Source organism: Corynebacterium otitidis ATCC 51513 (assembly GCF_000296405.1).
GTDB lineage: Bacteria > Actinomycetota > Actinomycetes > Mycobacteriales > Mycobacteriaceae > Corynebacterium > Corynebacterium otitidis.
Map to the genome: position 1 here is coordinate 378701 of NZ_JH815192.1, position 54922 is coordinate 433622.

Sequence of the window (54922 nt, forward strand, 5' to 3'; positions counted from 1 at the left end):
CCCGGATCAGCGCCCCGGGGCGGCGAAGGGCCGCAGCGAGCAGGCCCGGATCCGCGCGAGGCAGGCGAGCCGCGACTCCGCGGCCCGCGCCGACGGGGAGGCGGTCTCCTCGGCGAGCGAGGAGCGCCCGAGGCGCGGCCACGGCGCCAGGGTCACGACGAAGCGCAGCCAGCGCCGCACCCGCGAGGAGCCGCAGGCCCCGCAGATCACCGTCGAGGAGCTCATGCGCCGCAACGCCCGCGGCGAGGGCTAGCTTTCCCACGACGAACAGAGGCCGCCGCTGCCCCGCCCCAGTCTGTCGGGGCGGGGCGCGGCGGCCTCGGTGTGTCTTTAGGGCGCGGGGCTCGCGCCCGGCGCTGCCCGGGTGCCCTAGGTGCGGGCCGGGCGCAGCTCGCGGGGCAGGGAGAAGGTGATCTTCTCGCTGGCGGTGGTGACCTCCTCGACGTCGCCGAAGCCCCGCTCGGCGAGCGTGGTGACGACGTCGCGCACGAGGATGTCGGGCACCGACGCGCCCGAGGTGACGCCCACGGACTCGACGCCGTCGAGCCAGTCCTCGTCGATCTGGTGGGCGTAGTCGATAAGGTGTGCATCGTTAGCGCCGGCCTGGAGGGCGACCTCGACGAGGCGGCGGGAGTTCGACGAGTTCCGCGAGCCGACGACGAGCATGAGGTCGCAGCGCTCGGCGATGGCCTTGACCGCGACCTGCCGGTTCTGCGTCGCGTAGCAGATGTCGTCGCTCGGCGGGTCGTCCAGGTGCGGGAAGCGCCGGTGGAGCGCCTCGCGGATCTTCATCGTCTCGTCGACCGAGAGGGTCGTCTGGGACAGCCAGATGAGCTTCTCGTCGGCGAGCCAGCCGGGCAGCTCGTCGACGCCCTCGACGCCGTCGACGAGGTGGGTGAGCTCGGGCGCCTCGCCGGCGGTGCCCTCGACCTCCTCGTGGCCCTCGTGCCCGATGAGCAGGATGTGGTATCCGGCCTTCGCGAAGCGCTTGACCTCGTTGTGGACCTTGGTGACCAGCGGACACGTCGCGTCCAGCGTCTTGAGCGACAGGCCGCGCGCCGAGTCGCGCACCGCGGGGCTCACCCCGTGCGCGGAGAACACCGTGTGCGCGCCCTCGGGGATCTCGTCGGTGTCCTCGACGAAGATGGCGCCGCGCTCGCTCAAGGTCTCGACGACGTACTTGTTGTGGACGATCTGCTTGCGCACGTAGACCGGCGCACCGTACTTCTCTAAGGCGCGCTCGACGGTCTCGACGGCGCGGTCCACGCCCGCGCAGTAGCCGCGCGGCGCGGCGAGCAGCACCTTCTTGCCGCGCTCGCCGGTCGCCACGCCCGCCACCGTCGGGGCGGTGGGGATCGACGCCTCACCGGATAGCTGACCTTCGGAGCTCATGGCCCACACAGTATCGGACCCACCCCCCTGGCGCCTAGAGTGGAGAGGCACTCTGGCAGGCTCGGCCCTGCCCGCGGCGCCCGGCCGGGGCCTGCGGGGCGGTGGCCCGGGCGCGCAGGCGGGAAGGAGTTGAGGGCGCGTGGCACAGGCCTCCTCGAGCGCGGAGCGGCCGCTGCCCGTCGGTCGCGTCAACGGGCTCATCAAGGGCTGGATCGAGCGCCTCGGGTACGTGTGGGTCGAGGGTCAGCTCACCCAGGTGAACTACAAGGAGACCTGGGCGCTGTCCTACCTCACGCTGCGCGACGTGTCAGAGGAGTCCTCCCTGTCGCTCACGTGCCCGAGCTCGATCATCCGCTCCGCGCCGTTCCCGGTGCGCGACGGCGACCGGGTCGTCGTGTGCGCGAAGCCGAACTACTACCCCAAGCGCGGCACGTTCTCGCTGCGCGTCTCCGAGATCCGCCCCGTCGGCGTCGGCGAGCTGCTCGCCCGCATCGAGCGGCTGCGCCAGAGCCTTGCCGACGAGGGGCTCTTCGACGAGTCCCGCAAGACCCGCCCGCCGTTCCTGCCGCGCCGCGTGGGGCTCATCACCGGCAAAGACTCCGCCGCGGAGCGCGACGTCATGAGCGTCGCGCGCGACCGCTGGCCCGCCGTCGCCTTCGAGGTGCGCAACACCCCCGTGCAGGGCGCCGGCACCATGCCCCGCGTCGTCGAGGCGCTCAAGGAGCTCGATGAGGACCCGGCGGTCGACGTCATCATCATCGCCCGCGGCGGCGGCTCGGTGGAGGACCTGCTGCCCTTCTCCGAGGAGGAGCTCGTGCGCGCCGTCGCGGCCGCGCGCACCCCGGTGGTCTCCGCGATCGGCCACGAGCCCGACCACCCGGTGCTCGACAACGTCGCCGACCTGCGCGCCGCCACCCCCACGGACGCCGCGAAACGCGTGGTGCCCGACGTCGCCGGGGAGCGCGAGCTGCTCGCCGACCTGCGGGCCCGCGCCGCGGAGTCGCTTCGGCGCTGGGTGCGCACCCAGCGCGAGTCGCTGCGCGCCATCGCCACGCGCCCCTCGGTCGCGGACCCGACAACCGGGCTTCGCCGCCAGCGCGAGGAGACGCGGCTGCTCGGCGAGCGCTCCCGGCGCGCCGTCGGCCAGCTCCTCGAGCGGCACCGCGCGCAGCTCGCGTCGCTGCGCTCCTCGGTCGCGGCGCTGGGCCCCGCGGCCACCCTGGAGCGCGGCTACAGCATCGTCCAGGTCAAGCCGCGCGACGGCGGCGAGCCCGAGGTCGTCACCAGCGTCGAGCAGGCCCCGCCGGGCAGCCAGCTGCGCATCCGCGTCGCCGACGGCGCGGTGCTCGCCGCCGGCATCGGGGTGAGCCGCGCCGGCGCGGGCGACACGAAGAACACGGGCCAGACAGACAGCGGCGGCCCGGCCGGCGGCGCCGGCTCCCCCGCCGGACCCGAGCCCACGACCCCACCCAGCGAGCAGTAAGAGAGGCCACCATGACCAGCCCGAACAACCCCGACACCGTCGGCAGCGGCGAGCCCAACGAAAACGCCTTCCCCCCGGTCGAGGAGCTCGGCTACGAGCGGGCCCGCAAGGAGCTCGCCGAGACGGTAAGCATCCTCGAGCGCGGCCAGATGAGCCTGGACGAGTCGCTCACCTACTGGGAGCGCGCCGAGGCGCTCGTCACCTACTGCGAGGGGCAGCTCAGCCGCGCCGAGGAGCGCGTCGAGAAGGCCCTCGGCGACCGGGACGGCGGCGAGGACGAGGCCGCCGCCGGCGCCGAGGAGGACGCGCCCTTCTAGCTAGCGCGGTGCCGCTGTCCTTATCCCCCGGCGGCGCCGCTTCCCGGCCGCTAGCCCTGGGCGGGCTCCCCGCCGGGCAGCGGGTCGGCGTCGAGCGCGGCGCTAAAGAGCTCGGCGCGCTCCTCGTCGGTGGCCGCGCCGCTGACCATGAGCCGCGCGTCGCCCGCGTCGACGACCCACACGTCGCGCGCGTCGCCGTTCGGGTCGGCGAACACCTCGGCCGTCGCGCCGCCGGGCAGCGACTCCTCGCCCGCGGGCTCCCGAAACGCCCCGTCGAGCCCCGCCGCGCCCTCCGCGGGCGCGCCCGTCTGCACGAGCCGCAAGTACCCGTCGTCGGCGGTGATGTAGCCGACCGCCGCGCCAGGCTCCCCGTCGACCTGGAGGCGGCGGGCCGAGTTCGCGGTCCACCCCTCGGGGCGCTCGGGCAGGCGCACCGCGAACGGCATGCTGCGCGCCTCGAGCTCGAGGAACGAGGCCTCGTCGACCTCCTGGACGGGCCCGCCCTCCGGGCGGCCCGGCTCGAAGGAGCACAGCCCGGTGGGCAGCACGAAGCCCACCATGACGGCGACGACGACGATGAGGGTGAAGACCATGTCCCGGCCGCCCTCGAAGACCTTCGGCTTGGCTACCACGCCCCTTAGTATGGCACGCCGCCCCGCTGCGCCCGCCGGGCCTTAGGACCCCCGGGCTTGGGCGGGGAGTTTAGACTCTGGCGGTGGACCCCGGCCCCGCGGCCACCCCGCGAGAAGGCCGGCCGCGACGACCAACCCCGCACCGAACCTTAACGTTCGGCCCCGCCGACCATGGAGGCATAAGGCAGCAATCATGACCACTCCCAGCCCGCACTACCTGCCCGACCGCAACCTCGCCATGGAGCTCGTCCGCGTCACCGAGGCCGCGGCGCTCGCCGCGGGCCGCTGGGTCGGCCGGGGCCAGAAGAACGAGGGCGACGGCGCCGCCGTCGACGCGATGCGCCGCGTCATCAACTCGGTCACCATGGCCGGCGTCGTCGTCATCGGCGAGGGCGAGAAGGACGAAGCGCCCATGCTCTTCAACGGCGAGCAGGTCGGCACCGGCGAGGGCGCGGCCGTCGACATCGCCGTCGACCCCGTCGACGGCACCACGCTCATGGCCGAGGGCCGCCCCAACGCCATCTCCGTCATCGCCGCAGCGGAGCGCGGCTCCATGTACGACCCGTCCGCGGTGTTCTACATGGACAAGATCGCCGTCGGCCCCGAGGCGAAGGGCCACATCGACATCACCGCGCCCGTCAAGGCCAACATCGAGGCCGTCGCCCGCGCGAAGAACATCGCCGTCGCCGACACCACCGTCGTCGTCCTCGACCGGCCCCGCCACCGCGGCCTCATCGAGGAGATCCGCGAGGCCGGCGCGCGCGTCCAGCTCATCTCCGACGGCGACGTCGCCGGCGCGGTCGCCGCCGCGCAAGACGACGCGCAGAGCTCCGTCGACATCATGATGGGCACCGGCGGCACGCCCGAGGGCATCATCACCGCCTGCGCGATGAAGTGCCTCGGCGGGGAGATCCAGGGCCGGCTCGCGCCGCGCGACGACGCCGAGGCCGAGAAGGCCCGCGCCGCCGGCCACGACCTCGGCCGCGTGCTCGGCACGAACGACCTCGTCTCCTCGGACAACTGCTACTTCGCCGCCACCGGCGTCACCAGCGGAGACATGGTCGCCGGCGTGCGCTACCGCTCCACCGGCGCGGTGACGAGCTCCCTGGTCATGCGCTCCAGCTCCGGCACGGTGCGCTACCTGGACTCCTACCACCGCCAGGCGAAGGTCGACGACTACACCCCCGAGGCCTAGCCCCGGCCCCGAACGCCGGGCCCATCCCCGCCCGCCCGCTCGCCGATCCGGAGCGGGCGGGCGGATTCGTCCCCCGAGACGGCCCCACCGCCCGCGCGGCTGGGCCATACTGGGTAGGCGTGCGGGCGCGGAGCAGAGGCGCCGCGCCGGGCTAGACACGGCCACCGCCCGTCCACCGCCACCGCCGCCGCTCACAAGCGGCGGCGCCTTTAAACAACAGAAGACCACCAACCCCGAGAACGAAGGATCCTATGGCAGACCAGGACTACCGCGTCGAACACGACACCATGGGCGAGGTGCGCGTCCCGAAGGACGCGCTGTGGCGCGCGCAGACCCAGCGCGCGGTGAACAACTTCCCCGTCTCCGGCAGGCCGCTGGAGGCCGCGCAGATCCGCGCACTCGGGCTTCTTAAGGCCGCGTGCGCGACGGTGAACAAGGCCTCCGGGGCGCTGCCCGCGGACAAGGCCGACGCGATCGTCGCCGCCGCCACGGAGATCGCCGAGAACCGCCACGACGAGCAGTTCCCCATCGACGTGTTCCAGACCGGGTCGGGCACCTCGTCGAACATGAACACCAACGAGGTCATCGCCTCGCTCGCGAAGCGCGCGGGCGTCGAGGTGCACCCCAACGACGACGTCAACCACGGCCAGTCCTCGAACGACACGTTCCCCACCGCCACGCACGTCGCCGCGACCGAGTCCGCGGTGCGCGAGCTGATCCCCGCCCTGAAGGCGCTCAAGGAGTCGCTCTCCAAGAAGGCCGGGGAGTTCGCCGAGGTCGTCAAGCCCGGCCGCACCCACCTCATGGACGCCGTGCCGGTCACCCTCGGCCAGGAGTTTTCCGGCTACGCGCACCAGATCGCCGCCGGCATCGAGCGCGTCGAGGCGACCCTGCCCAGGCTCGGGGAGCTCGCCATCGGCGGCACCGCCGCGGGCACGGGTATCAACACCCCGGCGGACTTCGGCGCGAAGGTCACCGAGGAGCTCAAGCGGCTCACCGGGCTCGACGAGCTCAAGGAGGCGCGCAACCACTTCGAGGCGCAGGCCGCGCGCGACGGGCTCGTCGAGTACTCCGCGGCGATGCGCGGCGTGGCGGTCTCCCTCTACAAGATCGCCAACGACATCCGGCTCATGGGCTCCGGCCCGCTCACCGGCCTCGGGGAGCTGCGCCTCCCCGAGCTGCAGCCCGGCTCGTCGATCATGCCCGGCAAGGTCAACCCCGTGCTCTGCGAGACCGCCACCCAGGTCGCCGCGCAGGTCATCGGCAACGACTCCGCCGTCGCGTTCAGCGGCACGCAGGGCCAGTTCGAGCTCAACGTGTTCATCCCCGTCATGGCGCGTAACGTGTTGGAGTCGGCCCGGCTGCTGGCCAACACCGCCCGCCTCGTCGCGGAGAACATGGTCGACGGGCTTGAGGCCAACGCCGAGGAGATGGCCCGCCAGGCGGCCTCCTCGCCGTCGATCGTCACGCCGCTGAACTCGGCGATCGGCTACGACGCCGCCTCCAAGGTCGCGAAGCACGCCCTCAAGGAGGGCATCACCATCCGCCAGGCGGTCGTCGACCTGGGCCTCGTCGACGGGGAGAACCTCACCGAGGAGGAGCTCGACCGCCGCCTCGACGTGCTGGCGATGACCAACCCGGAGCGCGGCTAGCCCCCGCGCCGCCGAGCGCCCCGCCGGGCGGCAGAAGGCCAAAGCCCGGCGCCGCACCCCGGCCCCGCCGCCCCAGCCACGGGCGGCCGGGGCCGGGGTTTTGGCTCACCATTATCGGAAAGTATCGAACAGGAAAGCGCCCCGCGGCCCCCGCGGGGCGGACCGGAAAGGACAGTGACCGTGCATGGCGTCTCAGGAGCACTCCCCCGCTAGCGGCTCGACGCGCCAGGGGGAGGGCGGCGGCTACGCGAGCGACGCGGAGCGCAAGCGCATGCTGCCGTGGGTGATCGCCACCCTCATCCTCTCGATGCTCATGAGCTCGCTCAACCAGATGATCTTCGTCGCCGCGCTGCCCACCATCGTCGGCGAGCTCGGCGGCGCGAACCACATCTCGTGGGTGATCAGCGGCTTCCTCCTCGGCCAGACGATCGCCCTGCCGATCATCGGGAAGCTCGGCGACCAGATCGGCCGCAAGGGCCTCTTCCTCGGCGCGACCGTCGTGTTCGTCATCGGCTCGCTGCTCGGCGGCTCGGCGACGTCCATCGGGGTGCTCATCGCCGCGCGCATCGTCCAGGGGCTCGCCGCGGGCTCGCTCATGACGCTCTCCCAGGCGATTACCGCGGAGGTGACGACCTCGAGGGAGCGCGGCCGCTACATGGGCTTCATGTTCGCCGCCTTCGGCGTCGCCTCCGTGCTCGGCCCGGTGCTCGGCGGCTGGTTCACCGACGGGCCCGGCTGGCGCTGGGGCCTGTACTTCAACGTGCCGCTCGGCGCGATCTCGCTGATCTCCACGGCGCTGCTGCTCAAGCTGCCGCGCCGGCCGAAGCGCCTCGACTGGGATATCCCCGGCACCATCGCGATGATCGTCGCGACCTCGAGCCTCATCGTCACGGTGACGTTCGGCGGCAACCAGTACGAGTGGACCGACCCGGTCATCCTCACGCTCGCGGGCGTGTTCATCGTCTCCACGCTGGCGTTCCTCTTCGCGGAGCTCCACTCCAGCGAGCCGCTCATCGCGCTCGGCCTGTTCCGCAAGCGCAACTTCCTCATCACGACGCTGTGCGGCTTCGGGGTGGGCATCTTCCTCTTCGGGACGCTCGCCTACCTGCCGACCTACATGCAGATGGTCCACATGCTCTCCCCCACCAACGCGGGCCTGATGATGGTGTGGATGATCGCCGGCATGATGGCCACCTCGATCACGACGGGCCAGATCATCTCGCGCACGGGCAGCTACAAGTGGTTCCCCGTCGTGGGCCTCACGCTCGTGGGCGTCATGCTCGTCCTCATCTCCGGGGTCACCCCGGAGACGCCGCTGACCAGGCTCGGGTTCTACATGCTCGGCCTCGGCGTCGGCATCGGCATGACCATGCAGATCCTCCTGCTCATCGTGCAGAACGCGTTCCCGCTCTCCGAGGTGGGCGTGGTGACCTCGGTGAACAACTTCTTCCGCCAGACCGGCGGCGCCGTGGGCACCGCCCTGGTGGGCAGCGTGCTCTCCGCGAACCTCGCGGAGCTGCTCGCCGAGCGGGTGCCGGCCGCGCTCGGCGACGACGTCGACCCCGGCGCGCTGCCGGACGCGTCGAGCCTCACCCCGGACATCATCGACGACCTGCCGCCGGCGCTCACCGAGGCGGTGACGAGCTCCTACAACGACGCGCTCATGCCGGAGTTCCTGTGGCTCGCGCCGCTGGCGTTCGCGTGCGCCGCGGCGCTGCTCTTCATCCGCAACGACCGGCTCAAGGAGACCATCGACTAGCCCCCCGGCTAGCCTCCGTCGCGCGCGGGCGCCGCCCGCCCGCCGCGCGGATAGAAGAGAACCGCCCCGGCGGGCCAGCTCGGCCCGCCGGGGCGGCGTTCTTTCGGCCCCGCTCCCCCGCCGCCCTACGCGGCGCGGGAGGAGGCGGGGCGCCCTCTAGTTCGGCTCGGCGATGGCGACGCCGGCCTCCTCGGAGGCGACGGCGAAGGTGAAGGACTCCTGCAGGTAGAGCTCCACGGCGTTCGCGTCGGAGCTCGTGTAGCCGATGGAGAGGTCCTGGCCGAGGTGGAGCTCGTAGTCCCCGCCGCGGGCGGAGACGAGCAGCGCCCCGTCGAGCGCGGGCGCCCAGATGAGGCGGCCGTCCTCGCGCAGCACCCGCTCGATGTGCTGCCGGATCGGGTAGCCGTGGTCGGTCTCCTGGAGCACCTTGGTGTAGAGCTCCTCGGAGAGCAGCAGGTTGTAGGGGCCCTCGACGCCCTCGCGGCGCAGCTTGTTGAGCGCCTCGGCGACGGCGCCGGGCAGCTCGGCGGTATCGCTCGGCAGCTCGACGGGCTCGTTGTCGGAGCTGCGCACGATCCCGGGGATCGCGCCGTCCTTCGTGCCGTGGAAGACGATCCGGTCCTCGGCGATGGCGATGCGGCGGGCGGCGGCGCGCACCGCGTCGACGTCGGCATCGACCGCGCCGCGCAGCACGGCGTCGAGCTCCGCGCGCTCGAGGGTGAAGGGCACCTTGAGCTCGACGACGGGGTAGACCTCGCGGGTGCGGGTCTCCACCCCGTCGGTCGCGGACGGCCCGTCGGTGAGCCGGCCGGTCGACAGCGCGGAGAAGTCCAGCCCCTTGGGCTCGGTGACGTCGACGACGCGGCGCCCCGCGATGGTGCGGGTGAACTGGGTGCGCGCGTCGTCCTCGATCTCGTCCCACGCCGCATCGGAGATCGGCGCGAGCTCGCGGTGCAGGTTGTTGGCGGTCATGGCGGTCCTCCCAAAACGCTTCGTTCGGCCCGCGGCGTGCTGCGCCGCGGGTGATGGTTTCTAAGGCGTCGGTGTTCGGTTGTCTCTCGGCGGTCGGCGCTTAAGAGCGCGGGGCGTCGTCCTCGCGGCCGAGGTCCGGGGTGGCGCGCAGCCCGCCGATGCCCAGGCCGCGCTCGGGCCCGCCGGCCGGGGGCGCGGTTAGCTCCGGCTCCCCTGCCCCGTCGCCGTCGTCCTCGGCGGGCTCGCCGGGAGCCGGCAGGTCGGCGAGCCCCTCGAGCTGCGCGACCGAGGGGATGAAGAACAGGGTGCCGGTCTCGGGGATCGAGAAGTCGAGGATCCGGTCGTAGTTGCCCTCCGGGCTGCCCAAGAACATGTTCTTAAGCATCTGCTCGGTCACCCACGTCCGGCCGCTGTAGCCGATGAAGAACGTGCCGACCTCCCCGTCCTTTAAGGATCCGAAGGGCATGTTGAGCCGGAAGATGTCCTGGTCCTCGCCGTCGTCGTCCTCGACGTCGTTGAGCGCGACGTGCGAGTTGTCCGGCTGGGCGTCGTCCTCGAGCTCGACGTCGTCGAGCTTCGTGCGCCCGATGACGCGCTCCTGCTCCTCGGTGCTCAGCGCCTCCCAGTCCTCGATCAGGTGCCGGTAGCGCTGCACGTGCACGTACGAGCCGCCCGCGTAGTCGGGGTCCTCCTCGGCGGAGATGCGCACCGCCCGCTCGGCGTCGGAGCCCTCGGGGTTCTCCGTGCCGTCGACGAAGCCTAAGAGGTCGCGGTTGTCGAAGTAGCGGAAGCCCTGCACCTCGTCCTCGACCTCGACGTCGCCGCCGAGCTTCGCAAGGACGATGCGGGCGAGCTCCCAGCACATGCCCATCTCCCGGCCGCGGACGTGGAGGAACACGTCGCCCGGCGTCGAGGGCGCGGCGTGCTTCGCGCCGCGCAGCTCCGGGAAGGGGTGCAGGTCCTTCGGCTTGCGCGCCGAGGTCATCCGGCCCCACATCTCGGAGCCCAGCCCGACGACCGCGATGAGCTCGGCGTCGTTGTGGCGGAACGAGACCGCCCGGGTGAGCTCGGGGAGCTCGGCGAGCTGGTCGCGCACCGCCACCGCCCTGCCGGGCCCGACGGTGAGAGTGAGGAAGATCGCGGCGTTCGCCGGCGCGGAGACGATCTGCTGGGTCGCCATCGCTAGCGGCACACCCCCTTTCGGTTCGCGCGCGTGGCTGCCCTCCCCGACCCCTTACTTCCCGGGGAGGGCGCTTCGGCCCGCCCCGGGACAACGCCCAGGGGCAGGTCCTTATGCCACCCACGCTAGCGGCCGCCGCGGACGCGTGCCGCGGGTTTGCCTCGCCCGGGGCGTGCCCGGCGCGTTTAGGTGTCCGGCAGGTCCTCGACGTGGATGTCGGGCTTGTCGAGGAGCTTCTCCCACACGTCCGTGTCGCGCCACTCGCCCTCGCGCTCCCCGTAGGGCATCTTCGCGATGTGGTGGTACGTCGCGACCTTGGTGAAGCCGCGCGACTCGTGGAGCCGCTGGGAGCCCTCGTTTTCGGGGAAGATCCACGAGTGGATGCCCCACTTGCCGAGCGCCGCGCAGCGCTCGATGAAGCGGTCGAGGAGCTTGCCGGCGATGCCGCGGCCGATCTCCTCGGGGTCGGTGTAGATCGAGTCCTCGACCACCCCGTGGAAGACCTGCCTCGTCGAGATCGGCGCCCCGGAGACCCAGCCGACGACCTTGTCGGGGTTCGAGGCCTCCACGGCGACGAAGAGGGTCTCGGGCAGCTTGTGGGAATAAAACTCCTCCCACTCCGGCGCCTTGCGCTCGAAGGTGGCGTGCCCGGACTTGATGCCGTTCTCGTAGATTTCGCGGACCTGCTCGTAGTCCTGCTCGGTCATCTCGCGCACGAGGATGTCGTTGTTGCCTTCGGCCATGGCTCCACGTCCTGTCTTCATCGCTGGGATTGTCTCGAGTTGGCCGCCGCGAGGACGCCTCGCCGCGCGGGGCCGGCCGATCCGCGCCGCGGCGCGGTGGGCTCGCGGCGCTTCGCGCCAACCTACGCCATCTCGCCGCGCCGGTCACCCCGGCGCCCCGTCAGCGCCGGCCGCGGCGCCTGCCCTTGGGCTTCGCGCGCGCGGCGCGGCGGGCCTGCTTGGCAAGCGTCTTCTCCCGCGCGCTGCGCTTCTTCGGCCGCTCCAACCTGGTGGAGTTGGCCGTGCGGCCCTTGGCGATGCCAACGAAATCCTGGATCGCGGGCGAGTCCTTCTCCTTGGGCCACACGAGAGCGATGGAGGTCTGTGGCACCGAGTCGTCGCGGTACTTCAGGGCCGCGACGCGCCGCCCGGCGAGCTGGCGCACGAGCGGGAAGGGCGCGACGACGACGCCGACGCCGGCGGCGACGACGGGCAGGAGCTCGCGGACCTTCGCGGGGTCGACGTCGCCGCTAGGCGTGGGCCGGTAGTGGCACGTTTCGCCTGCGATGTCGGCGGCGTCGATGGGCCCGCCGGCGAGCGCGTAGACGCTCTCGGCGGGCACGCCCACGCCGCGGGCCTCCTCGTAGAGCACCACCCGGTGGAGCTCGCCGGCGCGCTCCTCGACCCTTCGGTCCGGGAGCCTGACGAGCGCGGCGTCGGCCGCGCCGTTAAGGAGCCGGGCGACGGGGTCGTCGGCGGCCGCGGCGTCGAGGGCGGGGTGGCCGGTGCGCTCGGTGTAGCGGCGCAGCCACTTGCCGGGCTCGGTGCCGGTGGCGAAGCTTAAGGTCACCATGGGCTGGAATGATACGGTACGAGCCGTGAGCGACCAGCCTGCCAACGACAGCCCGCGCCCCGCGTCCTCGACGGCGATGAAGCCGGCGACCGCGGCGAAGAAGCTCGGGATCTTCCTGCCCGCCGCGCCGCAGGAGTTCCGCGATAACGCGGTAACCCACGCGGAGCTTCGCGAGCTGCAGCACAACCCGCCGGAGTGGCTCAACGAGCTGCGGCGCACCGGCCCGCACCCGCGGCCGGTCGTGGCGCAGAAGCTGGGCGTGACGATCTCGGCGCTCAAGCGCAACGGCGCGGACAAGGCGCTGACCACCGAGGAGATCAACGAGCTCCTCGCTAACAAGCCCGCCTGGCTCGAGGAGGCCCGCCGGCAGCTCGCCGAGGAGCGCGCCGCCCGCGGCGACGCCTAACGCCTCATCTCAAGCCCTCCCCCGCCGCGCCGATCCCCAGACCCGGCGCGGGAGGCCCAGACAGCGACGCGCCCGCCGCTGCGCCCCGGCCTGCTCGGCCTGCGGGGCGCGGCGCGCGGGCGCTCGCGTCTGTCGAGGTGATTTTTCTAGTCGAGGAACTTCCAGTCCTCGAGCCCGTCGTAGAGCGGGTACTGCTCGGCGAGCTTGTCGACGCGGCGGCGCAGCGCCTCGACGTCGGCGTTCTTGCCCTCGACGAGCGCGGTGCCGATGATGTCGGCGACCTCGGTGAAGGCCTCCGCGCCGAAGCCGCGGGTCGCGAGCGCCGACGCGCCGATCCGCAGGCCGGAGGAGACTGCCGGCGGGCGCGGGTCAAAGGGCACGGCGTTGCGGTTGACGGTGATCCCCGCGGCGTGGAGGAGGTCCTCGCCCTGCTGCCCGTCGAGCGGGGAGTTGCGCAGGTCGACGAGCACGAGGTGGACGTCCGTGCCGCCGGTGACGAGGTCGACGCCCGCCTCCTTGGCGTCCTTCTCGAGGAGGCGCTCGGCGATGATCTGCGCGCCCTCGATGGTGCGCTTCTGGCGGTCCTTGAACTCCTCGCCCGCGGCGATCTTGAAGGCGGTGGCCTTCGCGGCGACGACGTGCATGAGGGGGCCGCCCTGCTGGCCGGGGAAGACGCGCGAGTTGAGCTTCTTCGCCCAGTCCTGCTTCGCGAGGATGAGCCCGGAGCGCGGCCCGGAGAGCGTCTTGTGCACCGTCGAGGAGACGATATCGGAGTGCGGCACCGGGGAGGGGTGCAGGCCGGCGGCGACTAGGCCCGCGAAGTGGGCCATGTCGGTCCACAGCACGGCGCCGACCTCGTCGGCGATCTCCCGGAAGGCGGCGAAGTCCTCGATGCGGGGGTAGGCCGACCAGCCGGCGATGATGACCTTCGGGCGGTGCTTCTTCGCGAGCTCGCGCACCTGGTCCATGTCGACGCGCATGGTCTCCGGGTTCACGCCGTAGGCGACGACGTTGTAGAGCAGCCCGGAGAAGTTGATCTTCATCCCGTGGGTGAGGTGCCCGCCGTGGTCGAGGGACAGCCCGAGGATCGTGTCGCCGGGCTCCGCCGCCGCGGCGAGCACCGCCGCGTTCGCCGTCGCGCCCGAGTGGGGCTGGACGTTGGCGAACTCCGCGCCGAAGAGCTCCTTCGCGCGGTCCCGGGCGAGGTCCTCGACGACGTCGACGTGCTCGCAGCCGCCGTAGTAGCGCCGCCCCGGGTAGCCCTCGGCGTACTTGTTGGTGAGCACCGAACCCTGCGCCTGGAGCACCGCGCGCGGCACGAAGTTCTCCGAGGCGATCATCTCAAGGGTGCTGCGCTGCCGGTCGAGCTCCCCGCCGATGGCGGAGAACACCTCGGGGTCGAGCTCGGACAGCGCCTGGTATCGCACATCACTCATTATTTTGTCTCCTTGTCAAAGGCCTAACGGCGCCCGGCCGCCCCCGCCCCGCCTGTCGGCCGGGCGCCGCCATGATGGCGTGGGACAAAGCCGGCTTCGCCGGATCCGGAAAACACCTTACCTTCTAGATGTAGCACGAATTACACGCCCACCTGGGCATCGAGTGGGCGGTATACATTCATCGCGCCGGGCCGCGGGCCGCGCGGGACCCGGCGGGGGGTTGACGGGGGAGGCGGGGTGGCATAAGGCACAATGGTGAGTCATGACTCGCAGCAGCGGATCGCCCAAGTCGGTGAGCCCCTACCTGGAATTCTCCCGGGCGCAGTGGCAGGAGCTGCGTCAGGCCATGCCGATGGTGCTCTCCGAGGCCGAGGTCGCGGAGCTCCGCGGCATCGGGGAGAACATCGACCTCGCGGAGGTCGCCGAGGTCTATCTGCCGCTCTCGCGCCTCTTACACCTCCAGGTGCGCGCCCGGCAGCGGCTCATGGACGCCACGACGACGTTCCTCGGCCAGCCGCCAGTGCCGGTGCCGTTCATCATCGGGCTCGCCGGCTCGGTGGCGGTCGGCAAGTCCACCACCGCGAGGCTTTTGCAGGTGCTCCTCCAGCGCTGGGACACCCACCCGAGGGTCGACCTTGTGACCACCGACGGGTTCCTCCACCCCGCCGCGGAGCTCAACCGGCGCGGGCTGATGAAGCGCAAGGGTTTCCCCGAGTCCTACGACCAGCGCGCGCTGTTGCGCTTCGTCACCAACGTCAAGGCCGGGCAGCGCGACGTGCACGCCCCGCTCTACTCGCACCGCCTCTACGACCGGGTGCCCGATGAGGACATCGTCGTCGACCAGCCCGATATCCTCATCCTCGAGGGCCTCAACGTCCTCCAGACGGGGCCGAGCCTCATGGTCTCCGACCTGTTCGACTTCTCCATTTACGTCGACGCCCCCTCGGAGATCATCGAGAAGTGGTACGTCGAGCGCTTCCTCACCATGCGCGACACGGAGTTCCGCCGGCCCGACTCCCACTTCAAGGGCTACGCAGGGCTCTCCGACGACGCCGCCGTCGCCGAGGCCCGCGACTTCTGGCAGTCGATCAACCTGCCCAACCTCGTGGAGAACATCCTGCCCACCCGGGTGCGCGCCTCGCTCGTGCTCACCAAGGGCGAGAACCACCGCGTCCAGCGGGTGCGGATGCGCAAGCTCTAGCGCCCTCCCCCGCCCTCAAGACGCAGCGGCGGCCCGCCCCGGGGGACCGCGGCGGGCGCTGAGGATCGCCCGGCCGCGGCCGCCTAAGGCGGGCCGCGCCCTATGCCCCGCTGCCGGCCGAAGCCCGCGGCGGGAAGTCTTTTACCTAGTCGTCGATGCGGTTGCCGTCCTCGTCGTAGCGCAGGAAGCCCTCGCCAGACTCGACACCGGTCTTGCCCTTCTGGACGAACTCCTCGTCGATGCGCCTCGCGATGCGGACCATCTCCTCGTCGTCGCGCGCCATGCCCACGGCGGCGACGGTGCGCAGGCCGACGACATCCATGCCCTGGAAGGGCCCCATCGGCGACCCGGTGGAGACCCGCCAGTCGCGGTCGACCTCCGCGGGGTCGGCGATGTCCTGGTCCCAGAGCTTCTGCCCGGCCTCGACGAAGGGCACGAGCAGGCTGTTGAGGATGTAGCCCGGGTGTTCCCGCTTGATCTCTACGGGGACCATCTCCATCTCGTGGGCGTACTGGACGACGGCCTTGCGGACCTCCTCGTCGGTCTTGTCGGTGGGCATGACCTCGGCGGTGCGGAAGTGCCACAGCTCGTTGGCGAAGTGCAGCGCGAGGAAGCGCTCCTCTCGGCCGGTCTCCTCGCGGTAGTCGCTGGGCCGCAGCGTCGAGGTGTTCGTCGCGAAGATGGTCTTCTCCGGGGCGACCTTCCCGACCGCCGACCAGATCTCCTTCTTGAGGTCGAGGCGCTCCGGCACGGCCTCGATGACGAGGTCCGCGTCCGAGACGGCCTCCGCGAGGTCGCTCGACTGGGAGAGGCGCTCGCGGGTCTCCTTGATGCGCTCCTCGGTGGCGCCCTCGACGCCGGCGGCGTACGTCTTGTCGAGCTTGTCGAAGCGGTCCTTCGCGGCGGCGAGCGCGTCGTCGTTGATGTCGTAGCTGACGACGTTCTTGCCGGCGAAGGCGGCCTGGTAGGCGATCTGCGCGCCGAGCACGCCGGCGCCGAGCACGGTGACGTTGTTGATGTCGGTCATGGGCGATCCTTCCCGTCGGTCCTGGGCTCCACGGATTCGGCCGGGCCTGAGGGCTGGGCGCCCGCGGCCCGGTCACGCGCGATAGTAGGACCGCCTTAGCCGCGCCGGGGCGGGTTTACCCCCGCCAGTTCTATCCGGACTCGTTTCCACTAGGGCTTCTGTGGCGCGGCTGTGGGCCGGCAGGGGTGGCCGGCCGCGGGAAGCTGGCGCGGGGCTACTTCCCGAAGCGGCGGGAGCGCTTCGAGTAGGCGCGCAGCGCGCGCAGGAAGTCGACGCGGCGGAAGGCCGGCCAGTAGGTGTCGGTGAACCAGATCTCCGAGTAGGCCGACTGCCACAGAAGGAACCCGGAGAGCCGCTGCTCCCCCGAGGTGCGGATGACGAGGTCGGGGTCGGGCTGGCCCGAGGTGTAGACGTGCTCGGAGATGGCGTCCGCGGTCACCAGCTCGGGGAGCTCCTCGGCGGAGTGCCCGGCGGCGACCTTCTCCTTGAGCAGGCGGCGCACGGCGTCGACGATCTCCTGGCGGCCGCCGTAGCCCACGGCGATGTTGACCTCGATGCCGTCCTTGTGGCTCGTGGCGTCCGCGGCGCGCTGGAGCCGCTCGACGATGACGTCGGGCAGCAGCTCGAGGCGCCCGACGAGCCGGATACGGCAGTCGTTCTCCTTGCGGGCGAGCTCGCCGACGACGTCGGCGATGATCGGCAGCAGCGCGGTGAGCTCCTCCCTGGAGCGGGAGAGGTTCTCCGTGGAGAGGAGGTAGACGGTGACGATCTCGACCTCGGTGTCGCGGCACCAGCGCACGAGCTCGCCGATCTTCTTCGCGCCGACGCGGTGGCCGTGGCTGACGTCCTCGAAGCCGCACTCGCGCGCCCAGCGGCGGTTCCCGTCGCACATCACCGCGAGGTGCCTCGGCTGGGGCATCCCGTCGAGCTCCCGCATGAGGCGCGCCTCGTAGACGGGGTAGAGCATGCGCTGCGGGATCGGCTTCACGGCCGCCATCTTAGCCGGGACGGCCCCAAACGCCGGAAGCGGCCGGGGCGGGCGCCAGGCCCGTCCCCGGCCGCCGACGGCCGATGCCCCGCGGGTCTAGTCGCCCTGCTGCGCCGCGACGCGGCGGTTCTCCAGGGCGAGCGAGCGGAACCGGACGATGAGCCCGATGCCCATGACGGTGACGACCGCGGCGAGGATCGCGAGCGCCCACTGCAGGCCGATGACGTCGGAGAGCAGCCCGACCGCCAGGGTGGGCAGCGAGTTGCCGGCGAAGGTCTTCGCGAAGAAGAACGCCGTCTGCTTGCTGGCCTTGTCGTCGTCGATGGTCTTGGGGAAGATGTCCGTCGCGACGACGAAGATGATGCCCAGGCTCACGCCGCCGGCCATCGCGCCGGCGAGCCCGACGATCCCGGAGAACCACGACGCCTCCCCGGCGGCGAAGGCGATGCCCACGCCCGCGGCGGTGAGGATCGCGCCCGCGACGTTGACGGGGATCCAGATGAGCAGCTGGGAGATGGACTTCGACATGGTGCGGGTGAGCAGCTGGCCGCCCATCATCGCCATGAAGAAGATGAACGGCACGAACGCGGCGATCGGCGGGGCGACGGTGTCGCCGATGAGGCCGCCAAGCCCCAGGTAGAGCCCGCCCAGGGTCCACACCGTGCCGGCCGCCAGGCCCGCGGTGGAGATCCACTTCGCGTGGAGCTCCTTCGGCGCGGAGAAGTCGAAGAGGTTCTGCTTCTCCTCGGCGGAGTCGCCGACCTTGCGCTTCGCGTCCTCCCCGCGGGGGCGGATGACCTGCGTGCCGACGAGGAACACGATGGTCATGACGATGTGGATCGCGAAGAGCCACCGGTCGATGTTGTCGGCGCTACCCTCGAGCGCCTTCGCGCCGAACAGGCCGACGCCCAGGCCGCCCGAGGCGACGAGCGAGAGGATCATCGCGTCGAACCGGCCCCAGCCGCGCTTCTGCAGCGAGATGAGCAGCTGCGGGGCGGCGGAGTTGAGGAACGCGACGGTGATGCCCTGCAGCGCGCGGCCGAGGAAGAGCATCCACGTCGCCGCCGAGGAGACGAACACGACGTCGGCGACGACGAGCATGCAGATGCCGATGACGTAGAGCTGGATCGGCGTGATCTTTTTCAGGATCAGCGGGGTGAGCAGCAGCGTCGGCAGCAGCGCGAAGAGGTACGTCGCGAAGATGAGCGTCTGCACCGACGTCGCGAAGTCGTAGCGGGCCCGGTAGGTATCGAACGTCCCGGACGCCATGCCGGCTGCCACGAACGCGAGCAGCATGCCGACGGGTATGGCGTGGAAGAGGATCCGGCGACGCAACAGGCTGCTCTGGCCGGGCTGGCCGGTCTGAGACATAAAATCCGCACACCTTTCACAAACCACAGTTGACGGACCCCGGCGAGGCCTTGAGGCGAGAGCCCCCGCGGGGGTGGTTCCTCGCCGGCCACGGCTACGGCTATGATCCCGCAGCATTTTCTTGGGGCTTAGCAACTAGCTTACGGACGAATCGCTATGTTGTCCAAGGCACAACACGGTTGATACGCTAAAAGTTTTGCAGCGAACGAAAGCCGGCTCCCGGCACGCCAAAAGCCCCCGGAAACCGGCGTTTCCGGGGGCTTTAAGGTTCGATTATGCGGACACTGTGCGCCGCGTCTCTTTTTTGAGGATGTATTTCCTTCCGGGCGCTAGATCCACGTGCGCTTCGCGCGGTCGAGGATCCCGGCCTCGGCCATGGCCTTGTCGATGGCGTCCTGGTCGAAGGGGTCGATGCCGTTGCGCTCGGCGAAGACGCGCCGGCGCACGAAGCGCTTGTGCCGGCGGTAGAACGCCCAGCCGAGCCACAGCACCGCGGCGAGCAGCGCGACGAGCACGAAGAGGCCGACCGGGGAGGCCTTGCCGAACTCCGGCCCGAGCGGGCCGCCGCGCTGCTGCTGCGCGAGCACGGCGCTGCCTGCCTCGCCCGCATAAAAAGCGACTGTGTCCCACGTCGTCATCGGCTCGTCGCCACTCTCCCTTCCCGGATCGGCGGATCGCCTAAATACTACGACCGGCGGCCCGGCGCGCCGAATCCGCCGCCCCGGCGGGCCGGCCCGGGCGCGGCCTAGTTATTCGGCGGGCTCGTCGATGCCGCTGAACAGGTCGTCCTCGGGGATGGAGGTCGCCACCCGCGAGCCCGCGAGCTCGAACTCCTCGGTGGGCCACACCTCGGCCTGCAGCTCGGTGGGCACCGCGAGGAACGCGCCCGACGGGTCGATCTGCGTGGCGTGCGCCGTGAGCGCCGCCGCGCGCCGCGGGAAGTACTCCCCGCAGGTGACCTGGGTGGTCACCCGGTCCATGACGTCCCCGCTGTCGGGGTCCATCCGCTCGAGGATCGAGCCGAACGGGCTCGGCCGGTTCTCCTCCATGAGCCGGCGGTGGAGCAGCACCATGCGCGCCTTGGGGAAGCCGTGGGTGTAGTAGAGCTTCTCCGGCTCCCAGGGCTCGCCGGCCTCCGGGGCGTAGTCGGGGTCGCCGGAGCGCTCCCACGCGATCATGGAGAGCTCGTGGACCTTTAAGTGGTCGGGGTGCGGGTAGCCGCCGTTCTCGTCGTAGGTGATGAGCACGTGGGGCCGAAACTCGCGCACCTGCGCCACGAGCCGGGCTGCCGCGGCGTCGGTGTCCTCGAGCGCGAAGCAGCCCTCGGGGAGCGCGGGCAGCGGATCGCCCTCGGGCAGCCCGGAGTCGACGTAGCCCAGCCAGGCGTGCTCGACGCCGAGCGCCCGCGCGGAGGCGGCCATCTCCTGGCGGCGGACCTGCTCGATGCGCTCCTTGACCCCGGGCTTGTCCATCGCGGGGTTCAAGATGTCGCCGCGCTCCCCGCCGGTGCAGGTGACGACCTTCACCCGGTGCCCCTCGGCGGCGTAGCGCGCCAGCGTCGCCGCGCCCTTGGAGGCCTCGTCGTCGGGGTGGGCATGGATCGCCATGAGCCGAAGATCGCTCGCCACAGGTCGTCCTTTCGCGTCGTTCGGGCCGGGACCCGCGCCGGGCCCGGGTGCGGTCCGGGGCCGCGCGGGCGCGGCGCTCGCCGCCGCCACCCCGCCATGCTAACCCCGGCGCGCGCCCCGCCCGCCCGGCGGCGTTCCCGCGGGATGAAACGCCCGGTTTATCATGAGTGTCGCGCGCCCGCGCAACCCTCCCGCCCAGTTCGACCCGCGCCGCCCGCGCGGAAAGGAGCGCCCCATGGCTAAGCCGCCAAAGGCCCCCGCCGACCGCTACGGCTCCCGGCGGCGCGCCGCGTCGGGGCGCTGGGTCGTCATCGGGCTCGGCGTGCTCATCGCGCTCGCGCTGGCGGCGTCCGCGGCGGTGATCTTCACCCGCGACGAGCAGACGGTGCGCGCGACGATGACGAACTTCGAGCGCGTCGACGACGACACGATGAGCTTAAGCATCGACATCGAGCGCGACGAGCCGGAGCGCGACAGCTACTGCATCGTCACCGCGCTCGACTACTCGATGGCGGAGGTGGGCCGCCGGGAGGTGCCGGTGCCCGCCGGCGGGCCGGGCGTCATCAGCGTCGACGTGGAGCTGCCCACCCGGGACGTGCCGGTCTCCGGCGGGGTGTACGGCTGCTCCACGGAGATTCCCGAGCACCTCGAGGTGCCGCCCCGCGCCGCGGCGGACGACGCCTCCTGATGTGCTAGGGTTTTTGCTATCTGCGGCCATTGACCTGGGCTTTTAGCCGCCCCTCGGACGGGGGCCGGCCACGGCCCTTAAAGCTAAGGTGGCATGGCCGCTCAGTCAGTGCCCCGGGAGCCAGAGCCGGGGCGAGCACGCGGTTGGAAAGGATGTGTCATGGCAGACGAGCCGAAGCAGTACATCACCCCGGAGACGAAGGAGAAGCTCGAGCGGGAGCTTCAGGAGCTCATCGACCACCGCCCGGTCGTCGCCGCGGAGATCAACGAGCGCCGCGAGGAGGGCGATCTTAAGGAGAACGCCGGCTACGACGCCGCCCGCGAGATGCAGGACCAGGAGGAGGCCCGCATCAAGCAGATCTCCGAGATCCTCGCGAACTCCACCACGGAGCGCACCGCGGTCGCGGAGGGCGTCGCCCACGTCGGTTCGGTCGTGCACGTCTACTACAACGACGACAAGGACGACAAGGAGACCTTCCTCATCGGCACGCGCGCCGCGGCTTCCGACAACAAGGACTTAGAGACCTACTCCGAGCAGTCCCTGCTCGGCGCGGCGATCATCGGCGCCTCCGAGGGCGAGACCCGCGAGTACTCCGCGCCCAACGGCCGCACCATCCGGGTGACGATCGAGTCGGCGGCGCCGTACGACTCCGCGAAGGCCGCCACCCCGCGCGGCGCCTAGCCGGCCCCGCCGCCTCGCGCTCCCCAGCCCCGACCAGCCTCCCGAGACAAGGACGTCTTTTCTCATGCACTCCCGTTTTCTCCCCGCCACCGCCGCGCTGGTGACCGCCGCGGCCGCCCTCGCCGCGTGCAGCCCGCCGCACCAGCAGCCCTCCACCGAGAAGGTCGACACCGTCACCGACGCGCCCGCCCCGGCCCCCAGCCACGCCGAGGGCGCCGACGCCGCGATCGGCGATAACGCCTCCCCGCGCTACGCCTCCTGCCTCGCGGAGCCGGAGGTGCGCCCGAGCACGATCCAGGCCGACTGCACCGACTCCGACGCCATTGTCGAGGACATCGAGTGGGCGGAGTGGACCAACGAGTCCGCGACCGGCACCGGCACCCTCGACGGCGAGGACGTCGAGGTCGAGGTCTCCCAGCCCGTCGAGGTCGACGACGGGGTGCTCTTCACCGTCCTCGAGATCGACGGCGAGCCCGTCGCCCCCTAAGGGGCGAGCCCGCTCCCCCGGCGCGCGGGGCCTCCGACGCCCCCCGCTTCGACTCTCCGACGCCCCCGGGTGATTTCCCCGGGGGCGTCGCCGCGTCCCCAGGCCCTTCGCCTGTGCCCGGCCGGGGCCGGGCATAAAAAAGCTCCCCGCCTTACCCGGCCTGAGGCCGGGTCGGCGGGGAGGCCCAAGAGGGGCTCGGGGAGTCCTAGTTGTCGCTGCGCGCGAAGATCGCGATGAGGCGCAGGATCTCGGTGTAGAGCCACACCAGCGTCACCGCGAGGCCGAGCGCCACGCCCCACGCCTCCTTCGAGGGCGCCTGGGCGCGCACGAGCTTGTCGGCGACGTCGAAGTCCTGGAGGAAGCTCAGCGCGGCAAGCACGATGCACACGAGCGAGAAGATGATCCCGATCGGGCCCGCGTCGCGCAGGATGAGCCCCCCGCCGGTGAACAGGCTGACCACAAGGTTGACGAGCAGCAGCACGGCCACGCCGGCGATGCAGGCGGTGAGCACGCGGGAGAACTTGTTCGTCACCTTGATCGCGCCGACCTTGTAGACGACGAGCATGCCGGCGAACACGCCGAGCGTGCCGACGATGGCTTGCGCGATGATCGCCCCGGCGTTCTCGTTGCCGATGAGCACCCCGGAGAACACCATCGAGAAGCCGCCGACGAACAGGCCCTCGAACACGGCGTAGGTGATCGTCGTGGCCGGCGAGCCGAAGTTGCGCTTAAACGACCAGACGAGAACGGTGATGAACCCGCCGATCGCGCCGACGCCCGTGAGCAGCATGGAGATGCCCGGGTTGCCGGTCGCGACGGACAGCCCGAAGCTCACCGCCGCGGCGGCGACGATGATCGCCAGGGTGATGCCGGTCTTGATGACGACGTCGTCGACGGTGATCGGCCGGTCCTGCGAGCGCGGCGGCGCCGCGGGCGCGGCCGGCTCGGCCGGGCTGCCGAAGCCCTGATAGCCCTGGTTTTGGCCCTGCTCGGTGTAGCGCTCCGCGCCGGGAAGGCGCGCCATGACGGGGTTGTTGCTGCGCATAGAGCCTCCGTCTCCATCCTTTCCTGGACGTTCGTTGGTTCGTTGCGGCGCCCGCGAAGTGTCGCGGGCGAAACTAGTTAGCGTCCACATGCTTCAACGAGTGGGAGGGGACGGAAGTTCCCGCCTGGCGACACAAGAACAGCCCCGCCCGGGCCCGGCGCGGGATCCCGGTGGCGTGCCGCGGGGGTCTCCCCCACCGCCTGCGGGCGCCCGCCGCGGTGAGCGCGGGGCAGGTGCGTCCCGGGCGCGGCCGGCGCGAGGGGTTAGTCGTCGTCGCGCGTGAGGTGCGCAAAGAAGATGAGGATCTCGATGTAGAGCCACACCAGCGTCACCGAGAGCCCCAGCGCCAGGGCCCACGCCTCCCTGGCGGGCGCCTAGGCGCGCACGAGCTGCTCGATGACCTCGAACTCCACCTGGAAGCTCACCGTGGCGCCGAAGATGCACACGAGCGCGAAGACGATCCCAACCTCTCCCCCGTCGAACGGGACGAGCTCGCCGCCGCTGATGAGGCTGGCGACGGCGTTGACGAGCACGATCGCCGCCAGGCCGGCGATGAAGGGAACCAGGAACTGGAAGAGGCAGCCCACCGCGTCGACGTCTTTCGTCGAGGCCTTGTAGACGACGAGCGTCCCCGCGAACACGCCGATCGTGCCGACGACCGCCTGCGTGATGATCACGCCGGAGTCGGGGATGCCGTCGACCTCGCCGAGGAGGGCCATCGAGAAGCTGCCGACCAGGAATCCCTCGAACACCGCGAAGGTGATCGTCGCGGCCGGGAGCCGTGGCTGCCCCTCGACGACCAGGCACACACGGTGATGAGCCCGCCGATCGCGCTGATCAGGCCGATCGCCGCGGCGACGCGTTCGTCGCCGATCGCGGTGGACAGCCCGAAGCCGCCCACCGCGGCGGCCACGATGACCGCCAGGGCGATGCCGGTGGTGATGACGACGTCGTCGACGGTGAGCGGCCGGTCCCGCTCCTGCAGCGCCGCCGCGGGCGCGGCCGGCTCGGCGGGGTTGCCGAAGCCCTGGTAGCCCTCCTGGTTCTCGTCCCGGACGGCGTAGCGCTCCGCACCGGCCAGGCGGCCCATGATGGGGTTGCCGCTGTGCATCAGACCTCCGCCTCCATCGTTTTACGGAAACGATCGTCGATGCGTCTCGGCGCCCGCCCTGTGGCTCGGGCGGGGATGCCGGGCGTCCACGCCTGTCACTTTCCGGGCGGGCCGGGCTGGTGAGGGAGGATCGTGGTGTCCGGCCGCGTTCGAACCGACATCGAGCGGATTATAAGCGGCCCCAGAGACGCACTTCCCCCAAAGAGGTGTGCACAAGCCGCGAAGCTCCGCGCCGAGCGCGGCGCGCGGGTCGGGGCGCGACAGGGCGGGCGCGGCGAACGGCGCCGGCGGAGAAACAGCGGCAGCCGAAACGATCAAGCGTACCGCGACAACGGTGCCCCCGGTCGGGTTCGAACCGACACTGAACGGATTTTAAGTCCGCCGCCTCTGCCAGTTGGGCTACGGGGGCCGGGCGCTTACGCCGGGGCGCGGGGCGCCCCGGCGGCTCGCCGAGAATCAGAGTCTACTAGGCGGCCCGCTACGAGCGTGCGCGGAGGTCGCCGATGATCCCGTCGAGGATGTCCATCTCGGAGATGACGAACGAGCGCGGCTCGGCGATCTCCTCGATCATCGCCATGACCTCCTCGACGATGACGACGCCCGCGCCGATGACGTCGGCGCGGCCCTGGTGCATGACCGGGTTGTGGGCGCGGGTCGCCGAGTCCTCGCGGCGCAGCTGCCGGGTGATGACCCGCAGCGCGTCGAAGTTGAGCTCCGAGCCGTGGATCGCCGCCGGGTCGTAGCGCTCCAGGCCCTGCGCCAGCGCGGAGAGCGTCGTGAACGTGCCCGCGCAGCCCACGAACGTCTTCGCCTTCTCCACGGGCACGAGGGCGCGCACCTCGGAGAGCCGCTCGCGGATGTAGTCGCGGGCGATCTCCGTCTCCGCGTCGGTGGGCGGGTCGGCGCGCATGATCCGCTCGCTGAGCCGCACGCAGCCCATCTGCGTCGAGTGGGAGCCGAAGATCTCGCCGTCGGTGTTGCCGACGACGAACTCCGTCGAGCCGCCTCCTAAGTCGATGACGCAGAACGGGCCGCGCTCGGGCTTCAGGAACTGCACCGCCCCGTCGAAGGAGAGCTGCGCCTCCTCCTCGCCGGAGATGACCTCCGCGCGGGCGCCCGGCTCGACCTGGCCGAGGAGCTCCTCGGTCATCGCAAAGAAGTCCTCCCGGTTCTTCGCGTCGCGCACCGCCGAGGTCGCGACCATGCGGACCCGCTCGACTCCCTCGAAGCGCATCCGGGCGACGTAGTCGGTGAGCACCTCCCGGGCCCGCTCGATGGCCTCCGGGTTGATCTCGTGGGTGGCGTCCACGCCCTGCCCGACGCGCACGATGCGCATCTCCCGGGTGATCTCCCGGCGCCGGCCCACGGGGTCGACGTCGCTGATGAGCAGGCGCAGCGAGTTCGTGCCGCAGTCGATGGCGGCCAGCTTGGTCATCGGTTCGCCTCCGCGTTGCTGAAGTCGAAGTCGGAAAGGCTAATGCCCAGCTCCTCGGTCGTGGGCCAGTCCTCGGACACCGCGGTGCCGCGCAGCCCGCCGTGCTCCGCGGCGAGCGCCACGGCCTCGGTGCCGAGCCGCACCCTCTCTGGCCCCTCGGCGAGCGCGTAGGCGATGAGCACGTGCAGGCACTTCACCCGCTCCGGCATGCCGCCGGCGGAGAAGTCCGTGCCTAAGTCCTCGATCTCGTCGCGCTTGGCGAGGTAGTGCTCGTGGGCGGCCCGGTAGTCCGCGGCGAGCCCCTCGTCCGCTCCCAGCCGGTCGGTCATCCACGCCATGACGCGCGCGACCTCGAGCCGGGAGGCCTCGGCGGTGAGCCTGGGGTCGGTGAGGTAGTAAAGCGTGGGAAACGGCGTGCCGTCGGGCAGCCTCGGCGCGGTGGTGATCACCGCCGGCTGGCCGTCGGGGGTGCGATACGCCACCCCGATCACGCCCCTGGGGCGCCGGCCCAGCTGCTCGGCGACGACGTCGAGGTCCGCCGCTAAGGACTCGTCGGAGGAGTGCATGGGGCCATTCTTCCACGCCCACACGGCCTGCCGCCGGGCCGGGCCCGGGCGGGGTAATCGCGGGCTAGCCCTGCGGCGGGGCGGGCTCGTCGCCCTCGGGCTCGCCGCCGCCCTCGCCGGGGTCGGGCTTCCCGCCGGGCTCCTCACCCTCGGGCGCCGGGGGCTCCTCGATCGGGAGGTTCGAGCCGGTGGGGGCCTCCTCCTCCTCGCCGTCGAGCGGCTCCACGGGCTCGGCGATGGAGTCCCAGAGCACCTGCCACCACGGGCGGTGCTCCTCGCCTCCCTCGCCGCCTTGGCCCTCGGCCTCGTCCATGCCGGGGTCGATGATGCGGAAGGCGGTCTCCCCCTCGCCCACGACGGAAAGCCTCTTGCGCGCCTGCTCTCGCACGTAGGCCTCGGACTCGTAGTCGGAAAGCACCGACTCGAGCTCCTCGATGTGGCGCTCCTTGTCCTCGATGGCCTGCTCGGCGCGGGCGATCTCGGAGCGGCCCTCGAAGTAGTTCGTCAGCGGCCTCGCCACCGCGAGCAAGATGACGAGGAAGACGAGCACGAAGATGAGGACCTCGCCCGCCGAGAGTCGCGCCAGGCGAACCCGAGGCAGGCGCCGCCGCTTCGCCGGGGCCTGGTCCCGGCCCGAAACGGGGACCCGCCTGGGCCGCCCGCCCCCGCGGCGCGGCGCCTGCCCGCGCTCCTGCCTGCTGCCTGTCATCGCCGACCCATCCTAGCGCCCCGGCCACCCGGGGCGGGAGGTCAGGAGAGCAGCTCGACCTGGATCTCGCCGAGCGCGCCGGCCGGGATGTCGACCGGCCCGCCCGGCGGCTCGTGGCCCTCGGGGGCGCTGAGGACCGAGAAGCGCGCGAGCTGCGGGTAGGGGCGCTCCTCGACGCGCAGCTCCGCGCCGGGCAGGACGCCCTGGGCGGTCATGTGGCGCAGGAACTCCTCGTCGCGGTCCCGAAGCCTCGAGACTCGCACCCGCTGGCCCGGGGCGGCCTCGGAGAGGACGACGTCGTCGACCGGCGCGAGGCGGCCCGACGCGTCGGGGATGGGGTCGCCGTGCGGGTCGCGGTCCGGGCGCCCGAGGCGCTCGTCGACGCGAGCGATGAAGAGGTCGCTCACGGCGTGCTCCAGGACCTCGGCCTCGTCGTGGACCTCCTCGACGCCGTAGCCGAGCTCGCGGACGAGGAAGGTCTCGATGAGCCGGTGGCGCCGCACGAGCTGGATCGCGAAGCCGCGGCCCTGCTCGGTGAGCTTCACGTCCGCGTAGGGGGCGTGCTCGACGAGCCCGCCGCCCGCCAGCCGCTTGACCGCCTCGGAGGTCGTCGAGCGGCGCTGCCCCATCGCCTCGGCGAGCGCGGAGAGCCCCACGCCGCGCGTGCCCGCCCATTCCTCAAGGTCATAGATGTGCTTGAGGTAGTCCTGGGAGCGCTCCGGGAGCTCGTCGAGATGCATGGCCCCCGATACTAACTCACCCCCGCCCCGCCCGGACCCGGCGAGCGCCCGCCAGGTTTCAGCCCCACAGCTCCCCCGGACCGGTCGAGACCGGAAGCCACAGTTCCGCCCGGTGCTATGCTCAGTTAAGTCGTATTGAACTTTCTTCTTAGTTGGAGAGCATCATGATTCGATCCTTCCTCCCGACCCCGGACTCCGAGGCCCCGGCCTCCCCGCGCCGCGGGCTCACCGTCCTCGCCGCGGTCGCCGCGTCCGCCGGCCTGGCTCTGGCGGGCTGCTCGGATGCCGAGGAGCCGGACACCGCCGCAGAAGGTGGCGGCGAGACCGAGGCCGAGGAGAGCGGCTCCGCGAACGTCGGCGACGTCGACGTGCTCACCACGTTCACGATCCTCGCGGACATCACCCAGGAGATCGCCGGCGACGAGCTCTCCGTCGCGTCCCTGACGCTGCCGGGCGCGGAGATCCACGGCTACGACCCCACCCCGGGCGATATCACCGCCGCGGCGAACGCCGACCTGGTCATCGCCAACGGGCTGGGCCTCGAGGACTGGGTCGACCGCCTGCTCGTCGACTCGGATGCGACCCGCGTCGAGGCCTCCGAGGGCGTCGACGTCATCGACATCGAGAACACCGACCACCCGAACCCGCACGCGTGGATGAGCCCGAAGGAGGCTCTCACCTACGTCGACAACATCACCAAGGCGCTCTCCGAGTACCGCCCGGAGTCGGCCGAGACCTTCGAGCAGAACGCCGAGGCCTACAAGGAGAAGATCTCCCAGGTCGGCGAGCAGATGCTCGCGGGGCTCGAGGAGCTGCCCGAGAACCAGCGGGTGCTCTCCACCTGCGAGGGCGCGTTCAGCTACCTCACGCGCGACGCGGACCTCGAGGAGAACTACATCTGGGCGGTGAACTCCGACGAGGAGATCACCCCGCAGAACATCCGCCGCGCCGTCGAAGGGCTCGAGGAGAACGAGGTGCCCGCCCAGTTCTGCGAGTCGACCGTCGACGACGGCCCGAAGGAGCAGGTCATCGAGGAGGCCGACCACGAGGTGCGCGACGGCGGCACCCTGTACGTCGACTCGCTGACCGAGGAGGACGGCGACGCGCCGACCTACCTCGACCTGCTCACCTTCGACGCGGATACCATCGTCTCGGGGCTCACGGGTGAGGGCGACGAGTAGCGCTGTCGCCGTCGAGGGTCTAAGCGTCAGCTACGGCACGCACCTCGCCCTCGACGACGTCACCCTCGACCTCAAGGCCGGGGAGATCACCGGGCTCATCGGCGGCAACGGCGCGGGCAAGTCCACGCTGTTCAAATCCATCATGGGCCAGCTGCACCCGACCGCCGGCGCGGTGCGCTACCCCGGCATCGGCTCGGGCACGATCGGCGCGGCGCTCAAGGCGAACGCCCTGTCCTACGTGCCGCAGTCGGAGAAGGTCGACTGGAGCTTCCCCATCACCGTGCGCGAGGTCGTCATGCACGGCCGCTACGGCTTCATGGGCCCGCTGCGGATCCCTAAGTCCCGCGACCGCGAGGCCGTCGACGCCGCGCTCGAGCGCACCCGCCTCACGGAACTCGCCGGGCGCCAGATCGGGCAGCTCTCCGGCGGGCAGCGCAAGCGCGCCTTCGTCGCCCGCGGCATCGCCCAAGACGCGAGCCTCATGCTCCTCGACGAGCCCTTCGCCGGGGTCGACAAGGTCAGCGAGCAGACCATCGTCCAGCTCCTCAACGAGCTCTCCGCGGACGGCCGGATGGTCTTCCTCGCCACCCACGACCTCGAGTCGGTGCCGAGGCTCTGCGACCGGGTGGTCATGCTCAACCGGCGCGTCGTCGCCGACGGCCCGCCGAGCGAGGTCATCGGCCGCGACAACCTCATTCGCGCCTTCGGCGCTGACCCGAAGCGTTCGTAGAGAACGCGAGAGCGCCTCCCGCCCCATCCCCTCCCCGACGCCCCACGAAAGCGAGTAACGCCGCGATGCTCGATCTCTTCACCGAACCGCTGAGCTACGGGTTCGTCACCCGGGCGCTGATCATCGGCTCGCTCACCGGACTGGTCGCGGGCCTTCTGTCGTGCTGGCTCATCCTCGTGGGCTGGTCGCTGCTCGGCGACGCGGTCTCCCACGCGGTGCTGCCCGGCGTGGTGATCTCCTATATCCTCGACTGGCCTTACGCGATCGGCGCGTTCATCGCCGCGCTCCTCGCAGTGGGGCTGGTGGGCTCGGTGCGGGAGCACACGACCTTGAAGTCGGACACGTCCATCGGAGTGGTCTTCACCGCGCTCTTCGCCTTCGGACTAGTGCTCGTCTCGGTGACGCCGTCGAGCACGAACCTCCAGGAGATCCTCTTCGGCAACCTGTTGGGCATCACCCGCGCCTCGCAGCTGCAGGTCATCGTCCTCGGACTCGTGGCGCTCGCGATCATCCTGCTGCGCCACCGCGACATGACCCTGTGGGCCTTCGACGCCGAGCACGCCCGCGCGATCGGCATCAACACCACCGCGGTGCGCTGGACGATCCTCGTGAGCCTCGCGCTCGTCGTCGTCGCCGCAACCCAGGCCGTCGGCGTCATCCTCGTCGTCGCGCTGCTCATCACCCCGGGCGCGACGGCGTTCCTACTCACCACCCGCTTCCAGCGGATGATGATCATCGCCCCTCTCACCGCGGTGGCCTCCACGTGGGCCGGGGTGTTCTTGAGCTTCCACCTGGACGTCTCCACGGGCGGCACGATCGTGCTCGTGCAGGCGGCGATCTTCCTCGTCGTCTACCTCTTCGGCCCCCGCGAGGGCCTCGTCACCACCGCGGCGCTGCGCCGCCGCCAGGCCCGCGCCGCCCGCGAGGCTCACGCCACGGCGTAGCCGCGACACCTACCCGACCACGCCGCGTTTTCGGCGGCGCCCGGCCCACCCCCGCGGGGGTGGGCCTCTTCTGTCGCTCCTCTCCTTTCTCTTCCCGGTTCTCCCCCGCCGGCGGGCGCGGCTTTTTGCACGCAGGATGGCCGGCGGGTGAACGACGATGGTCGCCTTTCGAAAACGCCAACGCCGACCCCCGAAAAGGCGGCTGATTTTCCCGCGCGGCGCCGGCCCATGAGCTCGGCATATTAATCTTCCCTAATTCTTATTCGGGCCGGGGACGGCAGCCGTCGCGACGCCTTATTTTTCAGCCGAAAGTGGGGTATGTTTCCTCCAACAGCGAGCCGTACACGGCCGACAACGGCCGCCTCGCGTTCTCTCGAAGGGAGAGGGGTTGTTCCCTCACAACAGCGCGCTGCGCCGCATCACCGACTCGTCCGACGAGGCGCCCCGCCGCGTCCGGGACGTCCCTCCGGTTTCCCCAGCGGCGGGTCGCTAGGCATGGCCGCCGTCGCGCTCAGGTCGACAACCATCCCGGCCCTCACCGTCACGCTCGCGGCGGGGCTGGCGGTCCTCTTCGGCTACTGGTCCGCGTGGATCCTGCAGAGCGCCGAGCCGCTGCACGCCGACGGCGCGTTCCAGGTGCGCTCGCTGGGGGATGATGCCTCCTTCGACGACGTCGTCGGCGAGCTCGACGGGATAGCCGCCGGCGCGGGCGAGACCCTCACCGTGGAGAAGAACCTCCCCGACACCCGCGTCATCTACGCCGACTCCGCCACCGCCGCGCGCTGGAAAGAGGGCGGCTACCCGGGACTGCCGCCCGGCGAGGCCGTCGAGGTCCACGAGCTCTCCGAGCTGCCGTTCGCGGAGTATCGGCAGACCTACTACCACTCCGGCGGGCAGCAGGTATTCGAGCGCTACGCGCGGGCACTCGACGAGCGGGGCATCGACTACCTCGAGTTCGGCTCCCAGTGGCTCGCCTACCTCCTCGGGCAGCGCGCGTTCGGCTCGCTCTTCTCGCTTGCCGTCTTCGCCCTCGCCGTCGTCGCGTTCCTCGCCACGACGGTCGCCGCGAAGCGGGAGGCCGTGGGCGCGCTGCACGGCGACTCGGTCGCCACAAGCGTCGCCCGGATCGTCGCCGCCACCCCGCTGCCCTGCTGGATCTTCGCGGCCGTGGCCACCGTTGCGCCGCCGGCGTGGCTGGCGGCCACCGGGCGCGGCGAGTCGCTGCCCGACTACCTGGTCGCCTGGGTGGCGATGCTGGCGGTCTTCCTCGCCGCGGCGGCAGCGGGGCTTTTCGCCGCGCGCATTGTGCTGCGCGCCCAGGCGATACCCCAGCTGCTGCGCGGGAAGCTCGCAACCCCGGTGGTGGTTGGCTCGAACCTCGTGGTTCGGGGCCTGAGCCTCGTCCTCGTCGCCGGGCTCGTCGTCGAGGCCGGGGCCCTCGGCGCGGAGGTAGCACGGCAACGCGAGGACAAACCCGCCTGGCAGGCCGTGACCGACGTCTACCGATTCGCCATCACCGGCGCCCGCGACGACCCCTCCGTCGACGAGGCAGTCCCCTCCCTCGCCGCCGCCGTCAGGGAGCTCGACGCCGAGGGCGCGGTGCTCTTCGCCAGCGCGACCCCCAACCCGGACGATGAGGAGGAGCTGCACTACAACTGGGCCGCGTTCGAGCGCTCGCTCTCGCCCGGCCCGGAGGGTCTCGGCATCACCGACGACGATCGGGCGGGCGGCGTGATCCTGGTGTCCCCCGCGGCGGGGCGGCAGGCCGCCCAATGGCTGATCGAGGAGGCGGCCGAGGAGGGCTTCAGCCCCCGCGTGGTCGAGGCCTCCGGCTACTCGGCCTTCACGTGGGACGCGGGACAGGCCGAGTGGCTGCCTAGCGCCACCCTTCACGAGCCGCCCATCCTCGTCTACCCCGAGGGCCGCCTCCCCAACGACGAGGAGATCCTCTCCGCGGTCTCCAACGGCAGCCTGACCATCACCGGCGAAGCCAACGCCCACCGGCTCGCCACAAACCCCGAGTCCGGCTCCCTCATCGAGGCCGTGGACCCGCTGGCCGCCACCTGGGCCGGGCATCACCGCACCGCGCTCACCACGCTCGCCACGCTGCTCGCCGGACTCCTCACCGCGGTGCTCATCCTCGCCGGCGCGACGGTGCTGTGCGCCCTGGCCGTGCGCCGCGCCGTCATCGGCCGCCACCGCGTCTACTGGCTGCTCGGGGTGCCGAGGACCAAACCCGTCGCCGCACTCGTCGCGCTCGAAGCGATCGTCGCCGTCGTCACCGCTGGCTACGTGCTGTGGTCGTGGCGGGAGTCCCGGTATCTCGCGTCGGTCAGCGACGAATTCGCCCACGCCAACGTGTTCCACCCCGCAGCGGTCGGCCTCGTGGCGGCGGTCGTCGTCGCGTCGTCCGCGCTCTGGCTCGCCATCGTGATCAACCGCCCTAGAAGGGAGAGACAGGCATGACCTCCGTCTCACCGATCATTTCGGCAACGGGTCTCGCCAAGACCATCGGGCAACGTACCCTGTGGCGGGGCCTCGACCTCGCCGTGAACCCCGGCGAGCTGGCCTGCATCACCGGCCCGTCCGGGTCCGGCAAGACCACGCTGCTCAACTGCATCGGCCTCATCGACCGGCCCGATCAGGGCACCATCGCGCTGACCGGGAGGAGCTTCGACCGCATCCGGGGACGGGCAGCACGACGTGCGAGGCGGGAGCTGCTGGGCTATCTGTTTCAGGACTTCGCTCTGATCGATCAGGACACCGTGGCCGACAACCTCGCGCTCGCACTGCCGGTCACCACCCGACGGAAAGACAAGAGTGCCGCGATCACCGAGGCGCTAGAAAAAGTAGGTCTCGCCGGCCGGGAGGGCGATCGGGTGTTTCAGCTTTCCGGCGGGGAGAAGCAGCGCGTCGCTCTGGCCCGGGTGTTGGTGCGCCGCCCGCCGGTGGTGTTGGCCGACGAGCCGACCGCCTCGCTGGATAGGGACAACGCGGCGGTCATCCTCGGCCTGCTGCGGGGCCTGGCGGAAGGTGGGGCGGGCGTGCTCATGGTCAGCCACGACCCCTGGGTCGTCGGCCAGGCCGACCGCACCATCGCCCTGGACGTGCGCCGGCCCTCCTGAGGGGAGATCCTTCCTCTCGGGCGGGCCGGCGGCGGGGCGTCCGTTCCTAGGACTGCGGACGGAAGCGGGGGAACGCGTCGCGCCCGGCGTAGCGGGCGGCGGCGCCGAGCTCCTGCTCGATGCGCAGCAGCCGGTTGTACTTCGCGACCCGCTCGGAGCGCGCCGGCGCGCCGGTCTTGATCTGGCCGCTGCCCAGTGCGACCGCGAGGTCCGCGATGGTGGTGTCCTCGGTCTCGCCGGAGCGGTGCGACATCATCGTGCGGTAGCCGCTGCGGTGCGCGAGCTCCACGGCGTCGAGGGTCTCGGTGAGGGTGCCGATCTGGTTGACCTTGACGAGCAGCGCGTTCGCCGCGCCGCGCTCGATGCCCTCGGCGAGGCGCTTCGGGTTGGTGACGAAGAAGTCGTCGCCGACGAGCTGCACCTTGTCGCCGAGGCGCTTGGTGAGCTCGACGTAGCCGTCCCAGTCGTCCTCCTGGAGCGGGTCCTCGATGGAGACGATCGGGTAGTCGGCGACGAGCCGCTCGTAGACGCCGGCCATGTCCTCGGCGCTAAGGCTCTTGCCCTCGAACTGGTAGGAGCCGTCCTTGAAGAACTCGGAGGAGGCGACGTCGAGGGCGAGCGCGACCTCGGAGCCGGGCTCGTAGCCGGCGCGCTCGATCGCCTCGACGATGAGGTCGAGCGCCTCGCTCGTGGAGCCCACCGACGGCGCGAAGCCGCCCTCGTCGCCGAGCCCGGTGGACAGCCCCTTGTCCTTGAGCACGCTCTTGAGCGCGTGGTAGACCTCCGCGCCGGCGCGGAGCGCCTCGCGGAAGCTCGGCAGGCCGATCGGGGCGATCATGAACTCCTGCACGTCGACGCCGGAGTCGGCGTGGGCGCCGCCGTTGAGGATGTTCATCATCGGCACGGGCAGCACGTGGGCGTTCGCGCCGCCGACGTAGCGGTACAGCGGCAGGCCGGCGGACTCCGCCTGGGCGCGCGCCACCGCCAGCGAGACGCCGAGGATGGCGTTCGCCCCGAGGCTCGACTTGTTGTCCGTGCCGTCGAGGTCGAGGAGCACCTGGTCGACGACGCGCTGGTCCTCGGCGTCGTGCCCGGCGAGCGCGTCGGCGATGGTCTCGTTGACGTTCTCCACGGCGTCGAGGACGCCCTTGCCGAGGTAGCGGCCACCGCCATCGCGCAGCTCGTGGGCCTCGTGCACGCCGGTCGACGCCCCGGAGGGCACCGCGGCCACGCCGTGCGCCCCGTCCTCGAGGAGCGCCTCGGCCTCGACGGTGGGGTTGCCGCGGGAATCGAGGATCTCGCGGGCGAAGACGTGCAGAATTTCAGCCACTGATGGCCTCCTTGCTCTCAACAAAACCGGTGGTTGACGGAACGCGCCGGCCGACGCCCGGGCAGCAAAAACAGCAGCCCCGCGCCGCGCGGCCGGCCCCGGTAGCCCCCGCCCCTCTCGAGGGGCGCCGGCGCCGGGAATCGGTTGCGGGGACATTCTCGCACGCCGCCGGCGTCTCGCCGGCCCCGGCGCGCGGGCGGGGGTGGCCTGCCGGGGCTAGGGCGCTGGCTGGCGCGTGCCGTAGGCGTTGGCCGCGTCGCGCACGTCGGTGAGGTACTCGCCGGACTGGTTGTAGCCGAAGATCGCGTCGGACCAGTCCTCCGGGTCGGCGAGGTCGCGCCCGTTGCACAGCATCTTCGCGGCGCTGAGTGCGGCGTCGTCGATCTGCTGCGGGTCGGCGACGCCGTCGCCGTTCGCGTCGAGACCGAAGAGCCGCCACGTCTCGGGGATGAATTGCATGGGTCCCATCGCGCGGTCGTACTCGTCGTCCCCGTCGAGCTCCCCGCCGTCGGTGTCGGGGACCTCGGCGAAGCCGGGGCGCCCGTCGAGCGCGGGCCCGAAGATCGGCGGGTCGGCGCGGCCCTCCTCGTCGAGCTCGCCCATGTTGAACAGGCCGCCGGTGTAGGAGCCGTGGCGGGTCTCGATTTGGCCGAGGCCGGCGAGGGTGTTCCAGCGCAGGTGGCACTCGGGCCACGCCTCGCGGGCGACGGCCTCGGCGTTGGCGTAGGCGCGCAGCGCCTGGCCGGGGATCTCGGTGTCTTTGGAGATGGGCTCGGACCACTCCCGAAGCTGCTCGGCGGTGCGGCCCTCGGCGTGGATGTCGACGGCGGGCACGTCCTCGGGCTCGACGGGCGGCACGTTGGGCGGCAGGGCGCCGCGCCCGGCGGCGCCGAAGACGCGGGGCTGCACGAGCACGAGCCAGGCGACGAGCGCGACGAACAGGACGAGGCCGAGCACCGCCGCGCAGCCGAGCCCGGGGCGGCGGGAGGCGGCGGAGCGAGTCATGGTTGGCTAAGTGTAGGGCCCGTTCCTTAAAGGCGGGGAATCCTCCGCTGCGCTGCGTTTTTGCCAGCCGCCCACAGCTTTTCTTGAGACTCCGCGTCGATAATCCCGCTCGACCCGTCGAAGAGGTAGGGAGCGCGCGAGCGCATCTTCTCGGTAAAGGAGTCGGCGACGTCCCCGAGGGTGAAGGAGCCGCGCTCGGCGGCGATCGCGGCGTGGAAAAGCACCTGGAGGAACACGTCGGCGAGCTCCCCTTTGAGCTCCGCGTCGTCGCCGCCGTCCCAGGCGCGCACCGCGTCGGCGAACTCGCCGGCCTCCTCGTCGAGGTAGGCGAGCAGGCTCTCGTGGGTCTGGGCGCGCTCCCACTCGCCGCGGCGGCGCGCCTCGGCCATGACCGCGACCGCCCGGTCGACGGGCCGGCGGCAGTCGACGACCTCCCCTCCCCCAGCGAGGGCGTCGGCGCGCTGCGGATCGGTCGTCGCGGGCAGCGCCGCCGCTTCCCCGCCGCCGTCGCCTGGCGCGCCGCGCCCGGCGCGAAGCGCCTCCTCGAGCAGCACGACCAGGGGCTTCGGCACGTCCGACTCGGGGGCAAGCCGCCAGGGGCCCGCGGCGAGCAGCCGGGCGGGCAACTGGGGCTCGAGGTCGTCGTCGATGAGCAGTACCGGCACGCCCCCAACGATAGCCCCCGCTCGCCCGCCGCGCGGGGCTCGTGCTTTAGCGTAGGGCGGGTGAATTCAGGGTCCGCGCAAACCACGCGCCGGGGCGTCCCGCTGTGGACGCTCGTGGCGATCATCATCGGCTCCACGGTCGGCGCCGGGGTGTTCTCCCTGCCGCAAAATATCGCCTCGGTGGCCGGGCCGGGGGCGATGTTCATCGGCTGGGTGGTCTCCGGGGTGGGGATGCTCTCCATCGCGTTCGTGTTCCACATCCTCGCGCGCCGCAAGCCGCACCTCGACTCGGGCGTGTACGCCTACGTGCGCGCGGGCCTGGGCGACTTCATCGGCTTCGCCTCGGGCTGGGGCTACTGGCTGGGCTCGGTCATCGCGCAGGTGGGCTACGCGACGCTGTTCTTCAGCACCGTGGGCTACTACGTGCCGGGGCTCTCGGGCACGAACCCGCTGGGGCTGGCGATCGCCGCCTCGGCACTGACGTGGGTGGTCTTCGCGGTGCTCGCGGTGGGTGTGCGCCAGGCCGCGATCCTCAACGCGGTCACCACGATCGCGAAGGTCGTGCCGATCCTCGCGTTCATCGTGCTCACCGCGTTCTTGGGCTTTAGCTGGGAGACGTTCGCCGACGACTTCTGGGGGCTTGAGGCCGACTCGGTCGGCGGGGTCTTCGACCAGGTGCAGGGCATCATGCTCTTCACCGTGTGGGTGTTCATCGGCATCGAGGGCGCATCCGTGTACTCGCGGCAGGCGCGCTCGCGGCGCGACGTGTCGCGCGCGACGGTCATCGGGTTCCTCTCGGTGCTGGGGCTGCTCGTCGCGGTCTCGACGCTGTCGTTCGGGGTGCTCTCCCAGGACGAGCTTGCCGCCCTGCCGGACAACTCCATGGCCTCCGTCCTCGAGGCCGTCGTCGGCCCGTGGGGCGGGGCGCTCGTCTCGGCGGGGCTGTGCATCTCCGTGCTCGGCGCCTACGTCTCCTGGCAGATGCTCTGCGCCGAGCCGATCATGCTCATGGCCACCGACGGGCTGTTGCCGAAGTTCCTCTCGAAGGTGAACCGGCGCGGCTCGGCGTGGTCGGCGCAGCTCGCGTCGACGATCGTCATCCAGGCGATCATCGTCGTCTTCTACTTCAACGAGACGACCTATATCCAGATGGTGCAGCTCGCGACGGTGCTCTACCTCGTGCCGTACCTCTTCTCCGCGCTGTACCTGCTCCTCCTCGCGGTGCGCGGCCGGGGGCTCGCCACCCAGGCGGGCGTCGACCTGCGCGGGCCCACCATCGGTGCGAAGGACAACCGCATCCACGGGCTCGTCGGTCTGCTGGCGCTCGTGTACTCGCTGTGGCTGTTCTACGCCGCGGAGCCGCGCTACGTGCTCTTCGGCTGCCTGGCGATCCTTCCCGGCCTCGTGCCCTACGTGTGGACCAGGCGGCGTCGCGGGGAGCAGGTCTTCAACCCCTTCGAGTGGTTCGTCCTCGCGCTCGTCGTCGCGGCCGCGGCCGCGGGCGTGTGGGGGCTCGCCGCGGGCACGCTCACCCTCTAGCGCGTGCAGAGAAGAAGGCCGCCGCCGGGACTGCCGGCGGCGGCCTTCTGCTATTCGGGACCCGGACCGACCGGGCGGCGCGCCGCCCGGAGGCGGCGCGCGCCTCGAATTCCTGCGCTACTCCCCCACCGAGATGGTTCGCGGCCTACGCCCGGGCCCGCCGCGGCGGCCCCGGGAGCGGGAGCGGGCGCGGCTGGTGGTTTCGCGCTCGCCACGCCGTGAGCCGGCCTGGGCGCGGGGCTCCTCGCGCTCGGGCGGCTCGCCGCCGCGCACGCCGACGCGGTCGATGTCGAAGAGGTCGCTCAAGAAATCCACGACCCACTGGAGGAGCTCCTCGTCGCGCAGCGCCGGCGAGCCCATCGTGCGCCCGGCCTTGGGCATGGGCACGAGCACGGCCTGCGCGGCGGCGCGGATCGTCGCGCCCGGGTAGAGCCGCTTGAGGCGCACCTGCCTCGAGTCGGAGAGCTCCACCGGGTGGATCTTGATGCGGTTGCCCTGCATCCCGATGTCGGCGATCCCCGCGGCGCGCGCCTGGAGGCGCAGCCTCGCCACGGCGAAGAGGCGCTCCACCTCGCCGGGCGGGGTGCCGAAGCGGTCGCGCAGCTCGGAAGCGATGGCCTGAAGGTCGTCCTCGCCGCCGGCCTCGGCGAGCTTGCGGTACTGCTCGAGGCGCAGCCGCTCGGAGTTGATGTACTTCTCCGGGATGTGCGCGTCGACGGGCAGGTCGACGCGGATCTCCTTCGGCCCCTGGTCGGTGGCGTCGACGGGCTTGCCGTCGGCGAGCGCCCGGTAGGCGTCGATGGCCTCCCCGACGAGGCGCATGTAGAGGTCGAATCCGACGCCCTCGATGTGGCCGGACTGCTGCGCGCCGAGCACGTTGCCCGCGCCGCGCATCTCGAGGTCCTTCATCGCCACCGCCATGCCCGCGCCGAGGTCGTTGTTTTGCGCGATGGTGGAGAGCCGGTCATACGACGTCTCGGACAGGGTCTGGCCGGCCGGGTAGAGGAAGTAGGCATACCCGCGCTCCCGGGAGCGGCCGACGCGGCCGCGCAGCTGGTGGAGCTGCGAGAGCCCCATGTGGTGGGCGTTCTCCACGATGAGGGTGTTGGCGTTGGCGATGTCGAGGCCCGTCTCGACGATGGTGGTGCACACGAGCGCGTCGTACTCGCGGTCCCAGAAGCCCTGCACGGTGCGCTCTAAGGCCTCCTCGGTCATCTGCCCGTGGGCGACGACGATGCGCGCCTCGGGCACGAGGTCGCGCAGCGCGCGGGCGCGCTTCTCGATGTCCTTGACCTTGTTGTGGATGAAGAACACCTGCCCGTCGCGAAGCAGCTCGCGGCGGATGGCCGCGGCGACCTGCTTGTCCTCCTGCGGGCCGACGTAGGTGAGCACCGGGTGGCGGTCCTCGGGCGGGGTGAGGATGGTGGACATCTCCCTAATCCCGGACATGGACATCTCCAGGGTGCGGGGGATCGGGGTGGCGGACATGGTGAGCATGTCGACATGCGCGCGCAGCGCCTTGATGTGCTCCTTGTGCTCCACGCCGAAGCGCTGCTCCTCGTCGACGACGACGAGGCCTAAGTTCTTCCACTGCACCCCGGTCTGCAGCAGCCGGTGGGTGCCCACGACGATGTCGATGGTGCCGTCCGCGAGCCCCGCGATGACCTCCTTGGCCTCGGCGGGGGTGTTGAAGCGGGAGAGCTGCCTAATCGTCACGGGGAAGCCGGCCATGCGCTCCTCGAAGGTGCGCATGTGCTGCTGCGCGAGCAGCGTCGTGGGCACGAGCACCGCGACCTGGGTGCCGTCCTGGACGGCCTTGAACGCGGCGCGCACCGCGACCTCGGTCTTGCCGTAGCCCACGTCGCCGACCACCACGCGGTCCATCGGGGTGGCGCGCTCCATGTCGGCCTTGACCTCCTCGATGGCGGTCATCTGGTCCTCGGTCTCGACGAACGGGAAGTTGTCCTCAAGCTCGCGCTGCCACGGGGTGTCGGGCCCGAAGGCGTGGCCCGGCGCGGCCTGCCGCTTGGCGTAGAGGTTGACGAGCTCGCCGGCGATCTCGCGGACGGCGGCGCGCGCCTTCTTCTTCGTGTTCTTCCAGTCGGAGCCGCCCATCTTCGACAGCGAGGGCGTCTCGGAGCCGTTGTACTTGCTCAACAGGTCGAGCGAGTCCATCGGCACCCACAGCTGGTCGGCGGGCTGGCCGCGCTTGCTCGGCGCGTACTCGAGCACGACGTACTCGCGCCTGGAGGTCTCCTCGCCGGCCTTGATGGTGCGCTCGGCCATCTTCACGAAGCGGCCGATGCCGTGGGTCTCGTGGACGACGAAGTCGCCCTTCTTCAAGGCGAGCGGGTCGACGCGGTTGCGGCGCTTGGCGGGCTTGCGCTTCGCGCCGGCGATGTCGCCGACGCGGTTGCCGGTGAGGTCGGTCTCGGTGACGACGACGAGCGAGCCCGACTCCTCCTCCGTGGCGCCCTCGTCGCCGGCGGGCCGGAGCCGGGGGAAGACGAGGCCGGCGTGGCTGAGCGCCTGGAAGAGCGCGACCTCGCCCGAGGCGGGCTTTTCGCCGGGCTCGTAGATCCGGGCGGGGATCGCCTGCTCGAGGAAGCGGTCGGCCATGCGCTTGACGAAGCCGCGGGTGGGGCTGACGAACGCGGCGCGCCCGCCGGCGGCGACGTGCTTCTTCAGGCCCGCCATCGCCTCGTCGATGGCCTTCAGGTCCCCGCGGGGCGCGGGGCCGGGCTCGTAGTCGAGCGGGAGGGTCTCCTCCTCGGCGGCGGCCATCATCCCGGTCGGCGCGAGTGTCCACCACGCCTGCCCGGCGCGCTCCGCGGCGTGGCGAAGCGCCTGAAGGGAGAGATACGAGCTCGCCTCGAGGTCGAGGCCCGCGGCGTCCACCGGCCCGGAGGCGCCCATCGCGGCGGCCTCCCAGCCGGCGCGCTGGAACTCCTTGTCGGTCTCCTGGAGGTCCTCGATGCGGCGCTCGACCTTCTCCGGGGAGACGACCACCACGTGGCGCTCCGTGCCGAGCAGCTCGCTCGGCGGGACGAGCCGCGAGTCCGCGAGCGCGGGGATGAGCGCCTCCATCCCGTCGGTGGGCGAGCCCTCCGCGATCGTCGTGAGCGTCTCCTGGAGGGTGGCGTTGCCGGAGTGCTCCGTCGCGAGCTTCGCCGCGCGCTCGGCGACGCCGTCGGTGACGAGCAGCTCGCGCGCCGGGAACACCTCGACGGCGTCGATGGCCACCTCGTCTAAGGTGCGCTGGTCGGCGACGGAAAACTGGCGGATCTCGGTGACCTCGTCGCCCCAGAACTCGACGCGCACCGGGTAGTCGAGCGTCGTCGGGTAGACATCCACGATCCCGCCGCGCACGGCGAACTGCCCGCGGCGCGCGACCATGTCGACGCGCTCGTAGGCGTAGAAGGAGAGCCTCGAGGTGAGCTCGTCGAAGGGCTGGTCCTCGCCCTCGACGAGAGCGATGGGCTCGCGCCCCGGCGCCTCCTGAAGGATCGGCTGGGCCGCGCCGCGCGCCGAGGTCACCACCACCGCGGCGTCCGGGGCGTGGCGGATGGCCTGCGCGCGGCGCCCGACGATGTCCGCGCCGGGGCTTAAGCGCTCGTGCGGGAGGGTCTCCCACGCGGGGAAGTACACGGCCCCGAAGCGGCCCTCCGCGCCGGCGGGCCGGTCGAGCGCGTCGCCGATGAGCGCGCGCAGCTCGGCGGTGAGGTCCTCGGCCTCCCTCCCGGAGGCCGCGACGACGAGCAGCGGCGCCCTCTTGGAGAGCGCCGCGAGCGCCCAGGGGCGCACCTGGTCGATGCCGGTGAGGTGCAGCCGCGAATCCCCGACCCGTTCGGCGAGCCCGAGAAGCTTCGAGTCCCGGGCCGCGACGTCGAGGAGGCCGGCGAGCGGGGGTTGAGAGGCCTCCCGCTCGTCGCCGGCGGGGTGCGATGCGGCGTTGGCCACCAGTGGATGCTCCTTATATACGTGACGAACAGGCAACGACGGGCGCCGCGATGAAGGCTCCCGGGCGCCGCGCCCGGGGTGTGTCTCGCCCGCCGGGGGCGCGGCGCGCGCCGGTAGGGCCCGCCGGCGCCGAAGGGATATCTGAGGTGCGCCGGGGGCCCTCGCGGCCGCCGCTAGCCTTAGCCTAGCCCCGCCGGGGCGCCGCTCGCCCGCCGTGCCGGGGCCCGGAACTGGTTTAGGGCGCTAGCTGGCATCGGCTAGACTTTTCATTCGCGCGGGGCCTCTGGCGGGCCGCGCGGCCCCTTCAGTAAGGGGCGCCGCCGCCAGGCAGCCGGGCCGCCCGCGCGGTTCCCCATGGTGTAATCGGCAACACTACGGTTTTTGGTACCGTCGTTCAAGGTTCGAGTCCTTGTGGGGAAGCCCAGGCCCGCAGGGCCCGGGCGGGGCGCGTTCCCGCCGGGCCCGCGGGCTCCAGGAGCAGCCCCACACGCCCAAGGAGGTCCGCTTTCGTGACCAGCCCCACCACCGCCCCGCTGGCGGTCGTCGTCCTCGCCGCGGGCGCCGGCACGCGCATGCGCTCGGCCACGCAGAAGACGCTGCACGCCATCGGCGGCCGCAGCCTCCTCTCGCATAGCCTCCACGCCGCCGCGGACGCGGACCCGAAGGAGCTCGTCGCCGTCGTCGGCCACCAGCGCGAGCAGGTCGCCCCCGCCGTCGAGCAGGTCGCGGACGAGCTCGGGCGGGGGATCGCCACCGCGGTGCAGGAGGAGCAGCTCGGCACCGGGCACGCCGCCGCCTGCGGGCTGTCGGCCATCGAGGGCTTTGAGGGCACCGTCGTCGTCACCAACGCCGACGTGCCGCTGCTGCGCGCGGAGACGATCCGGGGGCTCGCCGCCGCCCGCGAGGAGGCGGGCGCGGCCGTCACGGTCTTGAGCCTCACCCTCGATGACCCGACGGGCTACGGGCGCATCGTGCGAGGCGACAGCGGCGAGGTCCTGAGCATCGTCGAGGAGAAGGACGCCACCGACGAGCAGCGCCGCATCGACGAGGTCAACTCGGGCGTCTTCGCCTTCGACGCGGCGGTGCTCAAAGACGCGCTCGAGCGGCTCGACTCCGACAACGCGCAGGGCGAGCTCTACCTCACCGACGTCCTGGCCATCGCCCGCGGCGACGGCAAGACGGTCGCGGCGCACCCCGCGACCGACCCGCGGGAGCTCTCCGGGGTCAACGACCGGGTGCAGCTCGCCGCGGCGGGCAAGGAGCTCAACCGGCGCGTCGTCGAGGCCGCGATGCGCGGCGGCGCGACGATCGTCGACCCCGACACCACCTTCATCGACGTCGACGTGCGGATCGGCCGGGACGTCACCATCGAGCCGGGCACCCAGCTCAAGAACGGCACCGTCATCGCCGACGGCGCGCTCATCGGCCCGGACACCACCCTCGACGCCGTCGAGGTCGGCGAGGGCGCCAGCGTCGTGCGCACCCACGCGTTCGACTCGGTCATCGGCGCCGACGCGAAGGTCGGGCCCTACACCTACATCCGGCCCGGCACCCGGCTCGGGGAGCGCGGGAAGCTCGGCGGCTTCGTCGAGGCGAAGAAGGCGATCATCGGGGCGGGCTCGAAGGTCCCCCACCTCACCTACGTCGGCGACGCGACGATCGGCGAGGAGTCGAACATCGGGGCCTCCTCGGTGTTCGTCAACTTCGACGGGGTCGACAAGCACCACACCACGGTCGGCTCCCACGTGAGAACCGGCTCCGATACGATGTTCATCGCCCCGGTCAGCGTGGGCGACGGGGCCTACTCGGGCGCGGGCACGGTCATCAAGGACGACGTGCCCGCCGGCGCGCTGGTCGTCTCCGGCGGCAAGCAGCGCAACATCGAGGGCTGGGTCGAGCGCAAGCGGCCTGGCACCCCCGCCGCAGAGGCGGCCCGCCGCGCCCGGGAGGACGCGGCCGGCGACGCCCCCGAGGGGCCCTAGGGATACCCCGCGGAGGAGGACATCCTCCGCCCGGTCGTCCCGTGGGCGCCCTCAGGCGGTCCCGCGCATCGTTGGCAGCGACAGAAAGGCTAGTTGACCTCGCGATGTCTTCCCACTGGAAGCAAAACCAGAAGAACATGATGCTCTTCTCCGGGCGCGCCCACCCGGAGCTCGGCGAGCAGGTCGCCCGCAACCTCGGCATCGAGCTCACCCCCATGGCGGCGCAGGACTTCGCCAACGGGGAGATCTTCGTGCGCTACGAGGAGTCGGTGCGCGGCTCAGACTGCTTCGTGCTCCAGTCGCACCCGCAGCCGCTCAACAAGTGGCTCATGGAGCAGCTCATCATGATCGACGCGCTCAAGCGCGGCTCCGCGAAGCGCATCACCGCGGTGCTGCCCTTCTACCCCTACGCCAGGCAGGACAAGAAGCACCGCGGCCGCGAGCCGATCTCCGCGCGGCTCGTCGCCGACCTGCTCACCGCGGCGGGCGCCGACCGCATCGTCTCGGTCGACCTGCACACCGACCAGATCCAGGGCTTCTTCGACGGGCCGGTCGACCACATGCACGCCATGCCCATCCTCACCGACCACATCCGCGACAACTACGACCTGAGCAACATCACGGTCGTCTCCCCGGACGCGGGCCGCGTGAAGACCGCGGAGAAGTGGGCGGACTCGCTCGGCGGCGCGCCGATGGCCTTCATCCACAAGACCCGCTCCGTCGAGGTCGCGAACAAGGTCGTCACCAACCGCGTGGTCGGCGACGTCGAGGGCAAGAACTGCGTGCTCGTCGACGACATGATCGACACCGGCGGCACGATCGCCGGCGCGTGCCGCGTGCTGCGCGAGGCGGGCGCGAAGGACGTCGTCATCGCCACGACCCACGGCGTGTTCTCCGGCCCGGCCCGCGAGCGGCTCGCGGGCTGCGGCGCCCGCGAGGTCATCACCACCGACACGCTGCCGCAGTCCACCGAGGGCTGGGACAACCTCACGGTGCTCTCGATCGCGCCGCTGCTCGCCCGCACGATCAGCGAGATCTTCGAGAACGGCTCGGTCACCCACCTCTTCGAGGGCTCGGCCTAAGGCCCCCTCTCCCCTCCCCCACCCGGCTCGCGCGCGGCTCGGGCCCACGGGTGAGGGTCGCCCCCGGCGGGTTTCCCGCCGGGGGCTATGGCGTGCTAGGATCTGCCGCTGTCTCGGCGAGGGCGCCGGTGCGGGAGAACCGCCCCGGGGCCGTGATCGACGCGACGGTTGTGCTTGATTTCGGGCGCGGCGCGCGGGGTTTCTCCCGCGACCGCCGCGCCCCGCGCCCGGAGGGCTTGGATCTTCCCGGGCGGCCAGGCCCCGCGGCGGCTCGTTGACGACGGCGAGCCCGCGGGGCCGCAGTCGTCTCTGGGCGGGCGCCGCACCCGGGCCCCTTGATCCAAGGCGAGTGCTCCCCGCGCGGTCTCTCCTCGAAGCCCCCGCCGGTTCGCCGCGAAACACCAGCCGTTCGCCCTCTCTTGCCGCCGGGCCCCCGCGGGCCAGGCAACCGTTGAGGGCGGGCGGGTGCCGATAACCGCTGACAGAAGGAGATGCCAAGCGTCATGGCCAAGAAGTACCCCACCCTCAAGGCCGAGGAGCGCACCGAGTTCGGCAAGGGCGCCGCGCGCCGCCTGCGCCGCCAGTGGAAGGTCCCCGGCGTGATCTACTCCGGCTCCCTGGAGAAGCCCGTCCACTTCGCCATCGACCTCCTCGAGATCGAGCAGCTCGTGCGCGACAACGGCGTCAACGCCATCGTCGACCTCGAGGTCGGCGGCGAGAACTACCTCACCATGGTCAAGAGCATCGAGCAGAACGTGCTCAGCCTCGACATCGACCACATCGACCTCCTCGCCATCACCCGCGGCGAGAAGGTCGAGGTCGAGGTCCCGCTCGTCCTCGAGGGCGAGCCCTTCCCGGGCACCGTCGTCCTCCAGGACGCGGACGTCCTCCTCGTCGAGGCCGACGTGCTCGACATCCCCGACGAGCTGCCCGTCTCCGTCGAGGGCCTCGAGGCCGACTCCAAGGTGCTCGCCTCCGACGTCGAGCTGCCCGGCAACACCACGCTCGTCGCCGACCCGGAGACCGTCATCGCGTCGATCTCCTGGCCGGAGCAGGACGAGGAGCTCGAGGCCGAGGCCGAGGCCGCCGAGCAGGGCTCCGCCGACAAGGAGCCCGAGGCCGCCGAGGAGTCCGGCGACGACGAGTAAAGCCACACCCGGCCGTCTTCTTTGCTAGAAGGCCGGCGCCCCGCGAGCACCGCGGCGGCGCCGGCCTTCGGCTGTCTCCCGCTCCCCTCGCGGCGGCGCCGCCCGCCCGGCGGGGTCCTAGCCTCGTATCCTTCTTCAGCGAGACCGCAATTCTCCCCCGACGAAAGGACACCCGCGACATGGGCTCCGCGACGCGCCTGGTGGTGGGCCTGGGCAACCCCGGCCCTCGCTTTGCTGGCACCCGCCACAACCTGGGCCGCATGGTCGTCGAGGAGCTCGCCCGCTCCCGCGGCGAGCGCTTCACCGTCCACCGGCGCACCAACACCGAGCTCGCAGAGCTGCCCCCGCTCGTGCCCGGCTCGGGCGGCAAGACGATTCTCGCTCTGCTGCGCTGCCCGATGAACGGCTCGGGCACCCCGACTCAGGCGTTAGCGAGGTTCTTCTCCGTCGAGCCGCGCAACCTCGTCGCGGTGCACGACGAGCTCGACCTCGAGCTCGGGGAGGCGCGCCTGGACGTCGGCGGCGGGGACCACGGCCACAAGGGGCTGCGCTCCATCTCGGCGGCGCTGTCGAAGTCCGGCGGGGAGAAGAAGTACGCCCGGCTGCGCGTCGGCATCGGCCGCCCGCCGGGCCGCCAGGCGCCCGCGGACTTCGTGCTCAAGCCCTTCAACTCGAAGGAGCGCGCCGAGCTGCCGCTCGCCATCGACGAGGCGATCCGCCTCCTCGAGGACTTCTAGGGCTTTCCGCCCCTAGCTAGCGGCGACGGGCCTCTTTGAGCTCCCTCGGGAGGTTCTCGTCGTTCCTTCTCCACGCCCCGGAGCGCTCCAGGCGGAGGTAGACGACCGGGCAGTTGACGCAGCGCGGCGCACTCCCGCAGCAACGCTTCTTGATCCTTAAGCCCAGCGGGTTGTCCGTCACCCGCACCCGGCTCTTGCGCCGCGAGCGGCCTGCCGCGTAAACCCTATCCTTAGCTCCCATAGCCTCGTCTACCCTAGCCGGGCTGCTTCCGGGGGAGAAACCGCCTCGGAACAGTACAGCTAGGATGAGGGCGATCGGAAGAGAAGCCGGGGCTAGCCGACCTCCCCTCCCCGGCGGGGCGAACCGAGGGGGATCCCCATGGCAGGAGCGCTGCGGCGCCTCGCTTCGATGCTGGGCATCGGACCGAAGCGGGAGGAGCCCGCCTCGCTCGAGGCCGGCTGGCTCGTCGTGGGGCTGGGCAACCCGGGCGCCGGCTACGCCCGGACCCGCCACAACGCGGGACGGCGCGCCCTCGAGCGCCTCGCCGCGGAGGAGGGCGCCGCCTTCCACCAGGTCTCGGGAATCCCCGCCGAGGTCGCCCAGGTCGGCCTCGGCGAGGAGGCCGCGCTGCTCGTGAGGCCCACGACGTACATGAACACCTCCGGCGAGGCGGTAGGCCCCCTGGCGGAGCGCCTCGGCGTCGCGCCCGAGCGCGTCGTCGTCCTCCACGACGAGCTCGACCTCGCCGCCGGCCGGGTGCGCATCAAGGCCGGCGGCTCGGACAACGGGCACAACGGGCTCAAATCCCTCGCGCTCGCGCTCGGCTCCGCGGCGTTCCCCCGGGTGCGCGTCGGCATCGGCCGCCCGCCGAGCGGGGTGCGCGTGCCCGACTACGTGCTCGCGCCCGAGGCCGCGCCCGACGACGACGCCGAGGAGACCGCGGCGCTCGCAGCTCGGCTCGTCGTCGCCGAGGGCCTCGCCCGCGCCCAGCACCGGATCCACTGCCGCCGCGGCTAGCGGCCGCCGCTCGGGCGGGTGCGGGGGATATGTCCCCGCGCGCCTAGACTCTGCCTACATGAGTTCGCTTTCGGCCGAAGCCGCCCGCCGCCGCACGTTCGCGGTCATCGCCCACCCGGACGCCGGCAAGTCGACGCTCACCGAGGCGCTCGCGCTGCACGCGCACGTCATCGCCGAGGCGGGCGCCGTGCACGGCAAAGCCGGGCGCAAATCCACCGTCTCCGACTGGATGGACATGGAAAAAGACCGCGGCATCTCGGTGGCGTCGTCCGCGCTGCAGTTCCCCTACGCACCGGAGGGCCACGAGGGCGAGCCCTACATCATCAACCTCGTCGACACGCCAGGCCACGCGGACTTCTCCGAGGACACCTACCGGGTGCTCATGGCCGTCGACGCGGCCGTCATGCTCATCGACGCAGCCAAGGGCCTCGAGCCGCAGACCCTCCAGCTGTTCCGGGTGTGCAAGGCCCGCGGCCTGCCGATCGTCACCGTCATCAACAAATGGGACCGAGTCGGGCGCGCCCCGCTCGAGCTCGTCGACGAGATCGTCTCCGAGATCGGGCTGCAGCCCACCCCGCTCTACTGGCCCGTCGGCGAGGCCGGCGACTTCCGCGGCCTCGCCCGCGTCGGCGATGGCGGCGAGCCGGAGGAGTACATCCGCTTCGAGCGCACCGCCGGCGGCTCGACCATCGCGCCCGAGGAGCACCTCGACCCCGAGGCCGCGGAGGCGCGCGAGGGCGAGGCGTGGAGCACCGCCGCCGAGGAGGCCGAGCTGCTTGCCGCGGACGGCGCGACCCACGACCAGCAGCTCTTCGAGGCCTGCGAGACCTCCCCGCTCATCTTCGCCTCCGCGATGCTCAACTTCGGCGTCCACCAGATCCTCGACACCCTCTGCCGCCTCGCGCCCGCCCCGCGCGGCAGGTCCAGCGACCCCGCCGCCCTCGAGGCCGCGACCGGCGCCATCGACGAGCGCCGCGAGCCCGCCGACGAGTTCTCCGGGGTGGTGTTCAAGGTGCAGGCCGGCATGGACCGCAAGCACCGCGACACGCTCGCGTTCCTCCGCGTCGTCTCCGGGGAGTTCACCCGCGGCATGCAGGTCACCCACGCGCAGTCCGGCCGAACGTTCTCCACGAAGTACGCGCTCACCGTCTTCGGCCGCAGCCGCGAGACCGTCGAGACCGCCTACCCCGGCGACATCGTCGGCATGGTCAACGCCGGCTCGCTCGCGCCGGGCGACACGATCTACACCGGTAAGAAGGTGCAGTTCCCGCCGATGCCGCAGTTCGCGCCCGAGCACTTCCGCACCCTGCGGGCGAGCCACCTCGGCAAGTACAAGCAGTTCCGCAAGGGCCTGGAGCAGCTCGACGCGGAGGGCGTGGTGCAGATCCTGCGCAACGACGCGCGCGGCGACGCCGCCCCGGTCATGGCGGCGGTCGGGCCGATGCAGTTCGAGGTCATGCAGGCGCGCATGGACAACGAGTACAACGTCGAGACCGAGACCGCGCCCGTGCCCTACAAGGTCGCGCGCCGCACCGACCGCGAGAGCGCGGAGAAGCTCGCCGCGCAGCGCTCGGTGGAGGTCTTCACCCGCACCGACGGGGCGCTCATCGCGCTGTTCTCCGACAAGTGGAAGCTCAACTTCGTCGCCAAGGAGAACCCCGACCTCGTCATCGAGCCACTCATGGCCGACATCTAGCAGCGCCCGAGACAAAGTCATGTCGCCGCTGTTTCGCCGCCGGCGCCGGGGCCGGGTGCTCGCCTACGAGGCGGGCGTCCTCCACGTGCACACCGCCGAGGACCTCGTCGTCGTCACCACCACCGCGGAGGCCGCCTCGCTGCTGTGCCGGGAGGCGGGATCCGGCCGGGCGTTCCGGCTGCGCCGCGAGGGCGAGCGGACCGTGACCTTCGAGCCCGCCGAGAACCCCGACGACCCGCCGGTCCTCGACCCCGATCGCGGCTGGGTGGTGCCGGTCTCCCCGGGGCTGGGGGATGAGCTCGCCGCGCTGGGCGCGCCCGGCCCTGGCGGCTACGAGTTCTCCTCGCTCAACCTCGCGCTCGTCGTCGAGGACGAGCCCTAGGCCCGCGCGGGCCCGGCCGTCTCTTTCAGCCGCCGCTCGAGGAGCTCCCCGTCGAGCCAGCTGGGCGCGAGCTCGCCGAACTCCGCACCGGAAAGGCGGCCCGAGCCCTCGGGGACACCGCCGAGCCAGGGCGCGTCCCCGCCGGCGGCCGCCATCTCCTCGGCGGTGAGCCTGGCTGCGAGGTCCGGCGTCGCCGGCAGGCAACCGCCGACGACGCCCGCGACGCGCAGCCCCCGGCGCCGCGCGGCCTCGAGGGTGAGCTCGAGGTGGTTGAGGCTGCCGAGCACGCTCGAGGTCACGACGAGAAGCGGCGCGCCGAGTTTGCCCGCGAGGTCCGCGATCGTCCAGCCCTCCCCGAGCTCGACGAGCAGCCCGCCGGCGCCCTCGGCGAGAAGCACCCGGTCGGGCCGGTCTATCTCCTCTAGCCTTGCTGCGATGTCGTCGAGCTTGGGCTGGGGCAGGCCAGCGCGCCTCGCGCTCATCACCGGGGAGAGCGGCTCCGGGAGGCGCACGAAGTTGTAGGTCTCCTCCACCCCGGCGAGGCGCCGCACCGCCGCGAGGTCGCCCGCGCCCTCGGGCTCGCCGGTCTCGATGGGCTTGGCGGCGGCGACTCTCCTGCCGCGGGATTTAAGCGTCGCGGCGAGCGCCGCGGTGGCGACGGTCTTGCCGACGTCGGTTCCGGTTCCGGTGACGAGAGCGATCACTTACTCCTCCTTCCCGCGAGCGCCGCGGCGGAAAGCCCTGCGGCGATCCGGTCGATCTCTTCCTCGGTGCAGGTAAACGGGGGCATGGCGTAGACGAGGTTGCGAAACGGCCGCAGCCACACCCCGGCCTCGACGGCGGCGGCCGTCGCGGCCCGGGCGTCGACCTCGTCGTCGAGCTCGACGACGCCGATCGCGCCGAGGCAGCGCACCTCCTTGATCCCCGGCTCCCCGGCGAGTGGCTCGAGGCCGGTCTCGAGGCGCGCCTCGATGGCGGGCACGGCCCGCTCCCAGTAGCCGTCCTCGACGAGGTCGAGCGCGGCGTTGGCGACGGCGGCGGCGAGCGGGTTGCCCATGAACGTCGGGCCGTGCATGAGCGACCCGCCGCCGTCGGGGCTGTCGACGAGCCGGGCGACCTCCCCCGTCGCGAGCGTCGCGGCGAAGCTCAGCACCCCGCCGGTGAGCGCCTTGCCCACGCACAACACGTCCGGGGAGACGCCGGCCCGGGCCGCGACGAACGGCGCGCCGGTGCGCCCGAAGCCGGTGGCGATCTCGTCGAGGATGACGAGGATGCCGCGCTCCCGGCAGACCTCCGCGAGCCCGGCGACGAGCTCGTCGTCGTGAAAGCGCATCCCGCCGGCGCCCTGGACGACGGGCTCGACGATGAGCGCCGCGATTCGGGATTCCGGGTGGGTGGCGTCGTGGCGGTCGATGCGCTCCTGCGCGTCCCGAAGGTAGGCGTCGATGGCCTCCCGGTCCGAGCCGCGGGCGGGCGGCTCGGGGAGGAAGACCTGTTCCTCGATGACGCCGCGCCACAGGGAGTGCATGCCGCCCTCGGGGTCGCACACGCTCATCGGGGCGCGGGTGTCGCCGTGGTAGCCGCCGCGCCAGGTGAGGAACCGGGTGCGCTCGGGGAGGCCGCGGCCGCGTTGCGCCTGGAGCGCCATCTTCATGGCGACCTCGACGGCGACGGAGCCCGAGTCGGAGAAGAACACCGAGTCGAGCGCCGGCTTCGGCCCCCGGCCGCCGGGCCGGCGGTTGGCGAAGGCGACGAGGCGCTCCGCGAGCCTCGCCGCGGGCCCGTGGGTGAGCCCGCCGAACATGACGTGGGCCATCTCGTCGAGCTGCCGGTGCGCCGCGGCGAGGAGGTGCGGGTGGCCGTGCCCGTGGCAGGCCGCCCACCACGAGCTCATCGCGTCGATGAGCTCCCGGCCGTCGGCAAGGGTCAGCCTCGTGCCGCGGGCGGAGCGCACGACGAGCGCGTCCTCCGGGCGAGTGCGGGGCGCGTACGGGTGCCAGACGTGGGCCCGGTCGGCGGCGAGCACGCGCTCGGCCGGCCACGCGGCGCCTTCGGGTGCGGTGATGCGCGTCATGCCCCCTAGCTATACACTGTTCAATTCCGACGCTGAACACCGGATATCCCCTCGCCCACCCAGGCGCTACCCGAGCCAAGGAAGGAGGCCGCCGTGGCCTCGACCGACGCCCCGCACCCCGCCAAAGGCCCGCTCGAGGCGGCGTGCGCCGCCGCGCTCGACGAGTGGCGCTCGGCGGGACTCGAGCGCCGCCCGGCGAGCTTCTTAAGCGCGCAGGATCCGGTGTCCGTCGTCGACGGCGAGCGGCTCGTCAACTTCGCGAGCGCCAACTACCTCGGGCTCGCCACCCACCCCCGCGTCGTCGAGGCGGCCGCCGCCGCGGCCCGGAGGCTCGGGGCGGGCTCGGGCGGATCGAGGCTCACCGCCGGCACCACGGACCTCCACCTCGAGCTCGAGGCCGAGCTCGCCTCGTGGCTCGGCTACCCCGACGCGGTGCTCTTCGGCAGCGGCTTCAGCGCGAACGTCGGGCTGCTCGGCGCGCTGGGCGAAAAGGGTCGTCTCGTCTGCTCGGACGCGGCGAACCACGCGAGCATCATCGACGGCGCCCGCGCCGCGCGGCAGGCCGGCGCCGGGCTCGCGGTCTACCCGCACCTCGACGCCACCGCAGCCGAGGAGGCGCTCGCCGCCGCGCCGGACGCGCTCGGCATCGTCGTCACCGACGGGCTGTTCTCCATGTCCGGGGATCTCGCTCCCATCGCCAAGCTCTCCCGCGCCGCGCGGCGCCGGGGCGCGGCCCTCGTCGTCGACGACGCGCACGGCATCGGCGTTTTGGGCGCGGCCGGCCGGGGCGCGTTCGAGGAGGCCGGCGCCGAGCGGCCGGACGTGCTCGTCGGCGCGCTGAGCAAGGCGCTCGGCGGGGAGGCCGGCTTCGTGTGCGCCTCAAAGGAGGTGTGCGAGCTGCTGCGACAGAAGGCCCGGACCTACGTGTTCTCCACCGCGCTGGCGGCGCCGGCCGTGGCCGCGGGGCTCGCCGCGGTGCGCCTCGCCGCCGGCGAGCCCGAGCGCCGCGGGCGCCTGGCCCGGCTCACCACCCGGCTGCGCGGCGGCCTCAAGGAGGCGGGCATCCCCGCCCTGCCCGGGACGGGCCCCATCGTCGCGGTGCCCGCGCCCGGAGCCGGGGTCGCGGTGACGGCCGCGCGCCGGCTGCGCGGGGCCGGGCTCTTCGCCCCGGCGATCCGGTATCCCACCGTGCCCCGCGGCGGGGAGATCGTGCGCGTCACGCTCATGGCGACCCACACCGAGGAGCACGTCGACCGCCTCGTCGAGGAGCTCGCCGGGGCGCTGGCCGCCCCCGCCGGGGCCTAGGAAGAGGGACGCGCCCCAGCGCCCTACCGCGCGCCGCGCGGGCGCCGCGCGGGCGCCGCCCGGCCTCGGCCCGGGGCCGCGTCCGGGGCGATAGATAGTATCCCGGTAGTAACGACGGCCGACGCCTCGAGTACGGGTCCCGGCCTTCCCCCGACGACGACGAAGGGACCGACATCCATGGCCCGGACGACCACCCTGCTCGGCGCGCTGGCCCTCGCGGGCGCGCTGCTCGCCGCCGGCGGCTGCGCCGGCGACGCCGACGACCGCCCCGAGAACGACACGACCTCCTCCTCGGCCGCGGCGAGCGCCACCACGACGAGGAGCAACGAGCGCCCCGCCGAGAAGCCCGACCGCGAGCGCGACGAGCCCGAGGAGGCCGCGCCCGAGGGCGAGCCCGCCGGCTTCTCCCCCGCCGAACCCGGCTCGGCCCCGGACCTCGCGATCTCCTCCTGCGGGGACCCGTCGATCCACGAGCGGGGCACGACGTTCTTCGCCGACGGCACGAGCGGCTGGACCCAGTTCTGCCAGGACCAGATGTCCGGGATCGCCGGCGGCGCGCCGAGCTCGTTCGACGTCTCCCACTGCCTCCCCGCGGGCGAGGCGACCCAGTGGCGCAACACGGTCTTCACCGACGGCTCGTCTGGTTTCACCCAGGGGTGCGCCACCCCGGCGCCCTCGGTGCACTGCCCGGCCAGCGGCGCGTGGGTGCGCCCCGGCGAGGCGTGCCCGCCGGTGAGCCGCGATGAGGTCTCGCCCTGGGTGCGCGGGCAGCTCGAGTGGGCGGAGTGCCTGGAGGCCGGCAACCCCGTCGAGGTGTGCCGGGAGCGCTAACCCATCACCGTCCGGAACCCGGCCCCCCGCGGGCGCCCGCCGGGGCCGGTACCGGCGCCGGCCCTGGCGAGCGATCCGCAACAACATTTGCCTACTAACTACCCCGCGCCTCGCCCTTTGGTTCGGTTATATTCGGTGCCACAAGAAGAAACTCCCTTTCAAAAAGGACGTGGCAGCGATGGCTGCGAAGAAAGTTGAGAAGGTCACCGTCCTCGGCGCCGGCGTGCTGGGCGCGCAGATCGCCTTCCAGGCGGCGTACGCGGGCTTCCCCGTGGTGAGCTACGACATCGACGACGACGCGGTGGAGGCCGCGAAGAAGCGCTACGAGTCCATCAAGCGCAGCTACCTCCTCCACCTCGACTCCGCGACCGAGGAGGCCGTGGACGCCGCCCGGGAGCGCGTGACGCTCACCAGCGACCTCGAGGAGGCGGTCTCGAGCGCGGACCTCATTATCGAGGCGGTGCCCGAGGTCCTCGAGCTCAAGCGCGAGTTCTGGGAGAAGGTCGGCAAGA

52 protein-coding genes, 1 tRNA gene and 1 pseudogene (1 of these 54 only partly in view) are annotated in these 54922 nt (G+C 71.9%); 27 read left to right on the plus strand and 27 right to left on the minus strand.

Annotated elements, in window-relative coordinates; translation table 11 throughout:
• Positions 1–253: hypothetical protein (locus HMPREF9719_RS01660; RefSeq protein ID WP_004600225.1), on the plus strand; the 253-nt coding region annotated here is incomplete at its 5' end.
• Positions 254–369: 116 nt separating this feature from the next.
• On the opposite strand, the gene HMPREF9719_RS01665 is transcribed toward HMPREF9719_RS01660, so the two are convergent.
• Complete coding sequence (locus HMPREF9719_RS01665; RefSeq protein WP_004600226.1) at positions 370–1392, minus strand: 4-hydroxy-3-methylbut-2-enyl diphosphate reductase; 1023 nt, start codon at positions 1390–1392, stop codon at positions 370–372.
• A gap of 139 nt (positions 1393–1531) precedes the next feature.
• Between HMPREF9719_RS01665 and xseA the strand changes: the two genes are divergently transcribed.
• Together xseA and HMPREF9719_RS01675 are read left to right on the plus strand one after the other, a co-directional pair.
• Complete coding sequence (xseA, locus tag HMPREF9719_RS01670) at positions 1532–2875, plus strand: exodeoxyribonuclease VII large subunit (protein ID WP_004600227.1); 1344 nt, start codon at positions 1532–1534, stop codon at positions 2873–2875.
• 11 nt (positions 2876–2886) lie between these two features.
• Entirely contained in the window at positions 2887–3192 is a 306-nt protein-coding gene (locus HMPREF9719_RS01675; RefSeq protein ID WP_004600228.1) for an exodeoxyribonuclease VII small subunit, read from the plus strand.
• A gap of 50 nt (positions 3193–3242) precedes the next feature.
• Here the strand turns inward: HMPREF9719_RS01675 and HMPREF9719_RS01680 are convergent, their stop codons facing one another.
• Entirely contained in the window at positions 3243–3824 is a 582-nt protein-coding gene (locus tag HMPREF9719_RS01680; protein WP_004601773.1) for a DUF4245 domain-containing protein, read from the minus strand.
• Between the two features lie 193 nt (positions 3825–4017).
• Between HMPREF9719_RS01680 and glpX the strand changes: the two genes are divergently transcribed.
• The 3 genes from glpX (at position 4018) to HMPREF9719_RS01695 (ending at position 8430) form a co-directional block, all read left to right on the plus strand.
• Complete coding sequence (glpX, locus tag HMPREF9719_RS01685; RefSeq protein ID WP_004600230.1) at positions 4018–5019, plus strand: class II fructose-bisphosphatase; 1002 nt, start codon at positions 4018–4020, stop codon at positions 5017–5019.
• 251 nt (positions 5020–5270) lie between these two features.
• A complete protein-coding gene (locus tag HMPREF9719_RS01690) occupies positions 5271–6671 on the plus strand; it encodes a class II fumarate hydratase (protein ID WP_004600231.1) in 1401 nt (466 codons plus the stop codon).
• A gap of 184 nt (positions 6672–6855) precedes the next feature.
• Positions 6856–8430, plus strand: coding sequence for an MDR family MFS transporter (locus HMPREF9719_RS01695; RefSeq protein ID WP_004600232.1), 1575 nt, complete (start codon positions 6856–6858; stop codon positions 8428–8430).
• A 156-nt stretch (positions 8431–8586) separates the two neighbouring features.
• Here HMPREF9719_RS01695 and HMPREF9719_RS01700 read toward each other — a convergent pair whose 3' ends face one another.
• From HMPREF9719_RS01700 to HMPREF9719_RS01715, 4 genes are all read right to left on the minus strand, one after another.
• Positions 8587–9402 (minus strand): family 1 encapsulin nanocompartment shell protein, encoded by an 816-nt coding sequence (locus HMPREF9719_RS01700; RefSeq protein ID WP_004600233.1) that lies wholly within the window; start codon positions 9400–9402, stop codon positions 8587–8589.
• Between the two features lie 100 nt (positions 9403–9502).
• Positions 9503–10582, minus strand: a complete 1080-nt coding sequence (locus HMPREF9719_RS01705; RefSeq protein WP_004600234.1) for a Dyp-type peroxidase — start codon at positions 10580–10582, stop codon at positions 9503–9505.
• 185 nt (positions 10583–10767) lie between these two features.
• The gene (locus tag HMPREF9719_RS01710) at positions 10768–11325 is read right to left on the minus strand and encodes a GNAT family N-acetyltransferase (protein ID WP_004600235.1); all 558 of its coding nucleotides are present in this window, start codon (positions 11323–11325) and stop codon (positions 10768–10770) included.
• A gap of 160 nt (positions 11326–11485) precedes the next feature.
• On the minus strand, positions 11486–12157 hold the full coding sequence (locus tag HMPREF9719_RS01715; protein WP_004600236.1) for a LysR substrate-binding domain-containing protein: 672 nt from the start codon (positions 12155–12157) through the stop codon (positions 11486–11488).
• Here HMPREF9719_RS01715 and HMPREF9719_RS01720 point away from each other — a divergent pair.
• Positions 12156–12563, plus strand: a complete 408-nt coding sequence (locus HMPREF9719_RS01720; RefSeq protein WP_038075051.1) for a DUF5997 family protein — start codon at positions 12156–12158, stop codon at positions 12561–12563. The genes HMPREF9719_RS01715 and HMPREF9719_RS01720 overlap by 2 nt on opposite strands.
• Positions 12564–12709: 146 nt before the next feature.
• Here the strand turns inward: HMPREF9719_RS01720 and glyA are convergent, their stop codons facing one another.
• A complete protein-coding gene (gene glyA, locus HMPREF9719_RS01725; protein ID WP_004600238.1) occupies positions 12710–13999 on the minus strand; it encodes a serine hydroxymethyltransferase in 1290 nt (429 codons plus the stop codon).
• Positions 14000–14261: 262 nt separating this feature from the next.
• Here glyA and coaA point away from each other — a divergent pair, with 262 nt between their 5' ends.
• On the plus strand, positions 14262–15200 hold the full coding sequence (coaA, locus tag HMPREF9719_RS01730) for a type I pantothenate kinase (protein WP_004600239.1): 939 nt from the start codon (positions 14262–14264) through the stop codon (positions 15198–15200).
• Between the two features lie 145 nt (positions 15201–15345).
• On the opposite strand, the gene HMPREF9719_RS01735 is transcribed toward coaA, so the two are convergent.
• The 5 genes from HMPREF9719_RS01735 to mca all read right to left on the minus strand — a co-directional run bounded on the left by HMPREF9719_RS01735 (position 15346) and on the right by mca (position 20193).
• On the minus strand, positions 15346–16227 hold the full coding sequence (locus tag HMPREF9719_RS01735) for a 3-hydroxyacyl-CoA dehydrogenase (RefSeq protein ID WP_004600240.1): 882 nt from the start codon (positions 16225–16227) through the stop codon (positions 15346–15348).
• Between the two features lie 214 nt (positions 16228–16441).
• Positions 16442–17224, minus strand: coding sequence for an isoprenyl transferase (locus tag HMPREF9719_RS01740; protein WP_004600241.1), 783 nt, complete (start codon positions 17222–17224; stop codon positions 16442–16444).
• An 87-nt stretch (positions 17225–17311) separates the two neighbouring features.
• Positions 17312–18586, minus strand: coding sequence for an MFS transporter (locus tag HMPREF9719_RS01745; protein ID WP_004600242.1), 1275 nt, complete (start codon positions 18584–18586; stop codon positions 17312–17314).
• A 329-nt stretch (positions 18587–18915) separates the two neighbouring features.
• Complete coding sequence (locus tag HMPREF9719_RS01750) at positions 18916–19224, minus strand: hypothetical protein (protein ID WP_004600243.1); 309 nt, start codon at positions 19222–19224, stop codon at positions 18916–18918.
• A gap of 111 nt (positions 19225–19335) precedes the next feature.
• Positions 19336–20193 (minus strand): mycothiol conjugate amidase Mca, encoded by an 858-nt coding sequence (gene mca, locus HMPREF9719_RS01755; protein ID WP_174269519.1) that lies wholly within the window; start codon positions 20191–20193, stop codon positions 19336–19338.
• Between the two features lie 256 nt (positions 20194–20449).
• Between mca and HMPREF9719_RS01760 the strand changes: the two genes are divergently transcribed.
• The 3 genes from HMPREF9719_RS01760 to HMPREF9719_RS01770 all read left to right on the plus strand — a co-directional run bounded on the left by HMPREF9719_RS01760 (position 20450) and on the right by HMPREF9719_RS01770 (position 22070).
• Positions 20450–20902, plus strand: a complete 453-nt coding sequence (locus tag HMPREF9719_RS01760) for a DUF4307 domain-containing protein (RefSeq protein WP_004600245.1) — start codon at positions 20450–20452, stop codon at positions 20900–20902.
• Between the two features lie 159 nt (positions 20903–21061).
• Positions 21062–21583, plus strand: a complete 522-nt coding sequence (gene greA / locus HMPREF9719_RS01765) for a transcription elongation factor GreA (RefSeq protein WP_004600246.1) — start codon at positions 21062–21064, stop codon at positions 21581–21583.
• Between the two features lie 64 nt (positions 21584–21647).
• Positions 21648–22070: a hypothetical protein gene (locus HMPREF9719_RS01770; RefSeq protein ID WP_004600247.1), complete on the plus strand. Its 423-nt coding sequence runs from the start codon at positions 21648–21650 to the stop codon at positions 22068–22070.
• 205 nt (positions 22071–22275) lie between these two features.
• Here the strand turns inward: HMPREF9719_RS01770 and HMPREF9719_RS01775 are convergent, their stop codons facing one another.
• The 8 genes and pseudogenes from HMPREF9719_RS01775 to HMPREF9719_RS01805 form a co-directional block, all read right to left on the minus strand.
• Positions 22276–23115 carry a Bax inhibitor-1/YccA family protein gene (locus HMPREF9719_RS01775; RefSeq protein ID WP_004600248.1) on the minus strand — a complete coding sequence of 280 codons (840 nt, stop codon included), beginning with the start codon at positions 23113–23115 and terminating at the stop codon, positions 22276–22278.
• Positions 23116–23378: 263 nt separating this feature from the next.
• Positions 23379–23834: pseudogene (locus HMPREF9719_RS09760) on the minus strand (Bax inhibitor-1/YccA family membrane protein).
• Positions 23789–24226 carry a hypothetical protein gene (locus HMPREF9719_RS09765; RefSeq protein ID WP_004600250.1) on the minus strand — a complete coding sequence of 146 codons (438 nt, stop codon included), beginning with the start codon at positions 24224–24226 and terminating at the stop codon, positions 23789–23791. The pseudogene HMPREF9719_RS09760 and the gene HMPREF9719_RS09765 overlap by 46 nt, the downstream one beginning before the upstream one ends.
• A 335-nt stretch (positions 24227–24561) precedes the next feature.
• Positions 24562–24635: transfer RNA gene (locus HMPREF9719_RS01785), tRNA-Leu, on the minus strand.
• 69 nt (positions 24636–24704) lie between these two features.
• Positions 24705–25661 (minus strand): Ppx/GppA phosphatase family protein, encoded by a 957-nt coding sequence (locus HMPREF9719_RS01790; protein ID WP_004600251.1) that lies wholly within the window; start codon positions 25659–25661, stop codon positions 24705–24707.
• Positions 25658–26227 carry a DUF501 domain-containing protein gene (locus tag HMPREF9719_RS01795; RefSeq protein ID WP_038075046.1) on the minus strand — a complete coding sequence of 190 codons (570 nt, stop codon included), beginning with the start codon at positions 26225–26227 and terminating at the stop codon, positions 25658–25660. The genes HMPREF9719_RS01790 and HMPREF9719_RS01795 overlap by 4 nt, the downstream gene beginning before the upstream one ends.
• 64 nt (positions 26228–26291) lie before the next feature.
• Positions 26292–26936: an FtsB family cell division protein gene (locus tag HMPREF9719_RS01800; protein WP_004600253.1), complete on the minus strand. Its 645-nt coding sequence runs from the start codon at positions 26934–26936 to the stop codon at positions 26292–26294.
• Positions 26937–26977: 41 nt separating this feature from the next.
• Complete coding sequence (locus HMPREF9719_RS01805) at positions 26978–27676, minus strand: metal-dependent transcriptional regulator (protein ID WP_004600254.1); 699 nt, start codon at positions 27674–27676, stop codon at positions 26978–26980.
• Positions 27677–27840: 164 nt separating this feature from the next.
• Between HMPREF9719_RS01805 and HMPREF9719_RS01810 the strand changes: the two genes are divergently transcribed.
• The 5 genes from HMPREF9719_RS01810 to HMPREF9719_RS01830 all read left to right on the plus strand — a co-directional run bounded on the left by HMPREF9719_RS01810 (position 27841) and on the right by HMPREF9719_RS01830 (position 33656).
• Positions 27841–28857 (plus strand): metal ABC transporter solute-binding protein, Zn/Mn family, encoded by a 1017-nt coding sequence (locus tag HMPREF9719_RS01810; RefSeq protein ID WP_004600255.1) that lies wholly within the window; start codon positions 27841–27843, stop codon positions 28855–28857.
• Positions 28841–29587 (plus strand): metal ABC transporter ATP-binding protein, encoded by a 747-nt coding sequence (locus tag HMPREF9719_RS01815; RefSeq protein WP_004600256.1) that lies wholly within the window; start codon positions 28841–28843, stop codon positions 29585–29587. Before HMPREF9719_RS01810 ends, HMPREF9719_RS01815 begins: the two co-directional genes overlap by 17 nt.
• Positions 29588–29652: 65 nt before the next feature.
• Positions 29653–30531 (plus strand): metal ABC transporter permease, encoded by an 879-nt coding sequence (locus HMPREF9719_RS01820; RefSeq protein WP_004600257.1) that lies wholly within the window; start codon positions 29653–29655, stop codon positions 30529–30531.
• 495 nt (positions 30532–31026) lie between these two features.
• Positions 31027–32997 carry a hypothetical protein gene (locus HMPREF9719_RS01825; protein WP_004600258.1) on the plus strand — a complete coding sequence of 657 codons (1971 nt, stop codon included), beginning with the start codon at positions 31027–31029 and terminating at the stop codon, positions 32995–32997.
• Positions 32994–33656, plus strand: a complete 663-nt coding sequence (locus HMPREF9719_RS01830) for an ABC transporter ATP-binding protein (protein ID WP_004600259.1) — start codon at positions 32994–32996, stop codon at positions 33654–33656. The genes HMPREF9719_RS01825 and HMPREF9719_RS01830 overlap by 4 nt, the downstream gene beginning before the upstream one ends.
• Positions 33657–33702: 46 nt before the next feature.
• Here the strand turns inward: HMPREF9719_RS01830 and eno are convergent, their stop codons facing one another.
• The 3 genes from eno to HMPREF9719_RS09770 all read right to left on the minus strand — a co-directional run bounded on the left by eno (position 33703) and on the right by HMPREF9719_RS09770 (position 36656).
• Positions 33703–34986 carry a phosphopyruvate hydratase gene (gene eno, locus HMPREF9719_RS01835; RefSeq protein ID WP_004600260.1) on the minus strand — a complete coding sequence of 428 codons (1284 nt, stop codon included), beginning with the start codon at positions 34984–34986 and terminating at the stop codon, positions 33703–33705.
• A 216-nt stretch (positions 34987–35202) separates the two neighbouring features.
• Entirely contained in the window at positions 35203–35991 is a 789-nt protein-coding gene (locus tag HMPREF9719_RS01840; protein WP_004600261.1) for a lytic transglycosylase domain-containing protein, read from the minus strand.
• 26 nt (positions 35992–36017) lie between these two features.
• Positions 36018–36656, minus strand: a complete 639-nt coding sequence (locus HMPREF9719_RS09770) for a MazG nucleotide pyrophosphohydrolase domain-containing protein (RefSeq protein ID WP_004600262.1) — start codon at positions 36654–36656, stop codon at positions 36018–36020.
• 60 nt (positions 36657–36716) lie between these two features.
• Here HMPREF9719_RS09770 and HMPREF9719_RS01850 point away from each other — a divergent pair, with 60 nt between their 5' ends.
• Positions 36717–38195 carry an amino acid permease gene (locus HMPREF9719_RS01850; protein ID WP_038075044.1) on the plus strand — a complete coding sequence of 493 codons (1479 nt, stop codon included), beginning with the start codon at positions 36717–36719 and terminating at the stop codon, positions 38193–38195.
• Positions 38196–38312: 117 nt separating this feature from the next.
• Here HMPREF9719_RS01850 and mfd read toward each other — a convergent pair whose 3' ends face one another.
• Complete coding sequence (gene mfd, locus HMPREF9719_RS01855; RefSeq protein ID WP_004600264.1) at positions 38313–42155, minus strand: transcription-repair coupling factor; 3843 nt, start codon at positions 42153–42155, stop codon at positions 38313–38315.
• A 509-nt stretch (positions 42156–42664) separates the two neighbouring features.
• Between mfd and glmU the strand changes: the two genes are divergently transcribed.
• The 4 genes from glmU (at position 42665) to pth (HMPREF9719_RS01880) (ending at position 47104) form a co-directional block, all read left to right on the plus strand.
• Positions 42665–44137, plus strand: coding sequence for a bifunctional UDP-N-acetylglucosamine diphosphorylase/glucosamine-1-phosphate N-acetyltransferase GlmU (gene glmU, locus HMPREF9719_RS01865; protein ID WP_004600265.1), 1473 nt, complete (start codon positions 42665–42667; stop codon positions 44135–44137).
• Between the two features lie 104 nt (positions 44138–44241).
• Positions 44242–45219 (plus strand): ribose-phosphate diphosphokinase, encoded by a 978-nt coding sequence (locus HMPREF9719_RS01870; protein ID WP_004600266.1) that lies wholly within the window; start codon positions 44242–44244, stop codon positions 45217–45219.
• A 503-nt stretch (positions 45220–45722) separates the two neighbouring features.
• The gene (locus HMPREF9719_RS01875; protein ID WP_004600267.1) at positions 45723–46367 is read left to right on the plus strand and encodes a 50S ribosomal protein L25/general stress protein Ctc; all 645 of its coding nucleotides are present in this window, start codon (positions 45723–45725) and stop codon (positions 46365–46367) included.
• Positions 46368–46546: 179 nt separating this feature from the next.
• On the plus strand, positions 46547–47104 hold the full coding sequence (gene pth, locus HMPREF9719_RS01880) for an aminoacyl-tRNA hydrolase (protein ID WP_004600268.1): 558 nt from the start codon (positions 46547–46549) through the stop codon (positions 47102–47104).
• Positions 47105–47120: 16 nt separating this feature from the next.
• Here the strand turns inward: pth (HMPREF9719_RS01880) and HMPREF9719_RS09370 are convergent, their stop codons facing one another.
• The gene (locus HMPREF9719_RS09370; protein WP_237737865.1) at positions 47121–47285 is read right to left on the minus strand and encodes a hypothetical protein; all 165 of its coding nucleotides are present in this window, start codon (positions 47283–47285) and stop codon (positions 47121–47123) included.
• Between the two features lie 198 nt (positions 47286–47483).
• On the opposite strand from HMPREF9719_RS09370, the gene pth (HMPREF9719_RS01885) reads away from it, so the two are divergent.
• The 3 genes from pth (HMPREF9719_RS01885) to HMPREF9719_RS01895 are packed head-to-tail and all read left to right on the plus strand — an operon-like array spanning position 47484 to position 50200.
• A complete protein-coding gene (gene pth, locus HMPREF9719_RS01885; RefSeq protein WP_004600270.1) occupies positions 47484–48122 on the plus strand; it encodes an aminoacyl-tRNA hydrolase in 639 nt (212 codons plus the stop codon).
• 58 nt (positions 48123–48180) lie between these two features.
• Positions 48181–49818 (plus strand): peptide chain release factor 3, encoded by a 1638-nt coding sequence (locus tag HMPREF9719_RS01890; protein WP_004600271.1) that lies wholly within the window; start codon positions 48181–48183, stop codon positions 49816–49818.
• Positions 49819–49837: 19 nt separating this feature from the next.
• A complete protein-coding gene (locus HMPREF9719_RS01895) occupies positions 49838–50200 on the plus strand; it encodes a hypothetical protein (protein ID WP_004600272.1) in 363 nt (120 codons plus the stop codon).
• On the opposite strand, the gene bioD is transcribed toward HMPREF9719_RS01895, so the two are convergent.
• Together bioD and HMPREF9719_RS01905 are read right to left on the minus strand one after the other, a co-directional pair.
• On the minus strand, positions 50197–50904 hold the full coding sequence (gene bioD / locus HMPREF9719_RS01900) for a dethiobiotin synthase (RefSeq protein ID WP_004600273.1): 708 nt from the start codon (positions 50902–50904) through the stop codon (positions 50197–50199). The genes HMPREF9719_RS01895 and bioD overlap by 4 nt on opposite strands.
• Positions 50901–52274, minus strand: coding sequence for an adenosylmethionine--8-amino-7-oxononanoate transaminase (locus tag HMPREF9719_RS01905; RefSeq protein WP_004600274.1), 1374 nt, complete (start codon positions 52272–52274; stop codon positions 50901–50903). The genes bioD and HMPREF9719_RS01905 overlap by 4 nt, the downstream gene beginning before the upstream one ends.
• A gap of 93 nt (positions 52275–52367) precedes the next feature.
• On the opposite strand from HMPREF9719_RS01905, the gene HMPREF9719_RS01910 reads away from it, so the two are divergent.
• The 3 genes from HMPREF9719_RS01910 to HMPREF9719_RS01920 all read left to right on the plus strand — a co-directional run.
• The gene (locus HMPREF9719_RS01910; protein ID WP_004600275.1) at positions 52368–53579 is read left to right on the plus strand and encodes an aminotransferase class I/II-fold pyridoxal phosphate-dependent enzyme; all 1212 of its coding nucleotides are present in this window, start codon (positions 52368–52370) and stop codon (positions 53577–53579) included.
• A gap of 177 nt (positions 53580–53756) precedes the next feature.
• Positions 53757–54410, plus strand: a complete 654-nt coding sequence (locus HMPREF9719_RS01915) for a hypothetical protein (RefSeq protein ID WP_004600276.1) — start codon at positions 53757–53759, stop codon at positions 54408–54410.
• Positions 54411–54588: 178 nt separating this feature from the next.
• Positions 54589–54922: the 5' portion of a 3-hydroxyacyl-CoA dehydrogenase gene (locus HMPREF9719_RS01920; RefSeq protein ID WP_004600277.1), read on the plus strand. It continues 566 nt past the right edge of the window; the window shows 334 of its 900 coding nt (coding positions 1–334); the start codon lies at positions 54589–54591; the stop codon falls past the right edge of the window.

Coding starts and splice junctions, on each gene's coding strand:
- HMPREF9719_RS01665 (WP_004600226.1), bottom strand. CDS start 1,392: ATGAGCTCCGAAGGTCAGCTATCCGGTGAGGCGTCGATCCCCACCGCC.
- HMPREF9719_RS01675 (WP_004600228.1), top strand. CDS start 2,887: ATGACCAGCCCGAACAACCCCGACACCGTCGGCAGCGGCGAGCCCAAC.
- glpX (WP_004600230.1), top strand. CDS start 4,018: ATGACCACTCCCAGCCCGCACTACCTGCCCGACCGCAACCTCGCCATG.
- HMPREF9719_RS01690 (WP_004600231.1), top strand. CDS start 5,271: ATGGCAGACCAGGACTACCGCGTCGAACACGACACCATGGGCGAGGTG.
- HMPREF9719_RS01695 (WP_004600232.1), top strand. CDS start 6,856: ATGGCGTCTCAGGAGCACTCCCCCGCTAGCGGCTCGACGCGCCAGGGG.
- HMPREF9719_RS01700 (WP_004600233.1), bottom strand. CDS start 9,402: ATGACCGCCAACAACCTGCACCGCGAGCTCGCGCCGATCTCCGATGCG.
- HMPREF9719_RS01705 (WP_004600234.1), bottom strand. CDS start 10,582: ATGGCGACCCAGCAGATCGTCTCCGCGCCGGCGAACGCCGCGATCTTC.
- HMPREF9719_RS01710 (WP_004600235.1), bottom strand. CDS start 11,325: ATGGCCGAAGGCAACAACGACATCCTCGTGCGCGAGATGACCGAGCAG.
- HMPREF9719_RS01720 (WP_038075051.1), top strand. CDS start 12,156: ATGGGCTGGAATGATACGGTACGAGCCGTGAGCGACCAGCCTGCCAAC.
- HMPREF9719_RS01715 (WP_004600236.1), bottom strand. CDS start 12,157: ATGGTGACCTTAAGCTTCGCCACCGGCACCGAGCCCGGCAAGTGGCTG.
- glyA (WP_004600238.1), bottom strand. CDS start 13,999: ATGAGTGATGTGCGATACCAGGCGCTGTCCGAGCTCGACCCCGAGGTG.
- coaA (WP_004600239.1), top strand. CDS start 14,262: ATGACTCGCAGCAGCGGATCGCCCAAGTCGGTGAGCCCCTACCTGGAA.
- HMPREF9719_RS01735 (WP_004600240.1), bottom strand. CDS start 16,227: ATGACCGACATCAACAACGTCACCGTGCTCGGCGCCGGCGTGCTCGGC.
- HMPREF9719_RS01740 (WP_004600241.1), bottom strand. CDS start 17,224: ATGGCGGCCGTGAAGCCGATCCCGCAGCGCATGCTCTACCCCGTCTAC.
- HMPREF9719_RS01745 (WP_004600242.1), bottom strand. CDS start 18,586: ATGTCTCAGACCGGCCAGCCCGGCCAGAGCAGCCTGTTGCGTCGCCGG.
- HMPREF9719_RS01750 (WP_004600243.1), bottom strand. CDS start 19,224: ATGACGACGTGGGACACAGTCGCTTTTTATGCGGGCGAGGCAGGCAGC.
- mca (WP_174269519.1), bottom strand. CDS start 20,193: ATGGCGATCCATGCCCACCCCGACGACGAGGCCTCCAAGGGCGCGGCG.
- HMPREF9719_RS01760 (WP_004600245.1), top strand. CDS start 20,450: ATGGCTAAGCCGCCAAAGGCCCCCGCCGACCGCTACGGCTCCCGGCGG.
- greA (WP_004600246.1), top strand. CDS start 21,062: ATGGCAGACGAGCCGAAGCAGTACATCACCCCGGAGACGAAGGAGAAG.
- HMPREF9719_RS01770 (WP_004600247.1), top strand. CDS start 21,648: ATGCACTCCCGTTTTCTCCCCGCCACCGCCGCGCTGGTGACCGCCGCG.
- HMPREF9719_RS01775 (WP_004600248.1), bottom strand. CDS start 23,115: ATGCGCAGCAACAACCCCGTCATGGCGCGCCTTCCCGGCGCGGAGCGC.
- HMPREF9719_RS09765 (WP_004600250.1), bottom strand. CDS start 24,226: ATGCACAGCGGCAACCCCATCATGGGCCGCCTGGCCGGTGCGGAGCGC.
- HMPREF9719_RS01790 (WP_004600251.1), bottom strand. CDS start 25,661: ATGACCAAGCTGGCCGCCATCGACTGCGGCACGAACTCGCTGCGCCTG.
- HMPREF9719_RS01795 (WP_038075046.1), bottom strand. CDS start 26,227: ATGCACTCCTCCGACGAGTCCTTAGCGGCGGACCTCGACGTCGTCGCC.
- HMPREF9719_RS01800 (WP_004600253.1), bottom strand. CDS start 26,936: ATGACAGGCAGCAGGCAGGAGCGCGGGCAGGCGCCGCGCCGCGGGGGC.
- HMPREF9719_RS01805 (WP_004600254.1), bottom strand. CDS start 27,676: ATGCATCTCGACGAGCTCCCGGAGCGCTCCCAGGACTACCTCAAGCAC.
- HMPREF9719_RS01810 (WP_004600255.1), top strand. CDS start 27,841: ATGATTCGATCCTTCCTCCCGACCCCGGACTCCGAGGCCCCGGCCTCC.
- HMPREF9719_RS01820 (WP_004600257.1), top strand. CDS start 29,653: ATGCTCGATCTCTTCACCGAACCGCTGAGCTACGGGTTCGTCACCCGG.
- HMPREF9719_RS01825 (WP_004600258.1), top strand. CDS start 31,027: ATGGCCGCCGTCGCGCTCAGGTCGACAACCATCCCGGCCCTCACCGTC.
- HMPREF9719_RS01830 (WP_004600259.1), top strand. CDS start 32,994: ATGACCTCCGTCTCACCGATCATTTCGGCAACGGGTCTCGCCAAGACC.
- HMPREF9719_RS01840 (WP_004600261.1), bottom strand. CDS start 35,991: ATGACTCGCTCCGCCGCCTCCCGCCGCCCCGGGCTCGGCTGCGCGGCG.
- HMPREF9719_RS01870 (WP_004600266.1), top strand. CDS start 44,242: ATGTCTTCCCACTGGAAGCAAAACCAGAAGAACATGATGCTCTTCTCC.
- HMPREF9719_RS01875 (WP_004600267.1), top strand. CDS start 45,723: ATGGCCAAGAAGTACCCCACCCTCAAGGCCGAGGAGCGCACCGAGTTC.
- pth (WP_004600268.1), top strand. CDS start 46,547: ATGGGCTCCGCGACGCGCCTGGTGGTGGGCCTGGGCAACCCCGGCCCT.
- pth (WP_004600270.1), top strand. CDS start 47,484: ATGGCAGGAGCGCTGCGGCGCCTCGCTTCGATGCTGGGCATCGGACCG.
- HMPREF9719_RS01890 (WP_004600271.1), top strand. CDS start 48,181: ATGAGTTCGCTTTCGGCCGAAGCCGCCCGCCGCCGCACGTTCGCGGTC.
- HMPREF9719_RS01895 (WP_004600272.1), top strand. CDS start 49,838: ATGTCGCCGCTGTTTCGCCGCCGGCGCCGGGGCCGGGTGCTCGCCTAC.
- HMPREF9719_RS01905 (WP_004600274.1), bottom strand. CDS start 52,274: ATGACGCGCATCACCGCACCCGAAGGCGCCGCGTGGCCGGCCGAGCGC.
- HMPREF9719_RS01915 (WP_004600276.1), top strand. CDS start 53,757: ATGGCCCGGACGACCACCCTGCTCGGCGCGCTGGCCCTCGCGGGCGCG.